The 56,257-nt window shown below is 62.3% G+C and carries 55 protein-coding genes (1 of these 55 cut by a window edge); 30 read left to right on the top strand and 25 right to left on the bottom strand.

Going from position 1 to position 56,257, the window contains the following annotated elements:
• Positions 1-71 precede the first annotated feature (71 nt).
• Genes NGJ21_RS18860 through NGJ21_RS18840 form a run of 5 tightly spaced genes read right to left on the bottom strand, consistent with a single transcriptional unit; the run spans position 72 to position 3,125 of the window.
• Positions 72-374, bottom strand: coding sequence for an STAS domain-containing protein (locus tag NGJ21_RS18860; RefSeq protein ID WP_039601751.1), 303 nt, complete (start codon positions 372-374; stop codon positions 72-74).
• Positions 371-1,024: an MlaC/ttg2D family ABC transporter substrate-binding protein gene (locus NGJ21_RS18855; protein WP_046784443.1), complete on the bottom strand. Its 654-nt coding sequence runs from the start codon at positions 1,022-1,024 to the stop codon at positions 371-373. Before NGJ21_RS18855 ends, NGJ21_RS18860 begins: the two co-directional genes overlap by 4 nt.
• Before the next feature lie 9 nt (positions 1,025-1,033).
• The gene (gene mlaD / locus NGJ21_RS18850; protein ID WP_012316067.1) at positions 1,034-1,519 is read right to left on the bottom strand and encodes an outer membrane lipid asymmetry maintenance protein MlaD; all 486 of its coding nucleotides are present in this window, start codon (positions 1,517-1,519) and stop codon (positions 1,034-1,036) included.
• Positions 1,519-2,316 (bottom strand): lipid asymmetry maintenance ABC transporter permease subunit MlaE, encoded by a 798-nt coding sequence (mlaE, locus tag NGJ21_RS18845; RefSeq protein ID WP_012316068.1) that lies wholly within the window; start codon positions 2,314-2,316, stop codon positions 1,519-1,521. Before mlaE ends, mlaD begins: the two co-directional genes overlap by 1 nt.
• Positions 2,316-3,125, bottom strand: coding sequence for an ATP-binding cassette domain-containing protein (locus tag NGJ21_RS18840; RefSeq protein WP_039601753.1), 810 nt, complete (start codon positions 3,123-3,125; stop codon positions 2,316-2,318). Before NGJ21_RS18840 ends, mlaE begins: the two co-directional genes overlap by 1 nt.
• Positions 3,126-3,372: 247 nt before the next feature.
• On the opposite strand from NGJ21_RS18840, the gene NGJ21_RS18835 reads away from it, so the two are divergent.
• The 10 genes from NGJ21_RS18835 (at position 3,373) to NGJ21_RS18790 (ending at position 10,386) form a co-directional block, all read left to right on the top strand.
• On the top strand, positions 3,373-4,347 hold the full coding sequence (locus NGJ21_RS18835; RefSeq protein ID WP_046784444.1) for a KpsF/GutQ family sugar-phosphate isomerase: 975 nt from the start codon (positions 3,373-3,375) through the stop codon (positions 4,345-4,347).
• A gap of 15 nt (positions 4,348-4,362) precedes the next feature.
• A complete protein-coding gene (locus NGJ21_RS18830; protein WP_039604821.1) occupies positions 4,363-4,887 on the top strand; it encodes a KdsC family phosphatase in 525 nt (174 codons plus the stop codon).
• 7 nt (positions 4,888-4,894) lie between these two features.
• Positions 4,895-5,467, top strand: coding sequence for an LPS export ABC transporter periplasmic protein LptC (lptC, locus tag NGJ21_RS18825; RefSeq protein WP_039604820.1), 573 nt, complete (start codon positions 4,895-4,897; stop codon positions 5,465-5,467).
• The gene (gene lptA, locus NGJ21_RS18820) at positions 5,454-5,978 is read left to right on the top strand and encodes a lipopolysaccharide transport periplasmic protein LptA (RefSeq protein WP_012316073.1); all 525 of its coding nucleotides are present in this window, start codon (positions 5,454-5,456) and stop codon (positions 5,976-5,978) included. Before lptC ends, lptA begins: the two co-directional genes overlap by 14 nt.
• Entirely contained in the window at positions 5,979-6,704 is a 726-nt protein-coding gene (gene lptB / locus NGJ21_RS18815) for an LPS export ABC transporter ATP-binding protein (protein WP_046784445.1), read from the top strand.
• A 174-nt stretch (positions 6,705-6,878) separates the two neighbouring features.
• Entirely contained in the window at positions 6,879-8,372 is a 1,494-nt protein-coding gene (locus NGJ21_RS18810) for an RNA polymerase factor sigma-54 (protein WP_039602457.1), read from the top strand.
• 79 nt (positions 8,373-8,451) lie between these two features.
• Complete coding sequence (gene hpf / locus NGJ21_RS18805; RefSeq protein WP_012316076.1) at positions 8,452-8,760, top strand: ribosome hibernation-promoting factor, HPF/YfiA family; 309 nt, start codon at positions 8,452-8,454, stop codon at positions 8,758-8,760.
• An 11-nt stretch (positions 8,761-8,771) separates the two neighbouring features.
• On the top strand, positions 8,772-9,236 hold the full coding sequence (gene ptsN, locus NGJ21_RS18800) for a PTS IIA-like nitrogen regulatory protein PtsN (protein WP_039602459.1): 465 nt from the start codon (positions 8,772-8,774) through the stop codon (positions 9,234-9,236).
• Positions 9,237-9,238: 2 nt separating this feature from the next.
• On the top strand, positions 9,239-10,093 hold the full coding sequence (rapZ, locus tag NGJ21_RS18795) for an RNase adapter RapZ (RefSeq protein ID WP_012316078.1): 855 nt from the start codon (positions 9,239-9,241) through the stop codon (positions 10,091-10,093).
• A gap of 20 nt (positions 10,094-10,113) precedes the next feature.
• Positions 10,114-10,386, top strand: coding sequence for an HPr family phosphocarrier protein (locus NGJ21_RS18790; RefSeq protein ID WP_046784446.1), 273 nt, complete (start codon positions 10,114-10,116; stop codon positions 10,384-10,386).
• A gap of 43 nt (positions 10,387-10,429) precedes the next feature.
• On the opposite strand, the gene NGJ21_RS18785 is transcribed toward NGJ21_RS18790, so the two are convergent.
• The 6 genes from NGJ21_RS18785 to pmbA form a co-directional block, all read right to left on the bottom strand.
• Complete coding sequence (locus tag NGJ21_RS18785) at positions 10,430-11,323, bottom strand: ZIP family metal transporter (protein WP_039602462.1); 894 nt, start codon at positions 11,321-11,323, stop codon at positions 10,430-10,432.
• An 11-nt stretch (positions 11,324-11,334) separates the two neighbouring features.
• A complete protein-coding gene (locus NGJ21_RS18780; RefSeq protein WP_046784447.1) occupies positions 11,335-11,946 on the bottom strand; it encodes a superoxide dismutase in 612 nt (203 codons plus the stop codon).
• Between the two features lies 1 nt (position 11,947).
• On the bottom strand, positions 11,948-12,409 hold the full coding sequence (locus NGJ21_RS18775) for a DUF2753 family protein (RefSeq protein ID WP_115273945.1): 462 nt from the start codon (positions 12,407-12,409) through the stop codon (positions 11,948-11,950).
• Between the two features lie 27 nt (positions 12,410-12,436).
• Positions 12,437-13,813: a class II fumarate hydratase gene (locus tag NGJ21_RS18770; protein ID WP_119687729.1), complete on the bottom strand. Its 1,377-nt coding sequence runs from the start codon at positions 13,811-13,813 to the stop codon at positions 12,437-12,439.
• Complete coding sequence (locus tag NGJ21_RS18765; protein ID WP_080952054.1) at positions 13,806-14,207, bottom strand: FagA protein; 402 nt, start codon at positions 14,205-14,207, stop codon at positions 13,806-13,808. Before NGJ21_RS18765 ends, NGJ21_RS18770 begins: the two co-directional genes overlap by 8 nt.
• Positions 14,208-14,333: 126 nt before the next feature.
• Positions 14,334-15,680: a metalloprotease PmbA gene (pmbA, locus tag NGJ21_RS18760; RefSeq protein ID WP_046784450.1), complete on the bottom strand. Its 1,347-nt coding sequence runs from the start codon at positions 15,678-15,680 to the stop codon at positions 14,334-14,336.
• Positions 15,681-15,835: 155 nt separating this feature from the next.
• Between pmbA and yjgA the strand changes: the two genes are divergently transcribed.
• Positions 15,836-16,357, top strand: a complete 522-nt coding sequence (yjgA, locus tag NGJ21_RS18755) for a ribosome biogenesis factor YjgA (RefSeq protein WP_012316086.1) — start codon at positions 15,836-15,838, stop codon at positions 16,355-16,357.
• A gap of 41 nt (positions 16,358-16,398) precedes the next feature.
• On the opposite strand, the gene tldD is transcribed toward yjgA, so the two are convergent.
• The 8 genes from tldD to mreB form a co-directional block, all read right to left on the bottom strand.
• Entirely contained in the window at positions 16,399-17,838 is a 1,440-nt protein-coding gene (tldD, locus tag NGJ21_RS18750; RefSeq protein WP_012316087.1) for a metalloprotease TldD, read from the bottom strand.
• Between the two features lie 2 nt (positions 17,839-17,840).
• On the bottom strand, positions 17,841-18,692 hold the full coding sequence (locus tag NGJ21_RS18745; protein ID WP_115273943.1) for a carbon-nitrogen hydrolase family protein: 852 nt from the start codon (positions 18,690-18,692) through the stop codon (positions 17,841-17,843).
• Positions 18,693-18,706: 14 nt separating this feature from the next.
• Entirely contained in the window at positions 18,707-22,516 is a 3,810-nt protein-coding gene (locus NGJ21_RS18740) for a YhdP family protein (RefSeq protein WP_251962489.1), read from the bottom strand.
• An 88-nt stretch (positions 22,517-22,604) separates the two neighbouring features.
• Positions 22,605-24,062, bottom strand: coding sequence for a ribonuclease G (gene rng, locus NGJ21_RS18735; protein WP_012316090.1), 1,458 nt, complete (start codon positions 24,060-24,062; stop codon positions 22,605-22,607).
• Positions 24,063-24,116: 54 nt separating this feature from the next.
• Entirely contained in the window at positions 24,117-24,728 is a 612-nt protein-coding gene (locus tag NGJ21_RS18730) for a Maf family protein (protein WP_251962488.1), read from the bottom strand.
• A gap of 33 nt (positions 24,729-24,761) precedes the next feature.
• Positions 24,762-25,250 (bottom strand): rod shape-determining protein MreD, encoded by a 489-nt coding sequence (gene mreD / locus NGJ21_RS18725; protein ID WP_012316092.1) that lies wholly within the window; start codon positions 25,248-25,250, stop codon positions 24,762-24,764.
• Positions 25,250-26,326: a rod shape-determining protein MreC gene (mreC, locus tag NGJ21_RS18720; RefSeq protein WP_115273940.1), complete on the bottom strand. Its 1,077-nt coding sequence runs from the start codon at positions 26,324-26,326 to the stop codon at positions 25,250-25,252. Before mreC ends, mreD begins: the two co-directional genes overlap by 1 nt.
• A 150-nt stretch (positions 26,327-26,476) precedes the next feature.
• A complete protein-coding gene (gene mreB, locus NGJ21_RS18715; RefSeq protein ID WP_003255163.1) occupies positions 26,477-27,514 on the bottom strand; it encodes a rod shape-determining protein MreB in 1,038 nt (345 codons plus the stop codon).
• A 204-nt stretch (positions 27,515-27,718) separates the two neighbouring features.
• Between mreB and gatC the strand changes: the two genes are divergently transcribed.
• The 5 genes from gatC to NGJ21_RS18690 all read left to right on the top strand — a co-directional run bounded on the left by gatC (position 27,719) and on the right by NGJ21_RS18690 (position 32,574).
• Complete coding sequence (gene gatC / locus NGJ21_RS18710; protein WP_012316094.1) at positions 27,719-28,006, top strand: Asp-tRNA(Asn)/Glu-tRNA(Gln) amidotransferase subunit GatC; 288 nt, start codon at positions 27,719-27,721, stop codon at positions 28,004-28,006.
• A gap of 15 nt (positions 28,007-28,021) precedes the next feature.
• Positions 28,022-29,473 carry an Asp-tRNA(Asn)/Glu-tRNA(Gln) amidotransferase subunit GatA gene (gene gatA / locus NGJ21_RS18705; protein WP_115273939.1) on the top strand — a complete coding sequence of 484 codons (1,452 nt, stop codon included), beginning with the start codon at positions 28,022-28,024 and terminating at the stop codon, positions 29,471-29,473.
• 11 nt (positions 29,474-29,484) lie between these two features.
• Positions 29,485-30,930: an Asp-tRNA(Asn)/Glu-tRNA(Gln) amidotransferase subunit GatB gene (gatB, locus tag NGJ21_RS18700; protein WP_039603446.1), complete on the top strand. Its 1,446-nt coding sequence runs from the start codon at positions 29,485-29,487 to the stop codon at positions 30,928-30,930.
• 165 nt (positions 30,931-31,095) lie between these two features.
• Complete coding sequence (locus NGJ21_RS18695) at positions 31,096-31,470, top strand: septal ring lytic transglycosylase RlpA family protein (protein WP_115275495.1); 375 nt, start codon at positions 31,096-31,098, stop codon at positions 31,468-31,470.
• 60 nt (positions 31,471-31,530) lie between these two features.
• Positions 31,531-32,574, top strand: a complete 1,044-nt coding sequence (locus NGJ21_RS18690) for a calcium/sodium antiporter (RefSeq protein ID WP_046784454.1) — start codon at positions 31,531-31,533, stop codon at positions 32,572-32,574.
• A gap of 75 nt (positions 32,575-32,649) precedes the next feature.
• Here the strand turns inward: NGJ21_RS18690 and NGJ21_RS18685 are convergent, their stop codons facing one another.
• From NGJ21_RS18685 to NGJ21_RS18670, 4 genes are all read right to left on the bottom strand, one after another.
• A complete protein-coding gene (locus NGJ21_RS18685) occupies positions 32,650-34,005 on the bottom strand; it encodes an amino acid permease (RefSeq protein WP_046784455.1) in 1,356 nt (451 codons plus the stop codon).
• Positions 34,006-34,059: 54 nt separating this feature from the next.
• On the bottom strand, positions 34,060-35,001 hold the full coding sequence (locus NGJ21_RS18680; protein WP_046784456.1) for an AEC family transporter: 942 nt from the start codon (positions 34,999-35,001) through the stop codon (positions 34,060-34,062).
• A 207-nt stretch (positions 35,002-35,208) separates the two neighbouring features.
• The gene (locus tag NGJ21_RS18675) at positions 35,209-35,769 is read right to left on the bottom strand and encodes a response regulator transcription factor (RefSeq protein ID WP_039604181.1); all 561 of its coding nucleotides are present in this window, start codon (positions 35,767-35,769) and stop codon (positions 35,209-35,211) included.
• The gene (locus NGJ21_RS18670) at positions 35,769-37,025 is read right to left on the bottom strand and encodes an ATP-binding protein (protein WP_046784457.1); all 1,257 of its coding nucleotides are present in this window, start codon (positions 37,023-37,025) and stop codon (positions 35,769-35,771) included. The genes NGJ21_RS18675 and NGJ21_RS18670 overlap by 1 nt, the downstream gene beginning before the upstream one ends.
• A 202-nt stretch (positions 37,026-37,227) precedes the next feature.
• Here NGJ21_RS18670 and NGJ21_RS18665 point away from each other — a divergent pair, with 202 nt between their 5' ends.
• The 9 genes from NGJ21_RS18665 to NGJ21_RS18625 all read left to right on the top strand — a co-directional run bounded on the left by NGJ21_RS18665 (position 37,228) and on the right by NGJ21_RS18625 (position 48,860).
• Positions 37,228-37,944 carry an SIMPL domain-containing protein gene (locus tag NGJ21_RS18665; RefSeq protein ID WP_046784458.1) on the top strand — a complete coding sequence of 239 codons (717 nt, stop codon included), beginning with the start codon at positions 37,228-37,230 and terminating at the stop codon, positions 37,942-37,944.
• A gap of 309 nt (positions 37,945-38,253) precedes the next feature.
• The gene (locus tag NGJ21_RS18660) at positions 38,254-39,879 is read left to right on the top strand and encodes an ABC transporter substrate-binding protein (protein ID WP_046784459.1); all 1,626 of its coding nucleotides are present in this window, start codon (positions 38,254-38,256) and stop codon (positions 39,877-39,879) included.
• Positions 39,880-40,016: 137 nt separating this feature from the next.
• A complete protein-coding gene (locus NGJ21_RS18655) occupies positions 40,017-41,609 on the top strand; it encodes an ABC transporter substrate-binding protein (RefSeq protein ID WP_119687733.1) in 1,593 nt (530 codons plus the stop codon).
• A 231-nt stretch (positions 41,610-41,840) separates the two neighbouring features.
• Positions 41,841-43,220: an OprD family porin gene (locus NGJ21_RS18650; protein WP_046784461.1), complete on the top strand. Its 1,380-nt coding sequence runs from the start codon at positions 41,841-41,843 to the stop codon at positions 43,218-43,220.
• A 73-nt stretch (positions 43,221-43,293) separates the two neighbouring features.
• A complete protein-coding gene (locus NGJ21_RS18645) occupies positions 43,294-44,889 on the top strand; it encodes an ABC transporter substrate-binding protein (protein ID WP_251962487.1) in 1,596 nt (531 codons plus the stop codon).
• A gap of 76 nt (positions 44,890-44,965) precedes the next feature.
• Positions 44,966-45,976: an ABC transporter permease subunit gene (locus NGJ21_RS18640; protein ID WP_012316108.1), complete on the top strand. Its 1,011-nt coding sequence runs from the start codon at positions 44,966-44,968 to the stop codon at positions 45,974-45,976.
• 10 nt (positions 45,977-45,986) lie between these two features.
• Entirely contained in the window at positions 45,987-46,913 is a 927-nt protein-coding gene (locus NGJ21_RS18635; RefSeq protein ID WP_115273935.1) for an ABC transporter permease subunit, read from the top strand.
• Positions 46,914-46,923: 10 nt separating this feature from the next.
• Positions 46,924-47,892: an ABC transporter ATP-binding protein gene (locus NGJ21_RS18630; protein ID WP_046784463.1), complete on the top strand. Its 969-nt coding sequence runs from the start codon at positions 46,924-46,926 to the stop codon at positions 47,890-47,892.
• Positions 47,892-48,860: a peptide ABC transporter ATP-binding protein gene (locus tag NGJ21_RS18625; protein ID WP_251962486.1), complete on the top strand. Its 969-nt coding sequence runs from the start codon at positions 47,892-47,894 to the stop codon at positions 48,858-48,860. Before NGJ21_RS18630 ends, NGJ21_RS18625 begins: the two co-directional genes overlap by 1 nt.
• A gap of 211 nt (positions 48,861-49,071) precedes the next feature.
• On the opposite strand, the gene NGJ21_RS18620 is transcribed toward NGJ21_RS18625, so the two are convergent.
• The gene (locus NGJ21_RS18620; protein WP_251962485.1) at positions 49,072-49,959 is read right to left on the bottom strand and encodes a hypothetical protein; all 888 of its coding nucleotides are present in this window, start codon (positions 49,957-49,959) and stop codon (positions 49,072-49,074) included.
• 443 nt (positions 49,960-50,402) lie between these two features.
• Here NGJ21_RS18620 and metG point away from each other — a divergent pair, with 443 nt between their 5' ends.
• The 5 genes from metG to NGJ21_RS18595 all read left to right on the top strand — a co-directional run bounded on the left by metG (position 50,403) and on the right by NGJ21_RS18595 (position 55,840).
• Positions 50,403-51,953, top strand: coding sequence for a methionine--tRNA ligase (metG, locus tag NGJ21_RS18615; protein WP_251962484.1), 1,551 nt, complete (start codon positions 50,403-50,405; stop codon positions 51,951-51,953).
• A gap of 100 nt (positions 51,954-52,053) precedes the next feature.
• The gene (locus NGJ21_RS18610) at positions 52,054-52,863 is read left to right on the top strand and encodes an AraC family transcriptional regulator (protein WP_046784465.1); all 810 of its coding nucleotides are present in this window, start codon (positions 52,054-52,056) and stop codon (positions 52,861-52,863) included.
• 64 nt (positions 52,864-52,927) lie between these two features.
• Positions 52,928-54,334, top strand: coding sequence for an NAD(P)/FAD-dependent oxidoreductase (locus tag NGJ21_RS18605; protein WP_115273931.1), 1,407 nt, complete (start codon positions 52,928-52,930; stop codon positions 54,332-54,334).
• Positions 54,335-54,366: 32 nt separating this feature from the next.
• Entirely contained in the window at positions 54,367-54,708 is a 342-nt protein-coding gene (locus tag NGJ21_RS18600) for a cupin domain-containing protein (protein ID WP_039604408.1), read from the top strand.
• Positions 54,709-54,760: 52 nt separating this feature from the next.
• Complete coding sequence (locus NGJ21_RS18595) at positions 54,761-55,840, top strand: polyamine ABC transporter substrate-binding protein (RefSeq protein ID WP_251962483.1); 1,080 nt, start codon at positions 54,761-54,763, stop codon at positions 55,838-55,840.
• Positions 55,841-55,938: 98 nt separating this feature from the next.
• On the opposite strand, the gene NGJ21_RS18590 is transcribed toward NGJ21_RS18595, so the two are convergent.
• A protein-coding gene (locus NGJ21_RS18590) for a peptide chain release factor 3 (RefSeq protein WP_012316117.1) crosses the window boundary here: on the bottom strand, positions 55,939-56,257 show its final stretch. It continues 1,265 nt past the right edge of the window; only the last 319 of its 1,584 coding nucleotides appear in the window; its start codon lies beyond the right edge, outside the window — the gene reads right to left on this strand; the stop codon is at positions 55,939-55,941.

The following is a 56,257-nucleotide window of genomic DNA, read 5'->3' as shown; positions in this document are numbered from 1 at the left end:
AAAAAGCCCCTCGCCTGCGAAGCCCACCGAGGGCGTGCGCTGACCGAGGGGCCTCCATCAGTGGCAAGCCATCAGCCCGCCAGCACTTCATCGAGGTCATAGACCTCGGCAATTTCCCGCATGTCGTCGGGCATCCCGCGGACCTCGCAGGCCTTGCCGCCGGCCTGGCCATCGCGGATGAACGCCAGCAGCAGCGACAGCCCGACACTGGAAGACTTCTCCACCGCCGTGCAATCGATTATCAGGCGTGGCTCGCGGGAAGCTTCGACCAGCGCCTTGCCTTGCTTGCGCAAGGCCGGGCCGCTGCGGTAGTCCAGCACACCAACCAGGCGCAACACGCCCGGCTCGGCCATGTTCACGCCGCCCTCGCTCATTGCACAGCCTTGTCAGACGAAGTGTCGGCAGTCTGCTTGGCCTTGGCCACTTCGCCGGCCCAGCCGTCGATGGTCTTGTCCAGATTGTTGCCGTTACGCTGCATGGCGTCGGCGAACTGGTCGCGGAACAGCTTGCCGATGTTGATACCGTTGACGATGACGTTGCGTACCTTCCACTCGCCACCCAGGTTTTCCATGGTGTACTGCACCGGGTAGACGGCACCGTTATTGCCAGTCACCTTCATGCCGACGCTGGCGCGCTTGCCGTCATCGGCTTTGGCCGGGTCGACGGTAATGCCTTGGTTGTTGTATTCCAGCAGGGCGTTGCCATAGAACTGCATCAGGCTGCGCTTGAAGTTTTCCTGGAAGCGCTGCATCTGCTCAGGCGTGGCCTTGCGCGAGTACTTCACGGTCATGATGCTTTTCGAAATACCGTCGGCATCGACCACCGGGCCAAGGATGCGGTTGAGCGCCTCGTAGAAGGCCTGCGGGTTGGACTTGTACTGCTCCTTGTTGGACTTGAGGTCACCCAGCAATTCATTGGTCGTGCCCTGCACCACATCGTGCGGAGACTGCCCGGGCGCTGCGAATGTCAGGAGGGGAAAGGCCGCCAGCAGGACCAGCAGGCCACGTCGCAGGATCGAAATCATGGAAACTCCTTAATTAGCCGGTTGTGCTTCTTTCGGTTCCTTGCCCACGGTATTGAGCAGGAACTTGCCAATCAAATCTTCCAGTACCAGCGCCGACTGGGTGTCATGGATGGTTGCGCCTTCCTTGAGCACCTCTTCCTCACCGCCGACACTGATGCCGATGTACTTCTCGCCAAGCAGACCGGCGGTCAGGATCGAAGCAGTGGAGTCCGTCGGCAGGTTGTCGACCTTGCCGTCCAGCTGCAGGGTCACCCGGCCGGTGTAGGAATCACGGTCCAGATCGATGGCGGTGACCTTGCCGATCGTCACACCGGCCATGGTCACTTTAGCTCTGACCGTCAAACCGGCGATATTGTCGAAGTAGGCATAAACTTTATAGGTATCGCTGCTCGGGCTGGCCGATAGCCCGCTGACACGCAGGGCCAGCAGCAGCAACGCCAGGATCCCGGCCAGAAGGAACAGGCCGACACCGATTTCCAGGGTGCGGTTTTGCATCAGAAATCTCCAAACATCAAGGCGGTCAGAATAAAGTCCAGACCCAGTACAGCCAACGAGGCATAAACCACGGTCTTGGTGGTGGCACGGCTGATCCCTTCTGAGGTGGGCTCGCAGTCATACCCTTGGAATACGGCGATCCAGGTCGTGACGAAGGCGAACACCAGGCTCTTGACCAGCCCGTTGAGCACGTCGTCGGTAAAGGAAACACTGTTCTGCATGTTGGCCCAGAACGAGCCTTCGTAGACGCCCAGCCAGTCCACAGCGACCCACGAGCCACCCCAGATGCCGACCACGCTGAAGATCAGCGCCAGCAGCGGCAACGAAATGAAACCGGCCCACAGGCGTGGCGCAACGATGTACTTGAGCGGGTCGACACCGATCATCTCGAGGCTCGACAGTTGCTCGGTGGACTTCATGTTGCCGATTTCGGCGGTCAGCGCCGAACCTGCCCGGCCCGCGAACAGCAGTGCGGTAACCACTGGGCCCAGCTCGCGCAGCAGGGTCAGGGCGACCATCTGCCCCACCGCCTGCTCGGAGCCGTACTTGGTCAGGATGCTGTAACCCTGCAGTGCCAGCACCATGCCGATGAACACACCGGACACCGCGACGATCGCCAGCGACAGCACGCCCACCGAATACAGCTGTTTGGTCAGCAGCTGAAAACCGCCGCCGATGCCGCCACGGCCGACCAGTGCATGGAACAGGAACAGGCAGGAACGCCCGAGCACGGCCAGCACGTCGATCGCCGAGCGACCAAACAGGCGGATACGTTCAAGCAAGGATTTTCTGCGCATCAACGCGCCCCCAACAGATCGGCGCGGTAGTCAGGCGCAGGGAAGTGGAATGGCACCGGGCCGTCCGGATCGCCCTTCATGAACTGGCGAATACGCGGATTGTCCGAGCCCATCAGCTCATCGGGCGTGCCCTGGCCCAGCACCTGGCCGTCACCCACTACGTAGATGTAGTCGGCGATACTGGCGGTTTCGGCCAGATCGTGGGATACCACGATGCTGGTGATACCCAGCGCGTCATTGAGCAGCCGGATCAGGCGTACCAGTACACCCATGGCGATCGGGTCCTGGCCGACGAACGGCTCGTCATACATGAGGATCTGCGGATCCAGCGCAATCGCCCGGGCCAGCGCCACGCGCCGTTTCATGCCTCCGGACAGTTCGTCGGGCATCAGGTCGATGGCACCACGCAAGCCCACGGCCTGCAGCTTCATCAACACGATGTCGCGGATCATCTCGTCCGACAGCTGGGTGTGCACGCGCAGCGGGAAGGCAACGTTCTCGAACACATCGAGGTCGGTGAACAGGGCACCGCTCTGGAACAGTACTCCCATCTGCTTGCGCGCATCGAACAGGTCGCTGCGCGACAGGCTCGGCAGGTTCTGCCCGGCAACCCATACTTCACCAATGGACGGACGCAACTGCGCGCCCATCAGGCGCAACAGCGTGGTCTTGCCGCAACCCGACGGCCCCATGATGCCGGTGACCTTGCCACGCGGAATGCGTATGTCGACATTGCTGAAAATGCTGCGCGAACCGCGCTTGAAGGTGACGCCCTTCAACTCGACCGCGTAGGCGCTATCCACACTCATCTAGACTCCTTGCTAGTACAGCCATGTCCTAATGGACGCCGGCCCTCATCTTGAAGACACACGCGCCCCTGGCGGGCCGAATAGCGGCGAACTATAGCACCGCTGACAGGGTGGCCCCAAGGCCATGGAGCGAGTCGTTCAGGCCAGCGACAGGCTTCGATGTCTTTTCATTGCACAATCGAAAGGGTGAGGCTTTCTTACATTGCGGCTATAATCGCCGCCTTTTCATCAGGCATTGCTTTTCGACATGAGCCAATCCAGTGAGCTGATCCAGTCCGCCCAGCGCACCCTGCGCCTGGAAATCGAGGCCGTACAAGGTTTGACGGCCAGCATCGATGCCAACTTCGTCAAGGCCTGCGAGCTGATCCTGGCGAGCAAGGGCCGCGTCGTGGTGGTCGGCATGGGCAAGTCTGGGCATATCGGCAACAAGATCGCCGCAACCCTGGCCAGCACCGGCACGCCGGCGTTTTTCGTGCATCCGGCTGAAGCCAGCCATGGCGACATGGGCATGATCACCCGTGGCGATATCATCCTGGCCCTGTCCAATTCCGGCAGCACCGCCGAAATCGTCACCTTGCTGCCGCTGATCAAGCGCCTTGGCATCGAGCTCATCAGCATGACCGGCAACCCCGACTCCCCGCTGGCCCAGGCCGCCGAGGTCAACCTCGATGCCCGTGTCGCCCATGAGGCTTGCCCACTGAACCTGGCGCCCACCTCATCGACCACGGCAGCACTGGTGCTGGGCGACGCCCTGGCCATTGCCCTGCTCGAAGCGCGCGGCTTTACCGCAGAAGACTTCGCCTTCTCGCACCCCGGTGGCGCACTGGGCCGCCGCCTGCTGCTCAAGGTCGAGAACGTCATGCACGCTGGCACCGAACTGCCCCAGGTACAACGTGGCACACTGCTCAAGGACGCCCTCCTTGAAATGTCCCGCAAAGGCCTGGGCATGACCGTGGTCGCCGAAGCGAACGGCACGCTGGCCGGGATCTTCACCGACGGCGACCTGCGCCGCAGCCTGGACCGCAACATCGACGTGCACACTACCCTGATCGACCAGGTCATGACCGTGCACGGCAAGACAGCCCGCGCCGAGATGCTCGCCGCCGAAGCACTGAAGATCATGGAAGACCACAAGATCAGCGCCCTGGTGGTGGTGGACAAGGACGACCGCCCGGTCGGTGCCCTGAACATGCACGACCTGCTGCGCGCAGGCGTGATGTAAATGAGAACGACGCAAATGACCCAGAACCTGATGCAGCGCGGCAAGGCCATCAAGCTTGCCGTGTTCGATGTGGACGGTGTGCTCACCGATGGCCGCCTTTACTTCCTCGAAGATGGCAGCGAATTCAAGACGTTCAACACCCTCGACGGCCAAGGCATCAAGATGCTGATGGCTTCGGGCGTGACCACGGCAATCATCAGCGGGCGCAAAACCCCGGTGGTCGAGCGTCGCGCAAAAAACCTCGGCATCCCGCATCTGTTTCAGGGCCGCGAGGACAAACTGGTGGTGCTCGACGGCCTGCTCGCCGAACTGGGCCTAAGCTATGAGCAGGTCGCCTATCTGGGCGACGACCTGCCCGACCTGCCGGTCATTCGCAAGGTCGGCCTGGGTATCGCCGTGGCCAATGCAGCGCCCTTCGTTCGCCAGCATGCCGACGGCGTGACCCAGGCACGCGGCGGCGAGGGTGCCGCTCGCGAATTCTGTGAGCTTATCATGCAGGCCCAGGGCACCCTGGACGCTGCCAACGCCAACTACCTGTAGGTTGCCCATGTTCAGCAAGAAAGCCCGCAATATTGCGCTGCTCGCGGTGATCGCCGCCCTGCTGGCGGCAATAGGCTACTGGAATGTCAGCCCCGAGAGCTTCCTCGACAAGCCGGTAGCGCAGGTCGACGAAAGCGCGATCGACTATTATGCGATCAACGCCCACAGCGTACAGTTCTTGCCCGATGGCAAGCTGCAGTATGAAATGACCGCCGACAAGGTCGAACACCTCAAGGCCACCGAGGTCACACTGGTGACCACGCCCGACCTGCATATGTACCGCGGCACCGAATACCCCTGGCACATACAGAGCGTGCGCGCCGAGGTCAACCCGGACGGCACCGAGGTCGAACTGATCGACAAGGTGCGCGTGGCCCGCACCGATGAGAAGCAGCGTGAGACCATCATTACCAGCTCACGCATGACCGTGTTCCCGCAGAAGCAATATGCGCAGACCGAGCAAGCCGTTAGAATCGACGGCGCCGGTGGTACAACTACGGGCAAAGGAATGAAAGCGTATTTGAAAGAAGGCAGGATGGACCTGCTCTCTAACGTAAGAGGACAGTATGAGGCTCGTTAAAACCCTCCCCCTTTTGCTCAGCCTGAGCGCAGCACTGGGAAGCGCGAGCGCCTTCGCCCTGCCGACCGACCGTGACCAGCCTATCCGCATCCAGGCCGACAACGCGCACCTGGACGACAAGCAAGGCGTAGCCACCTACACCGGTGACGTGATCATCACTCAGGGCTCGATGATGATCAAAGGCAATACCGTGACCATGACCCGCGCCGCCAACGGTGACATCGACGTGGTCACTTCGGTGGGCAACCTGGCCTATTTCGAGCAGCAGCAGAGCGCCGCCAAGCCTGACAAGATGAAAGGCTGGGCCGTGACCATCCAGTATCAGGCGCAAAAGGACACCGTGATTCTCACCGACCGCGCCAAGGTCGAAAACGAAGGCAACACCACCGAAGGCGAGAAGATCGTCTACAACACCAAGTCCCAGGTTGCGACCGCCGGTCGCGGCGGCAACGTGACCCAGCCACGTCAGCGCATCGACATGGTGATCCAGCCGAAGAAGAAGGCCGAGTAAATGGCAACCCTCAAAGCCCAGCACCTGGCCAAGAGCTACAAAGGGCGTCAAGTCGTGCGTGACGTCAGCCTGTCGATCGACAGCGGTCAGATCGTCGGCCTGCTAGGCCCCAACGGCGCAGGCAAGACGACCTGCTTCTACATGATCGTCGGCCTGGTCCAGGCCGACCAGGGGCGCGTGCTCATCGACAACCTCGATGTCAGCCATCAGCCCATGCACGGGCGCGCACGCGCCGGCATCGGCTACCTGCCGCAGGAAGCTTCGATCTTCCGCAAGCTGTCGGTGGCCGACAACATCATGGCCATCCTCGAGACCCGCAAGGAGCTCGACCGTGAGGGCCGCCGCAAGGAGCTGGAAAGCCTGCTGCAGGAGTTCCACATCAGCCACATCCGCGACAACCTCGGCATGAGCCTTTCCGGCGGCGAGCGTCGCCGTGTCGAGATCGCACGCGCCCTGGCAACCGCCCCCAAGTTCATCCTGCTGGACGAACCCTTCGCTGGCGTCGACCCCATTTCGGTCGGTGACATCAAGCAGATCATCCACCACCTCAAGGCCAAGGGCATCGGCGTACTGATCACCGACCACAACGTCCGCGAGACCCTAGATATCTGCGAAACCGCCTATATCGTCAATGACGGGCAACTGATCGCCGAGGGCGATGCGCAGACCATCCTGGCCAACGAACTGGTCAAGGAAGTTTACCTGGGTCACGAGTTCCGACTCTGATTCAGGGACGCGCCTGGAGCACTGGTTTTACAGCCTTGAATGGGCTTAAGTTGTTACAGTGCTCTAGGCAAACGCTACAATTTAAGGCATAAAACTTGCTTGAAATTGGCGCTCCGGCGCCCTCGTGTAGTGGATGGCGCATGCGCGCCGGCGAACAAGGTATTAGCCCCTGCCATGAAACCATCGCTCGTCCTAAAAATGGGCCAGCAACTGACGATGACCCCGCAGTTGCAACAGGCCATCCGCCTACTCCAGCTCTCTACCCTGGACCTTCAGCAGGAAATCCAGGAAGCGCTGGAGTCCAATCCGATGCTCGAACGTCAGGAAGACGGCGAAGACTTCGACAACAGCGACCCGATGGCGGATAACGCCGAGAGCAAGCCGGCCGCCGAAGTCCAGGACAACAGCTTTCAGGAAAGCACCGCCAGTGCCGAGACCCTGGAAGACGGTGAGTGGAACGAGCGCATCCCCAATGAGCTTCCGGTCGACACGGCCTGGGAAGACATCTACCAGACCAGCGCCAGCAGCCTGCCGAGCAACGATGACGACGAGTGGGACTTCACCACCCGCACATCAGCCGGCGAAAGCCTGCAAAGCCACCTGCTGTGGCAGCTGAACCTGGCACCGATGTCCGATACCGACCGCCTGATCGCAGTCACCCTTATCGACAGCATCAACGGCCAAGGTTATCTGGAAGACACGATCGAAGAGATCTGCGCCGGTTTCGATCCGGAGCTGGATATCGAACTGGACGAAGTCGAAGCGGTGCTGCACCGTATCCAGCAGTTCGAGCCTGCAGGCGTCGGCGCACGCAACCTGGGCGAGTGCCTGTTGCTGCAACTGCGCCAACTTCCGGCCAGCACACCATGGATGGCCGAGGCCAAGCGCCTGGTCACCGAGTTCATCGACCTGCTCGGCGGGCGCGACTACAGCCAGCTGATGCGCCGCATGAAGCTCAAGGAAGACGAGCTGCGCCAGGTCATCGAGCTGGTTCAGAGCCTCAACCCGCGCCCGGGATCGCAAATCGAGTCCAGTGAGCCGGAATACGTGGTGCCCGATGTCATCGTGCGCAAGGACAGCGATCGCTGGCTGGTCGAACTGAACCAGGAAGCGATCCCGCGTCTGCGGGTCAACCCGCAATATGCCGGCTTCGTCCGCCGGGCCGACACCAGCGCCGACAACACCTTCATGCGCAACCAGTTGCAGGAAGCACGCTGGTTCATCAAGAGCCTGCAAAGCCGCAATGAAACACTGATGAAAGTCGCCACACAGATCGTCGAGCATCAGCGCGGTTTCCTGGACCACGGCGACGAGGCAATGAAACCCCTGGTACTGCATGACATCGCCGAAGCCGTGGGCATGCACGAGTCGACCATCTCGCGGGTGACCACGCAGAAATTCATGCACACGCCACGCGGCATCTACGAACTGAAATACTTTTTCTCAAGCCACGTCAGCACCTCCGAGGGCGGAGAATGCTCGTCCACGGCAATCCGCGCGATCATCAAGAAACTGGTTGCGGCGGAAAATCAGAAAAAGCCATTGAGTGACAGCAAGATCGCTGGTTTACTGGAGGCACAAGGCATCCAGGTAGCCCGTCGCACCGTCGCCAAATACCGCGAGTCTCTCGGCATCGCACCGTCGAGCGAACGCAAGCGACTGATGTAGCCCCTCGGATCTGCCACAGCGTTTGTGGGGCAGGTGCAAGACCTGCCTCTTTATGCACGGGCAACAAAGGAGAAGCTGTATGCAAGTCAATATCAGTGGACAGCATGTAGAAGTCACCGAGCCGCTGCGCGATTACGTGCTTGAAAAGCTCGCCCGGGTGGAGAGTCACTTCGACAAGATCACCAACGTGCAGGTCATCATGAAAGTCGAGAAGCTGCAGCAGAAGGTCGAAGCGATCCTGCAGATTCCAGGCGGTGAAGTGGTTGCCAACGCCGAACACGAAGACATGTATGCAGCGATCGATGCCTTGGCCGACAAGCTCGACCGCCAACTGAAAAAACACAAGGAAAAACAGCAAAGCCTGCTGCAAGGTGCAGCCGCCCGCTGATCCCCTCATCCATGATCCGACTTGAAACCATCCTGACCCCCGGCCGTTCCCTGGTGAACGTGCCGGGTGGCAGTAAGAAGCGCGCCTTGGAAAAGGTCGCCAATCTGATTGCCGATCAAATACCCGAGCTGGAGATGCAAGACGTCTTCGAAAAGCTGATCGCTCGTGAAAAGCTCGGTTCCACAGGCTTCGGCAATGGCATCGCCATACCTCACTGCCGGCTCGAAGGCTGCACCTCTCCCGTCAGTGCCCTGCTGCACCTGGATGCTCCGATCGACTATGACGCCATCGATGGCGCGCCAGTCGACCTGCTGTTCATCCTTCTGGTGCCGGAGGCTGCCACCGACGCCCATCTGGAACTGCTGCGCCAGATCGCCAGCATGCTGGATCGCAAGGAAGTTCGCGAGCGCCTGCGTGCCGCCAACAGCAGCGAGGCCCTGTACCAGGTAGTCCTGGACGCACAGAACGAGCACTGAACATGCGCCTGATCATCGTCAGCGGCCGGTCCGGCTCCGGCAAGAGTACCGCCCTCGACGTGCTGGAAGACAACGGCTTTTACTGTATCGATAACCTGCCTGCCGGTTTACTGCCGCAGCTGGCGGAAAACGCGTTGATCCATACAGAGTTGCTGCAACCGAAAGTGGCAGTGTCCATTGATGCCCGCAACCTGCCCAGCCATCTGTCACGCTTCCCCGAACTGCTCGCCGAAGCGCGTGGCCGCCATATCCAGTGCGATGTGCTGTTTCTCGACGCCGACGAGGACACGCTGCTCAAGCGTTTCTCCGAAACGCGCCGGCGTCATCCGCTGACAAATGCGGATCGCTCACTGGCCGAAGCGATCCGCGTGGAAAGCGAACTGTTGGGGCCAATCTCCGACCTCGCCGACCTGAAGATCGACACTACCAGCCTCAACCTTTACCAACTGCGCGACTCGATCAAGTTGCGCCTGCTCAATCAGCCTGAGCCGGGCACCGCATTCCTGGTCGAGTCGTTCGGCTTCAAGCGTGGCATGCCGGTCGATGCAGACTTGGTTTTCGATGTACGCTGCCTGCCCAACCCTTACTGGAAGCCCGAACTGCGTGAGCATTCTGGCCTGGATCAGCCGGTTATCGATTACCTTGCCGCGCAGCCGGATGTCGAAGAGATGTTTACCGATATCTCGACCTACCTGCTCAAATGGCTGCCCCGCTTTGCCGCCAGCAACCGCGCCTACGTCACCATCGCCATTGGCTGCACAGGTGGCCACCACCGCTCGGTGTACATCACCGAGCGCCTCGGCCAGCTGCTGCAACAGTCCTTGAAAAACGTCCAGGTCCGCCACCGCGACCTCTAGCCCACAGGATCCGCACCACGATGCCCGCCCGCGAAATCACCATCATCAACAAGTTGGGCCTGCATGCCCGGGCGGCCGCCAAGTTCGTCGGCGTAGCCGGGCGCTTCCCCTGCCAGGTGCGGGTGGGCCGCGCACCCGACAAGCTGGTGGACGGCAAGAGCATCATGGCCGTGATGATGTTGGCGGCAGGCAAAGGCACCCAGGTGCACCTGCACACCGAGGGTGAGCAGGACAACGATGCGCTGGAAGCGCTGGTAGCGTTGATCAACAACTACTTCGACGAAGGCGAATAAGCCACCCCAAATCCAGGCTGGCCTCATCGCCGGCAATGCCAATTCAAGACATCGCCGTATCCATCACCATCATCAGGCAAAAACCCACGCACAGCCCGAGGCTGGCCAAACGGTGATGCCCATTGCTGCGCGACTCGGGGATGATTTCCTGGGTCACCACCAACAACATCGCCCCTGCCGCACAGGCCAGGCCCAGCGGTAGCAGCAATTCGGCGACATTCACCAGCCAGGCACAGATCACCGCTGCCAGTGGCTCCACCAACCCCGACGCGGCACCGATCAGAAACGCCTTGAACCGCGGCATCCCCGCCCCTGCCAGCACCAGCGCAATGACCAACCCTTCGGGTACATCCTGCAAGGCGATACCCATGGCCAGGCTGTCAGCGTCGGCCATGCCACCGCCCGCCGAAACACCGATAGCCATGCCTTCAGGAATGTTGTGGGCGATGATGGCGATCACGAACAGCCAGATTCGCGCCGCGATCACCGGCTGCCTCTCGTTGCCGACCAAGGCCTCGGGCGAAGCACCTGAGACTTTCAGATCGACCACGAACAGGCACATCGCACCGAACAGTAAACCGGCACTGATCAGGCCTCCCGCGCCCCAAGGGCTGAAACCTATGGACTGAGCGGCATCCAGCCCAGGGATGATCAGCGAGAAAGCGGTGGCCGCCAGCATCACACCGGCCCCGAAACCCAATAAGGTATCGGCCAGGGCCACCGGCATGTTGCGAATCACCAGCACCGGTACCGCGCCCAGCGCTGTTCCCAGCGCGCACAATGCGCCGCCCTCAAGGGCACGCAACATGCGTGGGTCCAGGTCCAGCCAGGCGATGCCCCGGGCCACCAGCAGGGCTGTGCCAACCAAGAGCAGCAAAGTACCCAGCGCCAGCCGGAACAGGCGCACACTACTGACCGACATCACCTCTGAGCGCATACCGGTCCGACTCACTGGCTGGCTTCGAGATAACGACGTTCCACTTCGGCCCAGTCAATTACGTTGTAGAAAGCCCCAATGTATTCCGGGCGACGGTTCTGGTACTTCAAGTAGTAGGCATGCTCCCACACATCCAGGCCGAGGATCGGTGTGTTGCCATGCATCAGTGGGCTGTCCTGGTTGCCGCTGCTTTCCACCACGAGTTTCTGCTCAGGGGTCACGCTGAGCCAGGCCCAGCCGCTGCCGAAGCGGGTCAGCGCAGCTTTGGTGAAAGCTTCCTTGAACGCCTCGAAACCACCCAGTTCAGCCTCGATGGCCTTGGCCACCAGGCCCTGTGGCTGGCCGCCGCCTGTGGGCGACATGACCTTCCAGAACAGCGAATGGTTGGCGTGACCACCCCCATGGTTGGTCACCGCGCCTCGCAGGTTCTCCGGCAACTGCTTGACCGCAGCAACCAGCTTTTCAACCGGCCATTCAGCCCACTCGGTACCTTCGACCGCGGCGTTGAGGCCGTTGACGTAGGTCTGGTGGTGCTTGGTGTGGTGGATTTCCATGGTCTGGGTATCGATGTTCGGTTCCAGCGCATCGTAGGCATAGGGCAATGCAGGCAAGGTATGAGGCATATCAATGGATTCCGTAAGCTTGGGTTGTGGGCGGCAGGTCCGGCTGGGCAGCCAGTTCACTGGCCAAGGGCGCCTGGCGATCGAGCAGACGCTCGGTGCGCGGATACTGGCCGTACTCGGCAATGAAGCTCAGCAATTGGGTGTAAGTGCGCCCGCTGTGGCGCAGCGCGGCATCACGCAGCGCCTGCGGCAAACGCGCTTGCTGGCTGGCCTGGAGCAGGCGCTGGTGAGCGGCGCACAGGTAGTCGACGCTCTCCTGCGGCTGGTTCAGGCGCAGGTGCAGGTCGGCCAGGTTGTGATGGGCGACGACGAACGCCGCCACCGCTTCGTCGACGTCATGCCAGCGCTCCAATAGCACCTGGGCCAGAGCCAGGGCTTGCAGGTAGAGTTCCCGGGCATCGACCAGCTCGCCCTGTTCGAACAGGCGATTGGCGGCCTCGGTGGTGCGTTTCCAGTGCTGCATGACACGTCTCCTGGGCGATGACGCGGGTCAGATGCCCCCAGCGGTGAGTTTTTCCGGGTCCAGCAGCGCCTCGAGCTGATCGCGCGACAGGTCGGTATGCTCCAGCGCCACGTCGATGATCGGCCGGCCCTGCTTGTAGGCGGTCTTGGCGATCTCGGCGGCCCTGAGATAGCCGATGATCGGGTTCAGCGCGGTGACCAGGATCGGGTTGCGCGCCAGGGCTTCCTTGAGCTTGTTCTCGTTGACCTTGAAGCTGGCGATGGCCTTGTCGGCCAGCAGGCGGCTGGCATTGGCCATCAGCTCGATACTCTCCAGCAGGTTGCGGGCAATCACCGGCAGCATCACGTTGAGCTCGAAGTTGCCCGACTGGCCGGCAACGGCGATGGTCGCGTCGTTGCCGATCACCTGGGCGGCAACCATGGCGGTGGCTTCCGGGATCACCGGGTTGACCTTGCCCGGCATGATCGAGGAGCCAGGCTGCAGGCCTTGCAGTTCGATTTCACCGAGGCCGGCGAGCGGGCCGGAGTTCATCCAGCGCAGGTCGTTGGCGATTTTCATGAGTGCCACGGCTGTGGTCTTGAGCTGGCCGGACAGCGCCACGGCGGTGTCCTGGGAGCCGATCAGGGCGAACAGGTTCGGTCCTTGGGTGAACTCGACCTGGGTGAGGCCGCTCAGCTGACGGGCAAAGCCTGCGGCGAACTGCGGGTGGGCGTTGATCCCGGTGCCCACGGCAGTGCCACCCTGGGCCAGGGCCTGCAGGCTCGGCAAGGTCGCTTCGATATGCGCCTTGGCGCCGTTGATCTGTGCTGCCCAGCCATCGAGCACCTGGCTCATGCGCACCGGCATGGCATCCATCAGGTGGGTACGGCCAGTCTTCACGTACTGATGCACCTGCACCGATTTGGCTTCGATCACCTGAGCCAGGTGAGCCAGGGCGGGCAGCAACTGCTCATGCAGCGCCAGTGCGGCACTGACGTGGATGGTGGTCGGGATGATGTCGTTGCTGCTCTGGCCACAGTTGACGTGGTCGTTGGCATTGACCGGCTCACCGAGCAGGCGGCTGGCCAAGGTGGCGATCACCTCGTTGGCATTCATGTTCGAGCTGGTGCCGGAGCCAGTCTGGTACACGTCCACCGGGAAGTGCTGGATGAAGTCCTCGGCAAGCAGCTGCTCGACCGCCTTGACGATGGCTTGGCCCTGGGCGGCGGAAATTTGCTCAAGCTCGATGTTGGCCTTGGCTGCCGCAGCCTTGGCCAGCAGCAGGGCACGAATGAACTGGGCCGGCATACGCTGACCGCTGATCGGGAAATTGTCGACCGCGCGCTGGGTCTGGGCGCCGTACAGGGCCTGGGCCGGCACTTGCAGTTCACCCATGCTGTCACGCTCGATACGGGTATCACTCATCATCAAATCCTTGCATCAGTTCATCGGGGGAAATGGACGGCAGCAACCGGCAATTGGCCAGTTGCAGAGCGTAGGGTTGCCAGCGCTGGTTCTGTTCGCGGCGGTCCAGGTTGCGCAGTTCAAGCAGAGGGCGCCAGGCCTGGTCCAGGCACTGGCAACGCCAATGCCATGGCAGCATGCGATCGCAAGCGGTATCCAGCAGCAGGCGGAAGGAAGTCAGAGCCACCGTCCATGGCGAGGTATCCGTGCAGCACACCAGGTAGCGGCCTTCGGCAAGGTAGTGCTCGATCAGGCGCGGCTCGTCGGGTTCGAGCGCGCAGCGGATGCGCCGGCTGAGCCAGCGCCAGTTTTCCAGGTAGGGCAGTTCGCGCAGGACAGGTTTCATGAACATCATCACCAAAGCTTTGGGTAATGATATTCATTATTAAATGATAAACGTAATCACTTCAAGCGCGGATTGAGCAAATAAAAACCCGGCACAGTGGCCGGGCTTTTAGGTTTTGCTTAACGCTCAAGCAACTCAGCTACCTGCAACGGTCATCCGCTCGATCAACACCGAGCCGGTGTGAATATTGCTGCGGGTTTCAAGATCGCTGCCAATCGCGACAATCTGCTGGAACATGTCCTTCATGTTGCCGGCAATCGTCACTTCCTGCACCGCATGCTGGATCTCGCCATTCTCAACCCAGAAACCTGCGGCACCCCGCGAGTAGTCGCCCGTGACCATGTTCAGGCCATGGCCCATCAGCTCAGTCACCAGCAAACCGCGCCCCATGCGCCGGATCAGTGCCGCCTGATCTTCGATGCCATGGGTGACATACAGATTATGCACGCCACCGGAGTTGGCCGTGCTTGGCAAGCCGAGCTTGCGACCGGAATAGGTGCCCAGCAGGTAAGACACCAGCTCCCCTTTATCGACAAACGGCTTGGCATAAGTCGCCAAGCCATCACCGTCGAATGCCGCGCTGCCAAGGGCACGCGGAATATGCGGGCGCTCGTCCAGCGTCAGCCAGCTGGGGAACAGACGCTGGCCAATGGCACCATCGAGGAACGACGACTTGCGGTACAGGTTGCCACCAGAAATGGCCGACAGGAAGCTGCCGAACAGACCACCCGCCAGCTCGGCGGAGAACAGCACCGGCACTTCGCATGTCTTGACCGGGCGCGCACCGAGTCGGCTGGCTGCTCGCTGTGCCGCGCGCTGGCCAATGCTGCGCGGGTCGGCCAACAGGTGGCCCTGGCGGTTGACGTCATACCAGTAATCACGCTGCATCTGGCCTTCACCTTCAGCGATCATCACGCAGCTCAGGCTGTGCCGGGTCGATGCGTAGCCACCGATGAAGCCATGGCTGTTGCCATATACACGGCAGCCCTGGTGGGTATTGAGGGTGGTGCCATCGGCGTTGAGAATGCGCGGGTCAGCGTCAAACGCCGCAGCCTCGCAGGCCAGCGCCATCTCGATGGCTTTCTCGGGCTCCAGATCCCAGTCATGGTAAAGGTCCAGGTCAGGGATCTCGCGCGCCATCAGTGCCGCATCAGCCAGCCCCGAGCACTCGTCTTCGGAGGTGTGCCTGGCAATGGCCAGGGCGGCGGCAACGGTTTCGCGAATAGCCTCCGGCCCACTGGCCGAGGTGCTGGCCGAGCCCTTGCGCTGGCCGACATAGAGGGTGATGCCAAAGCCTTGGTCGCGGTTGAACTCTACCGTCTCGACCTCACGCTGGCGCACCGTGGTGGACAAGCCCTGCTCCAGCGATACTGCCACTTCGCAGGCGCTGGCACCCTGCCGGCTCGCCTCGGCAATGATCGCTTCGACCTGCTCCTGCAATGCTGGCAGGTCCTTGGGGCCTACGCTCTGGACTGCACTCATGGTTTTCTCCACTCAAATTCTGCGTTCGGCGAGGGTCATTCTACGACCGGGCCGGACAAGCGGCCCCCGGGTGGTTATCATGGCGGCAATTTCTATGCCTTGTACGAAAAGTGCCTGCGCGGCGACTTTTCATAAAACTTAAACGGACTGCCACCATGGTTGATTCATACGACGACGCCTTCGACGGCGAAAAAAGCAAAACCCAGATCAAGCGCGAGTTGCATGCGCTGGTCGAACTCGGCGAACGCCTGACCACGGTCAAGGCCGATACCCTGGCGCGCCTGCCGTTGACCGACGAGCTGCGCAAAGCCTTGGCCGAAGCCTGCAAGCACACCGCCCATGGCGCACGCAAACGGCATATGTCGTTCGTCGGCAAACTGATGCGCGACCAGGACCTGGACGCCATCCACGCGGTGCTCGAGCAGATCGACAGCTCCAGCCGCCAGTACAACGAACGCTTCCACAACCTGGAGCGCTGGCGGGACCGCCTGATCGACGGTAACGACGAGGACCTTGAACGCTTCGTCAACGAATACCCCGACACCGACCGTCAGCAACTGCGTTCGCTGATCCGTCACGCTCAGCACGAAAAGGCGCGGAACAAGCCGCCTGCCGCTGCGCGCAAGGTCTTCAAGTACATCCGCGACCTCGACGAACTTCAGCGCGGCCTGCGCTGAGCCCCGCCACCTGGGGCTGCCCTGCAGCCCCGGGGCATGCATCACGCGCCGGTACCACCGACGGTGATCGCGTCCAGCTTCAAGGTCGGCTGGCCAACCCCTACCGGCACCGATTGCCCATCCTTGCCGCACGTGCCCACACCGCTGTCCAACGCAAGATCGTTACCCACCATCGACACTCGGCTCATGGCCTCGGGCCCGTTGCCGATCAGCGTCGCGCCCTTGACCGGCGCGGTGATTTTCCCGTCTTCGATCAGATAGGCTTCGCTGGTGGAGAACACGAACTTGCCGCTGGTGATGTCCACCTGGCCACCGCCAAGATTGGCGCAGTAGATGCCTTTCTTCACCGAGGCGATGATTTCCTGCGGGTCGCTTTCGCCGGCACGCATGTAGGTGTTGGTCATGCGTGGCATCGGCAGGTGGGCATAGGATTCCCGGCGGCCGTTACCGGTCACGGCCATCCCCATCAGGCGTGCATTGAGTTTGTCCTGCATGTAGCCCTTGAGCACGCCGTTCTCGATCAGCGTGGTGCATTCGGTCGGCGTACCTTCGTCGTCGACACTCAGCGAGCCTCGGCGGCCCTCGAGGGTGCCGTCGTCCACGATAGTGCACAGGCTCGAAGCCACCTTCTCGCCGATCCGGCCACTGAACGCCGAACTGCCCTTACGGTTGAAGTCGCCTTCCAGGCCGTGACCGACCGCTTCATGCAACAGCACACCCGACCAACCAGAACCCAGCACCACCGGCAAGGTACCAGCTGGCGCAGGAATGGCCTCCAGGTTCACCAAGGCCTGGCGCAGCGCCTCACGGGCATAACCCATGACCCGTTCCTCGGTGAAGAAGCGGTAGTCGGTACGCCCGCCGCCGCCCTGCCCGCCCCGTTCGCGCCGACCATTTTGCTCGACGATGACACTGACGTTGAAGCGCACCAGCGGCCGCACGTCAGCGGCCAGGCTGCCGTCGGCCGCAGCAATCAGAATGCGCTCCCAAACCCCGGCCATGCTCACGCTGACCTGCTGGATACGCGGGTCGAGCGCCCGCGTGGCGGCATCGACACGTTTGAGCAGCTCGACCTTTTCAGCACGGCTGAGCACGTCCAGCGGGTTGTCCGGGGCATACAGGGCCGTCACGTCCTGGCTGCGGAACGCCTGGACAGTGCCATTCTGGCCGGCGCGGGAAATCGAACGCGCCGCACGGGCTGCCGAAGTCAGAGCCTCGAGGTTGATCGCGTTGCTGTAGGCGAAACCGGTTTTCTCACCCGACTGGGCACGCACGCCCACGCCCTGGTCAAGGTTGAAGCTGCCCTCTTTGACAATGCCGTCCTCCAGCGCCCAGGTTTCCGAGATCTGGCCCTGGAAGTACAGGTCGGCGGCGTCGATGCCCGGCCCGGCCAACTCGCCCAGTACAGCCTGCAGGCTGTCCAGGGTCAGTCCGCCTGGGGCCAGGAGCTGCTCGCTGACGGTGGATAACATCTGGCTCATAGTCACTCCGAGGTGTGCGCAGGCCGCAAGGCGTCCTGCGAAAAAAAGCGCCGGTGCGAGGCAACCGGCATGCGCGCCCGAATGGACGCTTGTTCATCACTGTCGCGCTCGGCGAGCAATACCGCTTCGCCCTGCGCCTGTTCGGCGACGATCCGCCCCCAGGGGTCGACGATCGCCGCGTGCCCATAGGTCTCCCGCGGGCCTGGATGGGTACCGCCCTGTGCTGCGGCCAGCACATAGCACTGTGTTTCGATCGCCCGGGCACGAATCAGCACTTCCCAGTGCGCCGCGCCTGTGACCGCAGTAAATGCCGCAGGTGCCGTAATCAGTTGCGCGCCGGCACTGCGCAGCGCGCTGTAGAGTTCCGGGAAACGCAGGTCGTAGCAGACGCTCAAGCCAAGGCGCCCTGCCGGCGTGTCGGCCACCACCACTTGCGCGCCATGGGCATAGTCGTCGGATTCACGGTAACGGCCGCGGTTATCGGCCACGTCCACATCGAACAGGTGCAGCTTGTCGTAGCGCGCCACCACTTCGCCGTGCTCGTCGATCAAAAGCGAGCAGGCATGCGCCTTGGCATCAGGCTGATCGGCAGGTGGCAGCGGCAAGGTGCCGGCAACAATCCATAATCTGAGGTCGCGGGCCGTGCGTTTCAACCAGGGCAGTATCGGCCCCTCACCCAGCGCCTCGGCCCGGCCGAGCGCAGCGGCGTCCTTGCGCCCCATGGCGGCGAAATTTTCTGGCAGCACCGCCAGCCTCGCGCCGCCGAATGCCGCCTGTTCCAGCAAGGTACCCGCACGCTGCAAGTTGGCCAGCACATCGTCCTGGCTGACCATCTGGATGACCGCTACCTTCATGGGCACTCCTGGCACTACTTGTTGAACGGTTTCACAAAGGTGATTCTAGGCTCTTTCCACGGCCCTTCGATGCGATAGTGCACGCTGGCGAAGCGCGATACCCGGTCACCGATCAGCCTATCGACCAGAAACAGCGCCCCACCGACCGCCGGTGCGCCGACGATCAGCGCGGCCAGCGGCAGGTTGTTGGTCACTGGCAGGGAGACCTGCAGGTTGGCGTCGACCCGGTCGCGAACGAGGTCCAGCGTACCGTCGAGCTCGAAGTTGCTCGAAGGCCCGGTCACGCTGATCGGCTCGCGGGTCACGTAGACGCCGTCACTGGCTACCAGCAAGCCTTTTACCCGGTCATAGGCCAGGCCCTTGTCGAACAGGTCGGAGAAGTCCAGGCGCAGACGCCGGCCGATGGAGTTGAAGTTGAGCAGGCCGAACACCCGCAAGGCTTGCGCGCCGCCCTCCACTTCGACGAACTGCCCTGTGCGCAACGCCGCATCCATGCTGCCTGAGAAACGGTTTAGGCCGACCCAGGCTGGCGAACCGGGCCAACGGCCATCCACATCCAGACGGAAGTCACGACTGGTCACGGTAGGCGCGAAGCCCCAGGCCTTGAGCACGTCGGCCAGGTTCTTGCCATCCAGGCGGCCCTTGTACCAACTGCTGGTGGCGCCGCTGTAACCTTCCCAGCCGCCCCGGCCGTCGATGTGCAGGCCTTTGAAGACGAGGTCGATATCCTGAGCTGCCACCCCTCGAGCGGTCGGGCGCAGTTTCAGCGCCAGGTTGCCGTACAGGTCGTCGCCGCGGTACAGCTTGTCAATGGTCAGGTCCAGTGCCGGTACCTTGCGTGGGTCGAACGAGGCCAGCGGGTCAGGGCCTTCCTCGGCCTGTGCCTGCGCCGGGTCCGCTGGTGGCAGGCGCAAGGTCTGCAGGCGCACGGTCATCGGTGCGCCCTTGGCATCGGGTAAACGTGCATTGCCGATGACTTCCTTGCTGTCCAGGCGCAGATCCCACGCTGGGCCTCCCCGGGCCAGACGCACGACCGCCTGGTTCAGGTCCATACCAAGGGCCTTCAACTGGCCGATGCTCAGGTCTACGCTCTGCAGAGTCTGCCGGGCACTTGCGCCAGGGTCGTCGCCACTCATCTGCGTCATCTGCGCCTGCCAGGGCGCCAGGTCCAGGCTCTCGAGGCGCCCCCGCACACGCAGGCCCTGCCCAGCTGGCACCTGCGCCTGCCCTGCCCCCAGCAGCAGTTCGCCGCGACCTTGCGCCAGGTTTTGGCTGGGCGCGGCATAGGCAAAGCGGGCAAGGTCGGCGTAGGCAGCATCCAGACGCCGCTCAGGCCCCTGCAGGCTCATGCTGAATCGGCTCTCACGGGTATCTGCTGCGGCCTTGCCGAACGGCGCAGGCAAATCGATTGCAAGGCCTTTGAGCGACGAATTCACGCTCAGACTGTTGTCGCGGCTGCCAAGGTTGAGTTGCAATTGATAGGGCAGGTCACCGGACGCCGGCAAGGGCTGCTTGAACTGCAGCCAGTCGGTCAAGGCCCGGAGCGCCACGTGGCCATTCGCGCTGATACGCGTCTGCATCTGCCCAGGCTGGCCCCCGGCGGTTATCTGCGCGGTCACCGGCTTGCCAAATGCCTGCAGGGCGATGTTCTTCCCGCTCAGCCCCTTGTCGAGATCGAAACTGAAATCGCCCTTGAGTCGGCTCAGCTCCAGGCTTGGCGGCGCAACCTTGAGGCGTGCATCGGAGGTGGCAAAGTCGACCTGTACCTTCGGGCGTTGTCCTCGGGCCAGGGGGATGTCGAGCTTGAGCTTGCCCTTGAGCGGCCCCTCGCCCTCCCATCCTGCGAAAATTTCGCCCGTGCCGATAGGCGCTTCCTTGAGAATCCTCAGGCCATCGCCGAGGCTGCCATCGAAATTGCCATCAAGGTACAGGCGGCTTTGCTCGCCACCCTCCACATGGGGAATGTTGACACTGACGTCACTTACCTGGGTGTCCAGCAACAGGCCTTTATGGGCCTTGATGCGCACGCCACTGTCCTCGATCAGCACATCGCCATCGACGTTTTGCACCTGTGGCCAGCCAGGCTGGAAGTTCAGGGCGGCGTCGTGCACCTTGAAGAACAGGCTGATGCTGCGCGATTCGGGGCTGGCACCGTGGTTCAGCGAACCTTGGTACTGGAAGTAGCCTTCATCGACGTTGCCCTTGACGATGGCACTGCGCAGCCACTCATCGAGCGCCGGGCTGAGCACTTCAGGCAGGTATTTGGCGGTGTAGCGCCCATCGCCCTCGGTCAGGCCTACGCGCAGGTCCATATAGCTCTCGCTGCCTTCATTGAACAGCAGGCGAATCAGGAAATCCCCGGCGATCTTGCCCTCTTCGCCCAGCACTTTCAGGTAGGGGGCAGCCAAGGTAAAACCCTCTTTGTCGAGGGTATAGGTCAAACGGGCGTTGGCTTTCTGATAATGCCAAGGTTTGGCGAAGATCGGATACAGATGCAACATGAAAGCGTCGGTATCCAGGCGCAGCTCGCCATGGCCCAGGTCTCCGCTGATGCTGCCGCTGACATTGCCGGCAGCGGGTGCGCCGTGGTAGGCGTCAAAACCCACTTTTTCCAGATTGGCAGCGAACTGCAGCCGTTGATCACCCTCGGCCTTGGGCCGCAAGTCGAGGCGCAAGTTGCGCACGGCACCGGTCACATTCAGCGCATCGACCGCAGTCATGAATTTTTCAGGCAGTGGCGCCAGTGCATCTATCAAAGGCGTCAGCGGCGCAAGGTCAAGGCGGTCGGCCTGTACCTGCCAGCTTTCCCCACCGGGTTGCTCACCTGCGCGCTGACGCACCTGCAGCTTCGACTCCCAGCGAGCCTTGCCGATGTTGGCAGCCAGTGAATCGACAACCACATCGAACCCTTGCTCGCGACGCTGGAACCAGGCCGAGACCGCCAGGTTATCCAGTGTCACCGCCTGGCGCTGGGCATAGGCGCCGCGCAACTGAGGGGCATTGAGGCGGACCACCGCCTGCTGCAACCGGCCCTCGCCCCAGTCAACCCAGAACTCACCACCGGCGCGCAGGGCTTGGGCCTGCCACTGGCCGAGCAGGCGTGGCGGCAGCCAACGCGCCCAGTCGCTCTGCGGCAGGCTCAGGTAAGCCTCTGCCTTACCATCGCGCCAGGCCTGGGGCGTTACCCGGCTGCGCAGGTTCAGTGCCAACGGCTGGCCATCAGGCAGGGTCGCACGCAGGTCCAGCGCCTGGCGTGAAGCGCCGGCCTGCAGGCCAAGGCTGACATAGGTAAGAGTCAACGGGTCACGCTGCCAGGGCTGCAGGGTGATCTGGCTGTCGAATACGTCGATACGGCCCAACTGTTGCAGACGCTGCAGCACCTCGGCCGGGTCCAGCGGCGCGTCGTCCTTTTGTGGTAAGCCTTCAAGCGCCCAACCGCCCTGCTCGTTCTCACGCAGGATCAGTTGCAGGCCCGCCAACTGGATATGCGCCAGGCGTACTTCGCGGGCAGTGAGGCTGGCCCAGAGGTCCGGCACCAGCTTGACGTCATCCAGGCGCAACGCCGAAGCGCCCTCGCCCAACTGCAGGTCACGAACCCGCAGCACCGGCGCCAGGCCACTCCAGCGCCCTTCAAGCGCCCCCACATGCACCGGCATGCCCAACGCCTGCTCGGCCTTGCTTTCAAGGTCGGCGCGGTATTCGGCCACCAGTGGCACCAGCTCCCGGCCGAGGCTGACATAGAGCGCCACCAACACAGCCAGCAGGGCGCAGATGCCCAGCCCCCAACGGGTCAAGGCGACAAGAACGCGGGTCAGACGTCCCATGGCCAAGGCCCTCCAGGTCGTTTATCCATGATGGCTCGAAGCAGCGGTTTTGCCAGCCCGAGCACCTTGGGCTGGGTATCAGAAAGCCTCAGAGCAGCACCACATCGTACTGCTCCTGCGAGTACATCGACTCGACCTGGAAGCGAATGGTTCGACCGATGAACGTTTCCAGCTCGGCCACGTTGCCGGACTCTTCATCGAGCAGGCGGTCGACCACCTTCTGGTTGGCCAGCACCCGATAGCCTTCTGCCTGATAGGCGCGGGCTTCACGAAGGATCTCGCGGAAAATTTCGTAACAGATAGTTTCCGGGGTTTTCAGCTTGCCACGCCCCTGGCAGGCGGTGCAGGGTTCGCACAGTACCTGCTCCAGGCTCTCACGCGTGCGCTTGCGGGTCATCTGTACCAGACCCAGCTCGGTGATGCCGATGATGTTGGTCTTGGCATGGTCACGTTCGAGCTGTTTCTCCAGCGTACGCAGCACCTGGCGTTGATGGTCCTCATCCTCCATGTCGATGAAGTCGATGATGATGATCCCGCCAATGTTGCGCAGGCGCAGCTGCCGGGCGATTGCCGTGGCCGCTTCGAGGTTGGTCTTGAAAATGGTCTCTTCGAGGTTGCGGTGGCCGACGAAGGCGCCGGTGTTGACATCGATGGTAGTCATTGCCTCGGCGGGGTCGACCACCAGATAGCCGCCGGACTTGAGCGGCACCTTGCGATCCAGTGCGCGCTGGATTTCGTCCTCGACGCCGTACAGGTCGAAGATCGGCCGCTCACCCGGGTAGTGCTCCAGGCGGTCGGCGATCTCCGGCATCAGTTCGGCAACGAACTGCGTGGTTTTCTGGAAGGTTTCCCGGGAGTCGATGCGGATCTTCTCGATCTTGGGGTTGACCAGGTCGCGCAGTGTGCGCAAGGCCAGGCCAAGATCCTCGTAGATGACCGTCGGCGCGCCGCAGGTCTGGATCTGGCTCCCAATCTGCTCCCACAGGCGGCGCAGGTAGCGGATGTCCTGCAGGATCTCTTCGGCCCTTGCGCCCTCGGCAGCAGTGCGCAGGATGAAACCGCCGGCGTTCTTGATGTCTTCGCTGTCCATGCAGTCACTGACCACCTGCTTGAGGCGATCACGTTCGGCTTCGTCTTCGATCTTCAGGGAAATGCCGACATGGCTGCTGCGCGGCATGTACACCAGGTAACGCGACGGTATGGACAGCTGGGTGGTCAGCCGTGCGCCCTTGCTACCGATGGGGTCCTTGGTCACCTGCACCACCAGGGCCTGGCCCTCGTGTACCAGTGCGGTGATGGTCTCCACGGCAGAACCTTCGCGCTGGGAAATTTCCGAGGCATGAATGAACGCGGCGCGCTCCAGGCCGATATCGACGAACGCCGCCTGCATGCCTGGCAGCACCCGCACCACTTTGCCCTTGTAGATATTGCCGACGATGCCGCGACGCTGGGTGCGCTCGACGTGCACTTCCTGCAGCACCCCGTTTTCCACCACCGCCACACGCGACTCCATCGGGGTGATGTTGATCAGGATCTCTTCACTCATGGCAGGCTCTCGTCAAAGGTCTTCGGTAATCATGGATCGCGGGCGCCGAGCTGGCTACTGCTGCTTTGTTACCTCAGGAGAACGCGCCGGCACCTGCCAGCAGGCGATACCGAATTGGGCGAGCAGCTCGGCCGTCTCGCTCAGGGGCAGGCCGACTACCGCCGAATAGCTGCCCTGAAGGCCGGTCACGAATACCGCCCCCAAGCCCTGGATGGCATAACCGCCGGCTTTATCCACTGGCTCGCCACTGGCCCAATAGCGCTGTGCTTCTTGCGGGTCGATGGCGCGAAAACGTACGTTGCTGGTGACGCAGACACTCAGGCAGCACTGGCCATCGCTCAGCGCCACCGCCGTCAACACCTGATGTTCGCGCCCTGCCAGGTCGGCCAGCATGGCCAAGGCATCTTCACGGTTTTCCGGTTTGCCGAGAATACGACCATCGAGCACCACCGCAGTGTCTGCGCCGAGCACCACGGCCGGGCCGGCAAGACTGGCAAGGCCAGCCTCGGCCTTGCTCCGGGCCAGGCGTTCGACATACGCCACGGCGCTTTCGTCTGGCAGCGGGGTTTCATCGATGGGGGCGCTGGTGACGGTGAACGGCACGCCGATCTGGGCCAGCAATTCACGACGACGGGGCGAGCCGGAGGCCAGGTAAAGTGGTTTCATGCAGACATCTCCCTGTCGGTGGCGGCGGCGCCGTCAGTTGATATGCAAACGCCGGCGCAGATCACGCAGGGCGAAGCTGATCCACGGCCAGAGCAAGGCGCTGATGACCGCCGACCAGACCAGCGCCAGCGTCGGCAAACGGTTGCCGGTGAGCGCACTGAGCCACAACTGGATCAGCTGGGCGATACCGAAGATCACCAGGATTACCAGGCTCTGCTGCCACATCGGGAACATGCGCAGACGCTGCTGCAGCGACAGCACCAGGAAGGTGATCAGGGTCAGGACCAGGGCATTCTGCCCGAGCAGCGTGCCGTACAGCACGTCCTCGGCCAGACCCAGCACGAACGCAGTGGTCATGCCGACCTTGTTCGGGACCATGAGCGTCCAGAACGACACCAGCATCGCCAGCCACATGGGCCGGAACACCTCGAGAAACGGTGGCATGGGCGAGACGCTGAGTAGCAGGCCAATGGCGAAGGTCAGCCAGATGACCCACCCGTGGTTACGGCGCGTTTTGGCCATCATTGCCTCCGAGGCTGGGCGGGTGCCGCAGGCGCTGCGGCAGGGCTGGCGGGTGCCGGGGCCGGTGCTGAAGCGGCCGGGGCCGGGGCCGCTGTGGCAGGTACCGCCGGCGTGGCCGGGGCCGGCGCTGCCGCTGCAGGCGTGCCGGGGGCAGCCTGTTCGCCATTGGCGCCAGGCTGAGCAGGGTTCGCTGCGCCCTTGCGGTCCGCCTCTTCCTGGGCGAGCGCCGCGTCGGTGGCACGCTGCTCCGGAGAACGCCGGTCGCTGAACACCAGCAGCATGTAGCGGCTGCGGTTGAGTGCGGCGGTAGGAATGGCGCGAACGATGGCGAACGGCTGGCCGGAGTCATGGATCACTTCGTTGACCGTGGCCACCGGGTAGCCGGCCGGGAAGCGCTGGCCCATGCCGGAGCTCACCAGCAAGTCGCCTTCCTTGATGTCAGCCGTGTCGGCAACATGACGCAGCTCCAGACGCTCCGGGTTGCCAGTACCGCTGGCAATCGCGCGCAGGCCGTTACGGTTGACCTGTACCGGGATGCTGTGGGTGGTGTCGGTCAGCAGCAACACTCGTGCGGTGTAGGGCATCAGCTCGACCACCTGGCCCATCAGGCCGCGGGCATCGAGCACCGGCTGGCCAAGGAACACACCGTCGCGCTCGCCTTTGTTGATCAGGATACGGTGGGTGAACGGGTTGGGGTCGACGCCGATCAGCTCAGCCACCTCGACCTTCTCGTTGACCAGTGCAGAGGAGTTGAGCAACTCGCGCAGGCGCACGTTCTGCTCGGTCAGGGCCGCCAGCTTCTGCAGGCGCCCCTGCAGCAGCAGGGCTTCGGTCTTGAGTTTCTCGTTTTCCGCGATCAGTTCGTTACGGCTGCCGAACTGGCCCGCAACACCTTGCCACATCCGCTGAGGCAAGTCGGTGATCCAGTACGATTCCATCAGTACCAGGCCCATCTGGCTGCGCACGGGCTTGAGCAGGTCAAAGCGCGCATCGACCACCATCAGCGCGACCGAAAGCACCACCAGTACGAGCAGGCGCACGCCCAGCGAAGGGCCCTTGGAGAAAAGCGGTTTAATGGGCCGTTCCTCGTGGACGACTCAGGAAGTCATTGGACATGGGACAACGCACCAGCCTGGTTGCGGGTTGACGGAAGCGGCGCCCCAACGGACGCCAGCCCAACGCATACAGGTAGCACTGCGCGTGCCACCTGTAAACCGGGCGCTCGATCACTCGCTGGAGAGCAGGTCCATCGCGTGCTTGTCCATCATCTCCAGTGCACGACCGCCGCCACGGGCCACGCAGGTCAGCGGGTCCTCGGCAACGATCACCGGCAAGCCGGTTTCCTGGGCCAGCAGCTTGTCGAGGTCGCGCAGCAGCGCGCCACCACCGGTCAGCACCAGGCCACGCTCGGCGATGTCGGAGGCCAGCTCCGGCGGAGACTGCTCCAGGGCGCTCTTGACGGCCTGAACGATGGTCGCCAGCGACTCCTGCAGGGCTTCGAGCACTTCGTTGGAGTTCAGGGTGAAGGCACGTGGCACGCCTTCGGCCAGGTTGCGGCCGCGCACGTCGACTTCACGCACTTCGCCGCCCGGGTAGGCGGTACCGATTTCCTGCTTGATGCGTTCGGCAGTGGATTCGCCGATCAGGCTGCCGTAGTTGCGGCGCACATAGGTGACGATGGCCTCGTCGAAGCGGTCGCCGCCAACGCGGACAGACTCGGCGTAGACCACGCCATTGAGCGAGATCAGGGCGATTTCAGTGGTACCACCACCGATATCGACGACCATCGAGCCACGGGCTTCTTCGACCGGCAGGCCCGCACCGATGGCAGCGGCCATTGGTTCTTCGATCAGGAACACTTCACGGGCACCGGCACCCAGAGCCGATTCGCGAATGGCGCGGCGCTCTACCTGGGTCGACTTGCACGGCACGCAGATCAGCACGCGAGGGCTGGGCTGCAGGAAGCTGTTTTCGTGAACCTTGTTGATGAAGTACTGCAACATTTTTTCACAAACGCTGAAGTCGGCGATGACGCCGTCCTTCATCGGACGAATGGCAGCAATGTTGCCGGGCGTACGGCCCAGCATGCGTTTGGCTTCGGTACCGACGGCGACGACGCTTTTCTGGTTGCCGTGGGTACGGATGGCAACTACCGAGGGCTCATTCAGGACGATACCGCGCTCACGCACGTAGATAAGGGTGTTGGCAGTACCCAGGTCGATGGAGAGATCGCTGGAAAACATGCCACGCAGTTTCTTGAACATGGGAAAGTGACCCTGGGGAAAGCGTGGGTAAAAAAGTGCGGCAAACTCTAACAATGGCAGGGATTTTGGGCAAGGAGCCAATATGTTAAATTGGTCGTTTTTCCGAGCACGCCAGCAGATGATCGCGGCCGTATGACCGCCAGAATGCCGACATGTTCCTCATCACGGACCTTATTCCGTTCTTTGTTTCCCCTGGAGATACCCATGGCGCTTGAACGCTGCGACGTGGAAAAGATCGCCCATCTGGCCCGCCTGGGCCTGAATGAAGGCGAACTGCCACGCATTACCGATGCACTGAACAGCATTCTCGGGCTGGTCGACCAGATGCAAGCGGTCGACACCACCGGCATCGAGCCCCTGGCCCACCCCCTGGAGGCCAGCCAGCGCCTGCGTCCCGACCAGGTCACCGAAAGCAACCAGCGCGATGCCTACCAAGCCATCGCACCAAAGACCGAAAGCGGTCTGTACCTGGTTCCCAAAGTCATCGAGTAAGGGATAGTGCCTGCCATGCATCAATTGACCCTGGCCGAGATCGCCCGCGGGCTCGCCGACAAGTCGTTTTCCTCCGAAGAGCTGACCGGCGCCCTGCTGGCGCGCATCCAGCAGCTCGACCCGCAACTCAACAGCTTCATCAGCGTCACCGAGGAGCTGGCCCTGGGCCAGGCCCGTGCCGCCGACGCCCGTCGCGCCGCCGGTGAGACCGGCGCACTGCTGGGCGCCCCTATCGCCCACAAGGACCTGTTCTGCACCAACGGCGTACGCACCAGCTGCGGCTCGAAGATGCTCGACAACTTCAAGGCGCCGTATGACGCCACCGTGGTCGCCAAGCTGGCCGAGGCCGGCATGGTCACCCTGGGCAAGACCAACATGGACGAATTCGCCATGGGGTCTGCCAACGAATCCAGCCACTATGGCGCGGTGAAAAACCCCTGGAACCTCGAGCACGTGCCAGGCGGCTCGTCCGGCGGCTCCGCTGCGGCCGTGGCTGCCCGCCTGCTGCCGGCGACCACCGGCACCGATACCGGCGGCTCGATCCGACAGCCGGCAGCACTGACCAACCTCACAGGCCTAAAACCGACGTACGGTCGCGTTTCGCGCTGGGGCATGATCGCCTATGCCTCCAGCCTCGACCAGGGTGGCCCGCTGGCCCGCACCGCCGAAGACTGCGCGCTGCTGCTGCAAGGCATGGCCGGTTTCGACGCCAAGGACTCCACCAGCATTGACGAGCCGGTGCCGGACTACAGCGCCAACCTGAATGCCTCGCTGCAAGGCCTGCGCATCGGCCTGCCGAAAGAGTACTTCGGCGCCGGCCTCGACCCGCGCATCGCCGAACTGGTCCAGGCCAGCGTCAAGGAGCTGGAAAAGCTCGGCGCAGTGGTCAAGGAAATCAGCCTGCCGAACATGCAGCACGCAATCCCTGCGTACTACGTGATCGCGCCGGCCGAAGCCTCTTCCAACCTGTCGCGATTCGACGGCGTGCGCTTCGGCTACCGCTGCGACGCCCCCAAAGACCTGACCGACCTGTACAAGCGCTCCCGTGGCGAAGGCTTCGGTGCCGAAGTCCAGCGCCGCATCATGGTCGGCACCTACGCCCTGTCGGCTGGCTACTACGACGCCTACTACGTCAAGGCGCAGCAGATCCGCCGCCTGATCAAGAACGACTTCATGGCCGCCTTCGAAGGCGTCGACCTGATCCTTGGCCCGACCACGCCCAACCCGGCCTGGAAGCTCGGCGCCAAGAGCAGCGACCCGGTCGCGGCATACCTTGAAGACGTCTACACCATCACCGCCAACCTGGCGGGCCTGCCGGGCCTGTCGATGCCAGCCGGCTTCGTCGATGGCCTGCCGGTCGGCGTACAGCTGCTGGCCCCGTACTTCCAGGAAGGCCGCCTGCTCAATGTCGCGCACCGCTACCAGCAGGTCACCGACTGGCACACCCGCGCCCCCAACGGCTTCTGAGGAATTCACACATGCAATGGGAAGTTGTGATCGGGCTGGAAATCCATACCCAGCTGGCCACCCAGTCGAAGATCTTTTCCGGCAGCGCCACCACCTTCGGCTCCGAGCCGAACACCCAGGCGAGCCTGGTTGACCTTGGCATGCCCGGCGTACTGCCGGTGCTGAACCAGGAAGCCGTGCGCATGGCCTGCATGTTCGGCCTGGCGATCGATGCCCAGATCGGCAAGCGCAACGTGTTCGCGCGCAAGAACTACTTCTACCCCGACCTGCCCAAGGGCTATCAGATCAGCCAGATGGACTTGCCGATCGTCGGCAAGGGCCACCTGGACATCGCCCTGGAAGACGGCACCATCAAGCGCATCGGCGTAACCCGCGCGCACCTGGAAGAAGACGCTGGCAAGAGCCTGCACGAAGACTTCAGCGGCTCCACCGGTATCGACCTGAACCGTGCCGGCACCCCGCTGCTGGAAATCGTCTCCGAACCGGACATGCGCAGCGCCAAGGAGGCCGTGGCCTACGTCAAGGCGATCCACGCGCTGGTGCGCTACCTGGGCATCTGCGACGGCAACATGGCTGAAGGCTCGCTGCGCTGCGACTGCAACGTCTCGATCCGGCCCAAAGGCCAGGCCGAGTTCGGCACCCGCTGCGAGATCAAGAACGTCAACTCGTTCCGCTTCATCGAGCGCGCGATCAACAGCGAAATCCAGCGCCAGATCGACCTGATCGAAGATGGCGGCAAGGTGGTTCAGGAAACCCGCCTGTACGACCCGAACAAGGACGAGACCCGCTCCATGCGCAGCAAGGAGGAAGCCAACGACTACCGTTACTTCCCCGACCCGGACCTGCTGCCGGTGGTGATCGAGGACAGTTTCCTCGAAACCATCCGTGCCGGTTTGCCGGAGCTGCCACCGCAGAAAGTCGAGCGCTTCCAGAGCCAGTATGGCCTGTCGGCCTACGACGCCAACGTGCTGGCCTCCAGCCGTGAGCAGGCGGACTACTTCGAGCAGGTGGTGAAGATTGGCGGCGACGCCAAACTGGCAGCCAACTGGGTCATGGTCGAACTGGGCAGCCTGCTGAACAAGCTGGGTATCGAGATCGACCAGGCACCGGTCAGTGCCGAGCAGCTCGGTGGCATGCTGCTGCGTATCCGCGACAACACCATCAGCGGCAAGATCGCCAAGACCGTGTTCGAGGCCATGGCCGCCGGTGAAGGCGATGCCGACAGCATCATCGAGAGCAAAGGCCTGAAACAGGTCACCGATACCGGCGCGATCGACAAGATGCTCGATGAAGTGCTTGCTGCCAACGCCGAGCAGGTCGAACAGTACCGCGCCGCCGATGAAGCCAAGCGCGGCAAGATGTTCGGCTTCTTCGTCGGCCAGGCGATGAAAGCCTCCAAGGGCAAGGCCAACCCGGGGCAAGTGAACCAATTGCTCAAGGCCAAGCTCGAAGGGTGAGCTTTGTAGGAGCGGCCTCGTGTCGCGAAAGGGCTGCAAAGCAGCCCCAAAGGCTTATGCAGTGACCTAGCCATGGGGCCGCGCTGCGGCCCTTTCGCGACACAAGGCGGCTCCTACAGCCACCGCGCCGCCAAGCGCGCCCAATGGCAGCACCGGAGCATCACCTTGCTAAAAAGATCCATCGCCACCCTGGCCCTGTTTTCCCTGTTGGCCGGCTGCGCCAGCCACGACATCGACCCCCGTGGTTACAACCAGACCGGCACCGCCTCCTATTACGGCGCCCGCCACCACGGCAAACGCACCGCCAGCGGCGAAGCCTTCAACCAGCACGGCCTGACCGCAGCGCATCGCAGCCTGCCCTTCGGCACCCGGGTACTGGTCACCAACCTCGCCAACCAACGCAGCGTGGTGGTCCGCATCAATGACCGCGGCCCGCACACACGCGGCCGGCTGATCGACCTGTCGCGCGCTGCAGCAGAAAAAATCGGCATGATCCGTAGCGGAACGGCGCGCGTGCGGGTACAAGGTCTAAGCGACTGACGCAACGGAGTTCCAACCATTTTCGACCTGGCCACCCTCCCCACCTTCAGCCTCCTGCAACTGGGCATAGCCTTGCTGTTGCTGGTGGCCGGCGCCGAACTGCTGGTGCGTGCCGCCCTTCGCCTGGCACAGCGTGTACACGTACGGCCGCTGATCATTGGCCTGAGCCTGGTGGCATTCGGCAGTACGGCGCCACAGCTGACCGTCAGCCTGCAGGCCGCCTATCAGGGCGCGCCCGATGTGGCCGTGGGCAGCGTGATCGGCAGTAACATCTTCAATGTTCTGGTGATCCTTGGCCTGGCTGCATTGATCATCCCGCTACGCGTGTCCCGCCAACTGGTGCGCCTGGACATTCCACTGATGATCCTCGCCAGCGCACTGGTCTATGCGCTGGCCGCCAACGGCCATCTGGGGCGCGTGGAAGGGCTGGTGCTGCTATCAGGCCTCGTGGGGTATCTGGTCATGCTCTGGCACCAGTCGCGCCACTATGCCCGCACTTACCCTGCACCGCGTGCGCTGGCCAGCAGCGCCGGGCGCTTCTGGACCGGCACACTGCTGCAAGTGGCGTTCGGCTTCGGCCTGCTCAGCCTGGCCGGCCACTTGCTGCTGGAAGCGGCGGTCGAAGTCGCGACCGACCTGGGCTTGTCTGAACGCATCATCGGCTTGACCGTTGTCGCGGTGTGCACGTCACTGCCCGAACTGGCTGCGGCGCTGATTGCCGCCCTGCGAGGGGAACGGGAGATCGCCGTGGGCACGGTGATCGGCAGCAACCTGTTCAATCTGCTGGCGGTGCTAGGCCTGACCGCACTGACTACACCCGAGCCGCTGACCATATCGCCAAACGCACTGGGCTTCGACCTACCGGTAATGCTCGGCGTCGCGGCGCTGAGCCTGCCAGTGTTCTACTCCGGGTACCGGATTACCCGGGCCGAAGGGTTGGTATTACTTGGCCTTTACCTGGTCTACGGGCTGCACGTGGTGGCGTTCACCATCGGCATGCCGCTGGCCGGCCGCCTGGAACGGCTGATGCTCTTCTACGTTCTGCCAGTGCTCGGCCTGGTGCTGTTGTACACCACTGTGAGGGCCTGGCGGCGGCAGCACTAACGGCGGGAAGGTAGTGTCGCGACGAAGTGCATGGCTTGGGTGGCGCGCCGCACCACTCAAGACATGCACCCTGACTCAAGCCTGCCGGGCTTTCTTCAACCGGAACGCTACCCAAAGCAGCGCAATCCACCCGGGTATCAGCATCACCGAAATACGAATCGGCGGGGTCAGGTACATCACCACCAGAATCAGCACGATAAATGCCAGGCACAGGTAGTTGGTGAACGGGTGCCCCCAGCTCTGGTAGAACGGCTGGATACCTGCCGCCAGCTTGGCCTTGCGGAACTTCAGGTGGGTAATGCTGATGCTCGCCCAGTTGATCACCAGCGCCGACACCGCCAGCGCCATCAGCAGGCCGAATGCATCACCCGGCATCAGGTAGTTGATCACCACGCACATGCCCGTAGCGAAAGCCGACACGCCCAACGCAGTCAGTGGCACACCGCTGCGGCTGACCTTGAGCAGCTGGCGTGGTGCGTCGCCCTGGCTGGCCAGGCCGAACAACATACGGCTGTTGGCGTACACGCAACTGTTGTAGACCGACAGCGCAGCTGTCAGCACCACGATATTGAGGATGGTCGCCACCAGGTCGCTGTCCAGTTCGTGGAAGATCATCACGAACGGGCTGCCACCCTGCACGACCTTCTGCCACGGGTACAGCGACAACAGCACCGCCAGCGCGCCGATGTAGAAAATCAGGATACGGTAAACCACCTGGTTGGTTGCCTTGGGAATGCTCTGGCGCGGGTTGTCCGCTTCGGCGGCCGTGATGCCCACCAGCTCCAGGCCACCAAAGGAGAACATGATCACCGCCAGCGCCATCACCAGCCCGGTGACGCCATTGGGGAAAAACCCGCCGTATTGCCACAGGTTGGCCACACTGGCGTCCGGGCCGCCGTGGCCACTGCTCAGCAGCCACGCGCCGAAACCGATCATGCTGACGATGGCCACCACCTTGACCAGGGCGAACCAGAACTCCATCTCGCCATAGACCTTGACCTGGGTCAGGTTGATCAGGTTGATCACCACGAAGAAGATCGCCGCCGTGGCCCAGGTGGGAAACTCCGGCCACCAGTACTGCACATAGATGCCAACGGCGGTGAGCTCGGCCATACCCACGAGCACATACACCACCCAGTAGTTCCAGCCCGAGACGAAGCCTGCGAACTCACTCCAGTATTGGTGTGCGAAGTGGCTGAAACTGCCGGCTACCGGCTCTTCGACCACCATTTCGCCCAACTGGCGCATGATGAAGAAAGCCATCAGGCCAGCGATGGCATAGCCCAGCAAAACGGAGGGGCCCGCCAGCTGGATGGTCTGGGCGATACCCAGGAACAACCCGGTACCGATGGCACCGCCCAGCGCGATCAGCTGGATATGGCGATTCTTCAGCCCGCGCTGCAACCGCTCGGGCGTGCTCTGGTCTTGCATGAAGTGTCCTTAAGCTCAGTGAGGCAGTGTTTTTTGAGGTATGCAGTCAAGGATCTAGATCCATCCGCCCCACTGCAAGATGAAAATACCAATATTGGTGGTGATCGCCGCCATTAGCGTAGTGATCACGATGATCGATGCCGCCAGTTCGTGATTGCCGTTGGCTGCCCGTGCCATGACGTAACTGGCCGCCGCAGTGGGGCTGCCGATGTACAGGAACAGAATGCCCAGCTCGGCCCCGCGAAAACCGCAGAGCCAGGCACCGAGCGTGCCGAACAGCGGCAACCAGAGCATCTTCACCAGGCTGGCATCGATGGCCAACTTGCCGCTGTCGCGCAGGGCGTTGAGCGACAGGGTGCCACCGATACAGATCAGCGCCAGCGGCAGGGTCATCTGCGCGAGGTAGTCGCCCGAGGTGAGCAACCAGTTGGGCAGGGGTACCTGCCCGTAGGCCATGGGCGTGGCCAGTAGCACGCTGATGATCAGCGGGTTGCTGAAAATGCTCTTGCAGATGCTCCACGGGTCGGACTTCAGGTCCGGGCTGTATACCGCCAGCACTACGGCTGAAAGCGAGTTGTACAGGAGGATCACCAGGCCTGCGAGCACTGCCCCCAGCGAGATACCGTAGTCCCCGTAAAGGCTGGCGGCCAGGGCCAGGCCGATCACGCCGTTGTTGCCGCGAAACGCACCCTGGGTGTAGATGCCGCGGTCGGCCAGCGGGCTGCGCCAGATTGCCAGGCCCCAGGCCACGGCGAAGCCGACCAGGGTGGCAGCGACGAAATAGAGGATGACACCCGGTTTGATCGCCGTTGCCAGGTCGGCATGGTAGATGCCGAGGAACAACAGCGCAGGCATGCAGACGTTGAACACCAGTTGCGAGGCAACCCGGTTGAAATTGTCGTCGATCAGGTGAATGCGTTTGAGCAGCACGCCCAGGAACAGCATGGCGAAGACGGGCGCCGTGATGTTCAGCGTCTGGATAAGAAGGGCGAGCATGCGCTAGCGATCCTGAAGGGTTGCCGTTAGGGGGCTAATGATACGCCAACGCGTCAGGAGTTGCGGGGATCAGCCGCAATATAAAGAAATTTCTGTTAGGCCCTATCGCCGGCAAGCCGGCTCCCACTGGTCCCCATCAAGCCTGAATACTGTGGAGCACCTGTGGGCCGGCTTGCCGGCGATAGGGCCGGTACTGCCAGGATAAGTTCAGCGCCGCACAGGCCGTTTCTGCAGCTTGCGCTGCAACGTGCGCCGGTGCATGCCCAGCGCCCGCGCGGTAGCGGAGATATTGCCCTCGTGCTCGCTGAGCACGCGCTGGATGTGCTCCCACTGCAAGCGGTCCACCGACATGGGGTTTTCCGGCACCAACGTATCCAGGTCCGTATGCTCCGAGAGCAGTGCCGCCAGCACATCGTCGGCATCGGCCGGTTTGCACAGGTAGTTGCACGCCCCGCGCTTGACCGCCTCGACCGCCGTGGCAATGCTCGAGTAGCCGGTGAGGATCACCACGCGCATTTCCGGGTCCAGCTCCAGCAGCTTGGGCAGCAGCACCAGGCCGGAGTCGCCCTCCATTTTCAAGTCCAGCGTGGCGTAGTCCGGCAGATCATTCTGCGCCAGGACCAGGCCTTCCTCGGCGGAGCTTGCAGTGCTCACGCGGAAACCGCGACGGCTCATGGCACGGGCCATGACCCGCGTGAAGGTGGCATCGTCATCCACCAGCAGCAGGTGCGGCAGCTCTTCGCTTTCGACCTGGTTTTCTTCGCTCATCATTCATCTCCTCGCTTGCCATGGGGCAGGCGCAGTTCGGTCAGGGTGCCACCCTGCTCATGACTATAGAGTTTCACCGAACCGCCCGCACGGGTCACGCTGGCTTTGCTCAAGAACAGGCCCAGGCCGAAGCCTTTGCCTTTGGTGGTAATGAAGGGTTTGCCGATTGCTTCGGCAATGGCCGGCGGCACGCCGGGGCCATGGTCGCGGATGCTGATGACGATGTCCTGGGCGTCCCAGTCCAGGCGTACCTCCAGGTCGTCAGGGCACGCATCGGCGGCATTGTTCAACAAGTTCAGCAGCGCCTGGGTCAGGTCCGGTGGCGGGGTCAGGCGGGGCACCTGGCCGTCGCGCAGACGCTGGAAGCGGTAGCTGGCTTCCGGACGCATCAGGTGCCAACGGTTCAGCGCCTCATCGAGCCACTCGGTCACGTCCTGCTCCACCATCGCCAGGCGGCGATTGGCTTCAGCGGCACGCACCAGTTGCTGCAGGGTTTCCTTGCACAGCTTGACCTGGTCCTGAAGGATCTGCAGGTCCTCCTGCAACAGCGGGTCGGCGTGGTCCTGGCGCATTTCGTTGAGCAGCACGCTCATGGTCGCCAGCGGCGTGCCCAGCTCATGGGCGGCACCCGCGGCCTGGGTGGCCACGGCCAACAATTGTTCGTCGCGCAGGCTTTCTTCGCGCCGTTCGGAGCGCAGTTTTTCCTGGCGGCGCAGCTCTTCGGCCATGCGCGCGGCGAAGAAGGTGATCACCGCAGCCGCCAGCGCGATGCTCAACCACATGCCGTAGACCTGCATCTTGTCCCGCGCCATCGGCAGGCCTTCAAGCGGGTAGAACTGGACCAGCAACAGGCTGTAGGCGGTCAGGGCGATACCCGACAGGATCAGCGAGTAGAGCCAGGGCAAGGTCACGGCGGCAATGGCCAGCGGCACCAGGTAATAGGAAACGAAGGGGTTGGTCGAGCCGCCCGAGTAATAAAGCAGCGCGCTGTGGATCAGCAGGTCGCAGGCCAGTTGCAGCGCGTATTCCAGTTCGGTGACCGGCAGCGACAGGCGCAAGCGCAACGCGGTGAAGGCGCACAGCAGGGACGACAGAGCCAGGGTCGCGGCCAGGGAAAACCACGGCAGCGGCAGCAGTTCGGTCCAGTAGGCAACGCCCACCGAGCCTGCCTGAGCGGCCAGGACCAGAACGCGAATGACAGTCAGGCGCCAGAGGTTCTGGCGGGTAGCGGACAGCGGTTGTGCGGCGGCGAGCATGAGCTCTCCTGATGAGTGCTCCAGGACAATCGGCTGGAGTATACCGAAGGCGCGCGCCCAGCTGCAGCGATGCGGCAAAGCGCCACAGTTTGTCACAGCTTCATGATGGCACTTTTGAACCCACTACACTGATCCCGGTCTGATGGGCCATGCGTGGGATGGATGGCCAGAACCCACGCCTTTCATTGCCAAGGAGTATCACATGCCTAACCCTCGTCGCGGCGCTGCCCTGATCCTGTCCTGCGGCCTGCTCGCCAGCCTGCCGGCGCTGGCGGCTGATGAGCCGCGCTACAACCAGATATCGCTGCGTGCAGAAGTCAGCAAGGAAGTGCCCCGCGACCTGATGGTCGTGACCCTTTATAGCGAAGCGCAGAACACCGACCCGGGCAAGCTTGCCAAACAGATCACCGAAACCATGAACAAGGCCGTGCAGCAGGCCCGCCAGGTCAAGGACGTGAAAATCAGCCAGGGCAGCCGCAACAGCTACCCGGTCTACGACAGCAAGGGGCAGAAGATCACCGGCTGGCGCGAGCGTGCCGAAGTGCGCCTGGAAAGCGCCGACTTCCCGGCCCTCTCTCAGCTCAGTGCCGACCTGCTGCAAGACCTGAAGATGGGCGGCATGGATTTCTCCATCGCCCCGGCCACGCGCAAGGCCAGCGAAGACGCCTTGCTCAAGGATGCGGTCAATGCCTTCAAGGCCCGTGCGCAACTGGCCACCGAAGCCCTGGGTGGCAAGGGCTATAAAGTGGTCAGCCTGAACCTCAACAGCAGCGGCTACCCACGCCCCTATCTGCGCAGCGCGCCAATGGCCATGAAAGCCATGGGTGCCGACGAAGCAGCACCGGCGCCGGATATCGAGGCGGGTACCAGCGAAGTCAGCATGAACGCAGACGGCCTGATCGAAGTGCAGATGCCTTGATCAACGCAGGCGATACAAGGGGCGCATTGCGCCCCAGCAGCACAAATAGAGACATTTCCTACGCACTCAAATAGTGCTTCCTACAAATTCCCTCCCGCGAAACATCCCGCAAAAAGCCATCATTTTGCCCTCGCAAACGTTCAACTCCCTCGAAATTTATACATATGCGACATCCATGTACGCCCGTACTACTTTTCTGACGCCAACTATCCTTCGCAGTGTTGCATTGGGAACACACCCTGCATAAGTATCCGCAGGTCGGCTCACGAGGCCACCTCGAATCAGAAAAATGACAACAATGAGGCCACCATGCTCAAACACGCAGTCATTCCGTTCCTGCTCGGCGCAGGCTTGCTGACCGGCGCTCCGCTTGCCCACGCCGCGTCCAACCTGGTGTTCTGCTCCGAAGGCAGCCCCGCCGGCTTCGACCCGGGGCAATACACCACCGGAACCGACTTCGACGCCTCGGCCGAGACCGTGTTCAACCGCCTGACCCAGTTCGAACGTGGCGGCACCGCCGTTATCCCCGGCCTGGCGACCAAATGGGAGGTGTCCGACGACGGCAAGACCTACACCTTCCACCTGCGCGAAGGGGTCAAGTTCCACACCACCGATTACTTCAAGCCAAGCCGCGAATTCAACGCAGACGACGTGCTGTTCACCTTCAACCGCATGCTCGACAAGAATCACCCGTTCCGTAAGGCCTACCCCACTGAGTTCCCCTACTTCACCGACATGGGCATGGACAACAACATCGCCAAGGTGGAGAAGCTCGACGAGCACACCGTCAGGTTCACCCTCAACCAGGTGGACGCCGCGTTCATCCAGAACCTGGCGATGAGCTTTGCCTCCGTGCAGTCGGCCGAGTACGCCGACCAGTTGCTCAAAGAAGGCAAGGCTGCAGACATCAACCAGAAACCGATCGGCACCGGCCCGTTCGTGTTCAGCAAGTACCAGAAGGACGCCCAGATCCGCTTCAAGGGCAACAAGGATTACTGGAAACCCGAGGACGTGAAGATCGACAACCTGATCTTCGCCATCACCACCGACGCCTCGGTGCGCATGCAGAAGCTGAAGAAGAACGAGTGCCAGGTGACCTTGTTCCCGCGCCCTGCCGATATCGAGCCGCTCAAGGCCAACGACAAGCTGCAGATGCCGCACCAGGCCGGTTTCAACCTGGGCTACATCGCCTACAACGTGATGGACAAGCTCAAGGGCAGTGACCAACCCAACCCGTTGGCTCAACTGAAGGTGCGCCAGGCACTGGACATGGCCGTCGACAAGCAGAAGATCATCGAATCGGTCTACCAGGGCGCCGGCCAGCTCGCCGTCAATGCCATGCCGCCGACCCAGTGGTCCTACGACGAAAGCATCAAGGATGTGCCGTACGACCCGGAAAAGGCCAAGCAACTGCTCAAGGAAGCCGGGATCAAGGAAGGCACCGAAATCACCCTGTGGGCCATGCCGGTGCAACGCCCGTACAACCCCAACGCCAAGCTGATGGCCGAGATGCTGCAGGCTGACTGGGGCAAGGTCGGCATCAAGGCGAAAATCGTAAGTTACGAGTGGGGCGAGTACATCAAACGTTCCAAAGGCGGCGAACAAGGCGCCATGCTGATCGGCTGGAGCGGCGACAACGGTGACCCGGACAACTGGCTAGGCACCCTGTATGGCTGTGATGCCATCGAGGGCAACAACTTCTCCAAGTGGTGCTACAAGCCCTACGACGACCTGATCAAGCAGGCCAAGGCCACTTCCGACCAGGCCAAGCGCACCGAGCTGTATAAACAGGCGCAGCATATCCTCAAAGATCAGGTACCGATCACGCCAATCGCCCACTCCACGGTCTACCAGCCGATGAGTGCCAAGGTGAAGGGCTTCAAGATCAGCCCGTTCGCACTGAACTCCTTCTACGGCGTCAGTGTGGAGAAATAGCACCGGGCACACGCACCACCCCTCGCCCACTTCCACCCTTCGAACTCCCCCCGGCGCTACCCGCGCCGGGGTTGGGGGCCCTGTTGCCGCATTTCGTACCCCGAAGCGGCAAAAACAGACGGAAAAAAGGATTTGCCATGCGCCACACCACACTGTTTTCCACGCTGCTCGCCGTGGGCCTGCTGAGCCAGGCATCAGCCCCTCAGGCCAGTAGCCTGGTGTTCTGCTCCGAGGGTAGCCCGGCCGGGTTCGACACAGCCCAATACACCAGTGCCACCGACAACGATGCGGCAGAACCGATCTACAACCGCCTGGTGGAATTTCAACGCGGCGGTACGGCAGTGCATCCCGCCCTGGCAACGAAGTGGGAAGTATCCGACGATGGCCTGCGCTACACCTTCCACCTGCGCGAGGGGGTGAAATTCCACGCCAACAAGGCATTCACCCCCAGCCGCGACTTCAACGCCGATGACGTGCTGTTCACCTTCAACCGCATGCTCGACCGCGAGCACCCGTTCCGCCAGGCCTACCCCACCGAGTTCCCCTACTTCGTCAGCATGGGCCTGGACAAGAACATCGCCGGTATCGAAAAGACCGGCCCGATGACCGTGGTGTTCACCCTGAACAAGGTCGATGCCGCCTTCGTGCAAAACCTGGCGATGAGCTTCGCTTCGGTGCTTTCGGCTGAATATGCCGAGCATCTGATGGCGAGCGGGCGCCCCAGCGACATCAACCAGCAGCCTATCGGTACCGGCCCGTTCGTGTTCCAGCGCTACCAGAAAGATTCGCAGATCCGCTTCAAAGGCAACAAGGACTACTGGGCACCGGACGAGGTGAAACTCGACAACCTGGTATTTTCGATCAACACCGACCCCTCGGTGCGCATCCAGAAGCTGCGCCGCGGCGAATGCCAGGTCACCCTGCACCCACGCCCGGCCGACCTGCCAGCCCTCAAGCAGGACAGCAAGCTGCAGGTGCTGCAACAACCAGGCTTCAACCTCGGCTATATCGCTTACAACACCCAGCACCCGCCGTTCGACCGCCTGGAGGTACGCCAGGCCATGGACATGGCAGTGAACAAACAGGCGATCCTGCAGGCGGTGTATCAGGACTCGGGGCAACGCGCAGTCAACGCCATGCCACCAACCCAATGGTCCTATGACGACAGCTTAAAGGACGCACCCTACGACCCTGAGCAGGCCCGCCAGCTGCTCAAGCAGGCCGGGGTCAAGGAAGGCACCGAAGTCACCCTGTGGGCCATGCCCGTGCAGCGCCCGTACAACCCCAACGCCAAGCTCATGGCCGAGATGCTTCAGGCCGACTGGAGCAAGCTGGGCTTGAAAGTGCGCATCGTCAGTTATGAATGGGGCGAATACCTCAAGCGCATGAAAAGCGGCGAGCACGACATCGCCCTGATCGGCTGGACCGGTGACAACGGCGACCCGGATAACTGGCTGGGCACCCTCTACAGCTGCGATGCCATCGGCAGCAACAACTACTCGCAGTGGTGCGACCGGCAGTACGACAGCCTGGTCAAGCAAGCCAAGCAGGTAACCGACCGCGAGCAGCGCACAGTGCTGTACCAGCAGGCCCAGCAACGCCTCAAACAGCAGGTGCCGATCACGCCGGTGGCGCACTCCACGGTGAACCAGCCGCTCAGCGTCAAGGTGGCCGGCTTCAAGGTGAGCCCCTTTGGCCGCAACGACTTTTCCGGAGTGAGCGTTGATTGAGCGTTAGCCGGTAGCGGCCCTCTCGCCGGCAAGCCGGCTCCTACAAAAATGGCACAAGCCTGGGGATCTTTATTGATTCCTGTGGGCGCCGGCTTGCCGGCGAAAGGGCCAGCACTGGCCACACACCTCCCCCTGATTGGCCCGGCAACCCCGGGCAACCCTGGCAACACCGCAACAACCCGGCCCACAAGGCCAGGCAATAACTAAAAGAACAGAAAGGGAGCTTTCATCTTGAGACTATTCACGTTCACCACACTGGCGTTATCCATCGCCACCTTCGCCGCCATGGCCCAGGCCGACACCCAAAGCCAGGACTACGTCCCGTTCAGCCTCAAAGGCACCAGCGAGCAGGATGAGGCCAAAGGTTTCATCGACGGCCAGAGCCTGTCCGGCAGCACCCGCAACTGGTACGCCCGCGAACGCGCCACCCGCGCGCCGTTGTTCAAGTACTACAAAAGCGACGGCACACGCCACGACAGCCACAGCCGCGACAACTGGCTGCAGGGCACCATCCTCAACTACAGCTCAGGCTTCACCCAGGGCACCGTGGGTTTTGCCGTGGAGGCAGCCGGCTACAACGCCATCGCTCTGGAGCAAGGCCGCGCCGCAGTCGCCGGGCCGAACAACCGTACCCTGACCCATAGCGATGGCGACCCCATCGGCCAGTGGAGCAAGATGGGCCTGGCCAACCTCAAGGCACGGGTGTCCAACACCACCCTCACCGTCGGCCGCCAGTCCGTGGACACGCCGATGATCGCTTACATCGGCAACCGCGCCCTGCCCTCCAGCTTCCAGGGCGCGTTCCTGCACAGTGCAGAGTTCGACAACCTGTCATTCGACCTGGGCACCTTCGACCGTGTCTCGCCGCGCACCGAACAGAGCCTGAGCAAGTTTCGCAGCGAGTATGGCGCAGCGGGCGTGGAAACCGACCGTGCCAGTACCGCCGGGGTCAACTACCAGCCGCTCAAGAGCCTGACCACCAGCCTGTACGCCACCAAGGTCGACGACTTCTGGAACCAGTACTACTTCGGCGCCAGCCACGTGCTGGGCGACAGCGCGGTGCTGAGCCTGACCACCGGCCTGAACTACTACAAGACCGTGGACGCAGGCAGCCAGAAGATGGGCGAGATCGACAACGACACCTACAGCCTGTCGTTCGGCCTGACCCACCAGGCCCACACCCTCAGCGCTTCGTGGCAGCAGGTCAACGGTAACGAGTACTTCGACTACCTGCACGAAACCAACGGCATCTACCTGGCCAACTCCCTGCTCTCGGACTTCAACGGCCCGAACGAGAAATCCCTGCAGATTTCCTACGTGCTGAACATGGCGCCGTATGGCGTGCCGGGCCTGAAGTTCAACCTGTACAACGCCCGCGGCTGGGGCATCGACGGCACCCATTACCGCGGTACGGCCTATGACGTGAACGGCCTGGATGGCGAAACCCACTATGAGTGGGGTATCGGCACCAGCTACGCGGTGCAGAGCGGGCCGCTGAAAGACACCAGCATCCGCGCTACCTATACCGCGCATCGCGCCAGCAAGGCACAGGCCGATGGCAGCCTGGATGAGTTCCGCGTGGTGACCACCATTCCGTTCAACATTCTCTGACCGCTTACGCCCAGGTCCGCTTCAGTGCGGGCCCGGGCGGCTACGCTGGAATCATTGCAAGCAAGGAGGACACATGACATCGCTACCGCTACGCGCTGCCCTGGCAGCGGTCATACTCGGCGCCGCCGGCAACCTGGCGGCCAAGCCGCTGGTGGTGTGCACCGAAGCCAGCCCGGAAGGCTTCGACATCGTTCAATACACCACGGCGGTCACCGCCGATGCCTCGGCTGAGACGGTGTTCAACCGCCTGGTCGACTTCAAGCCCGGCACCACCGACATCCAGCCAGCCCTGGCCGAACGCTGGGACATCTCGGCCGATGGCCTGACCTACACCTTTCACCTGCGCCGAGGGGTGAAGTTCCACACCACCGGTTACTTCAAACCGACCCGCGATTTCAATGCCGACGACGTGCTGTGGAGCCTGCGTCGCCAGCTCGACCCTAACCACCCGTGGCACGACAAGACCAGCGTCGGCTACCCGTATTTCGAGAGCATGGCCTTCAAGGACCTGCTCAAATCGGTGGACAAGACCGACGACCACACCGTGGTCATCACCCTGACCCGCCCGCAAGCACCGTTCCTGCGTGACATGGCCATGGGCTTCACCTCGATCTACTCCGCCGAATACGGCGACCAGTTGCTCAAGGCAGGCAAGACCGGCGACCTCAACAGCAAACCGGTGGGCACTGGCGCGTTCATCTTCCAGCGCTACAACAAGGACGCCCAGGTGCGCTTCAAGGCCAACCCGGACTACTTCCGCGGCAAGCCGCCGGCCGACTCGCTGATTTTCGCCATCGCCACCGACAGCAACGTGCGCCTGCAGAAGCTGCGCGCCAATGAATGCCAGGTGGCGCTTTACCCGAAACCGGACGACGTGGCGTCGATCAAGGCTGATCCCAAGCTCAAGGTCGCCGAGATCGAGGCCCTGGTCACCGGCTATATCGCCATGAACACCGAGCACAAATACCTCAGCGATGTGCGCGTGCGCAAAGCCATCAACATGGCCTTCGACCGCCAGACCCACGTCGACCAGCTGTTCGGCAAGGGCAATGCGCTGGTGGGGGTAAACCCCTACCCGCCAACCATGATCGGCTACAACAGTGCCAACCAGAACCCACCCCGTGACCTGGCCAAGGCCCGTGAACTGCTCCAGCAGGCCGGGGTGCCGCAAGGCACGGTCATCACGCTGTTCACCCGCAATGGCGGCGGCGCGACCAACCCCAACCCACGGCTGTCGGCGGAAATGCTCCAGTCCGACCTCGCCAAAATCGGCCTGAAGCTGGACATCCGTGTGATGGAGTGGGCCGAGATGCTGCGCCGGGCGAAAAACGGTGAGGCCGACCTGGTCTCCACCGGCTGGGCCGGCGACAACGGCGACCCGGACAATTTCCTCAGCCCCCTGCTCAGCTGCGATGCGGTCAAAAGTGGTGAGAACTACGCGCGCTGGTGCAACTCGAAGTTTCAGGACCTGATCACCCGCGCCCGTGAGGTGATCGACAACGACGAGCGTGCCAGGCTCTATGCCGAGGCATTGAAGGTGTACGATGACGACCAGCCCTGGATCAGCATGGCGCATCCGAAGATGTTCACTGCCATGCGTGACAACGTGGAGGGTTATGTGATCAACCCTCTGACCAACAACAACTTCGCCACCACCCAGGTGAAGTAGAACAACAACGACCGCCGGCAACCCACACGGGCAACGGCGGCACTGCCGTACAACGGCTGATGAGGTAACCCTGACAATGTTGAGTTTTATTGCCCGGCGCCTGGGCCTGCTGATACCGACGTTTTTCGGCATCACCTTGCTGACCTTCGCGCTCATACGCCTGATCCCCGGCGACCCGGTGGAAGTGATGATGGGCGAGCGCAGGGTCGACCCCGAGATGCACGCCCAGGCCATGGAGCGCCTGGGCCTGAACAAGCCACTGCCGGTCCAGTACCTGGATTACGTGGGCAAGCTCGCGCAGGGTGACCTGGGCGAGTCGCTGCGCACCCGTGAAAGCGTATGGAGCGAGTTCCTCACCCTGTTCCCTGCAACCCTGGAACTGGCCTTTGCCGCGCTGCTGTTCGCCGGCATCGTCGGCTTATTGGCCGGCGTGATCGCTGCGCTCAAGCGTGGCTCGCTGTTCGATCACGGGGTCATGGGCATCTCCCTGGCCGGCTATTCGATGCCGATTTTCTGGTGGGGCCTGATCCTGATCATGTTCTTCTCGGTGAGCCTGGGCTGGACGCCGGTCTCCGGGCGCATCGACCTGCTGTACGACATCGAGCCGAAAACCGGCTTCATGCTCATCGATACCCTGCTCAGTGACGAAGAAGGCGCGTTCAAGGATGCGGTGATGCACCTGATCCTGCCGGCCATCGTGCTCGGCACCATCCCGTTGGCGGTAATCGCCCGCATGACCCGCTCGTCCATGCTCGAAGTGCTGCGCGAAGACTACATTCGCACTGCGCGCGCCAAAGGCCTGTCACCGGCCCGCGTGGTGTTCGTGCACGGCCTGCGCAATGCGCTGATCCCGGTGCTGACCGTGTTCGGCCTGCAGGTCGGCACGCTGCTGGCCGGTGCGGTGCTGACCGAAACCATCTTCTCCTGGCCGGGCATCGGCAAATGGCTGATCGAAGCCATCGGCGCCCGTGACTACCCCGTGGTCCAGAACGGCATCCTGTTGATCGCCTGCCTGGTGATCCTGGTCAACTTCGTCGTGGACATCCTCTACGGTCTGGCCAACCCACGCATCCGTCATCAGCGCTGAGGCCTTCGCCATGACTAGCCCTATTCCGAAATCCGTGACGCCGGCCAGCCCGGTGGACCAAAGCCTGCTCTACCCCTCGCCATACAAAGAGTTCTGGCACGCCTTCTCGCGCAACAAGGGCGCGGTGATGGGCCTGGCCTTCATGTGCGTGGTGGTGTTCTGTGCGCTGTTCGCGCCGTGGGTGGCGCCGCATGACCCAAGCGAACAATACCGTGACTTCCTGCTGACCCCGCCGGTATGGCTCGAAGGCGGTACCTGGCAATTCATCCTCGGCACCGACGAACTGGGCCGTGACCTGCTCTCGCGGCTGATCCAGGGCGCCCGGCTGTCGCTGCTGATCGGCCTGTCGTCGGTGGTGATGTCGCTGATCCCGGGCATCCTGCTGGGCCTGCTGGCCGGTTTCTTCCCGCGCTTGCTCGGTCCGTCGATCATGCGCCTGATGGACGTGATGCTGGCCCTGCCGTCGCTGCTGCTGGCCGTGGCGATCGTCGCCATTCTCGGCCCAGGCCTGATCAACACAGTGATCGCCATCGCCATCGTGTCGCTACCGTCCTACGTGCGCCTGACCCGCGCTGCGGTGATGGGTGAACTGAACCGCGACTATGTGACCGCCGCGCGTCTGGCTGGCGCCGGGTTGCCACGGCTGATGTTCGTCACCGTGCTGCCCAACTGCATGGCACCGCTGATCGTGCAGGCCACCTTGAGCTTCTCCTCGGCCATCCTCGACGCCGCTGCGCTGGGCTTCCTGGGCCTGGGTGTACAACCGCCGACCCCGGAGTGGGGCACCATGCTCGCCTCGGCCCGGGACTACATCGAGCGCGCCTGGTGGGTGGTGAGCCTGCCCGGCCTGACCATCCTGCTCAGTGTGCTGGCAATCAACCTGATGGGCGACGGCTTGCGCGATGCGCTGGACCCGAAACTCAAGAACGCCGCCTGAGGAGAGCGCCATGTCACTGTTGCAGATCAACAACCTGAGCGTGCGCTTCGGCGACGCCAATGCAGTCCCAGTGGTGGACGGCCTGGACCTGGCGGTGGACGCCGGTGAAATACTGGCCATTGTCGGTGAGTCCGGCTCGGGCAAATCGGTCACCATGATGGCCCTGATGGGCCTGATCGAGGCCCCCGGGCGCATCACCGCCGATACGCTCACCTTCGACGGCACCAACATGCTCAAACTCAGCTCCCGCCAGCGGCGCAAGGTGGTGGGCAAGGACATCGCCATGGTCTTCCAGGACCCGATGACCGCGCTCAACCCCAGCTACACCGTGGGCTACCAGATCGAAGAAGTGCTGCGCCAGCACCTGGGCCTCAAAGGCAAAGCCGCGCGCCAGCGTGCCCTGGAGCTGCTGAAAAAGGTCGAGATCCCGGCTGCCGAAAGCCGCCTGGACGCCTACCCGCACCAGCTGTCCGGTGGCATGAGCCAGCGCGTGGCAATCGCCATGGCGATTGCCGGGGAGCCCAAGCTGCTGATCGCCGACGAGCCGACCACGGCGCTGGACGTGACCATCCAGGCGCAGATCATGGAACTGCTGGTCAACCTGCAGAAAGAGCGCAACATGGCGCTCATCCTGATTACCCACGACCTGGCCGTGGTCGCCGAAACCGCCAAACGCGTCTGTGTGATGTATGCCGGCCAAGCCGTGGAAGTGGGCCAGGTGCCTGAGCTGTTCGACGTGCCCGCGCACCCCTACAGCGAAGCACTGCTGGCGGCCATCCCCGAACACAGCATCGGCGCCGAACGCCTGGCCACGCTGCCGGGCATCGTCCCTGGCCGGTACGACCGCCCGGACGGCTGCCTGCTGTCGCCACGCTGCCCGTACGTGCAGGACAACTGCCGGCGCCAACGCCCACCCCTTGACCCTCAGGCCCATAGCCTGGTGCGTTGCTTCTACCCGCTGAACCAGGAGGTGGCGTGATGAGCGTCGTTCTAACCGCACGGGAGCTGACCCGGCATTACGAAGTGTCCCGCGGGCTGTTCAAGGGCCATGCCTTGGTGCGCGCACTCAATGGCGTGTCATTCGAGCTGGAAGCTGGCAAGACACTGGCCGTGGTGGGTGAGTCGGGTTGTGGCAAGTCCACGCTGGCGCGCGCACTGACGTTGATCGAAGAGCCCTCTTCCGGCTCGTTGCAGATCGACGGCACCGAGGTCAAAGGCGCCAGCAAAAGCGAGCGCAAACAATTGCGCCGCGACGTCCAGATGGTGTTCCAGAGCCCCTATGCCTCGCTCAACCCACGGCAGAAGATCGGCGATCAGTTGGCCGAACCGCTGCTGATCAACACCTCGTTGAGCAAGGCCGAGCGGCGCGAAAAAGTGCAGAAGATGATGGAGCAGGTGGGGTTGCGGCCTGAGCATTACCAGCGCTACCCGCACATGTTCTCGGGCGGCCAGCGCCAGCGCATCGCCCTGGCCCGGGCGATGATGCTGCAACCCAAAGTGCTGGTGGCCGACGAACCGACCTCGGCGCTGGATGTGTCGATCCAGGCACAGGTGCTGAACCTGTTCATGGACCTGCAGAGGGAATTCAACACGGCCTACGTGTTCATCTCCCACAACCTGGCAGTGGTACGCCACGTGGCGGATCAGGTGCTGGTGATGTACCTGGGCCGGCCGGCGGAAATGGGGCCGAAGGAAGATATCTACGAAAAGCCGCTGCACCCGTACACCCAGGCGCTGCTTTCAGCGACACCGGCGATCCACCCGGACCCGTTGAAGCCGAAGATCCGCATCGCCGGCGAGCTGCCCAACCCGCTCGACCCGCCGGATGGGTGCGCATTTCACAAACGCTGCCCGTATGCGACGGAACGGTGTGGTGTTGAAGTGCCGGCGTTTCGCCAGGTCGGGACCAGGCAAGTCGCCTGTCACTATGCCGAGCAGTTTCTTTAGGTCGGCATAGCCTCAATCGCCGGCAAGCCGGCCCCCACAGGTAGTTCACTGCTCCTGAGAACGGTGATGTACCTGTAGGAGCCGGCTTGCCGGCGATGGGCCGCACAGCGGCCCCAACCACTCAATGCATGAATATCGCGATCAGAATGATCACCGGAATCGGCACCCCAAGCATCCACAGCAGTAATGAGCGCATGATGTTTCTCCTTACTCAACGTTGAATAGTACGACGCGTGGTGTAATCAACCCCTTCCCCTTCCAGCCACATCACGCGATCACGCTGGCGACCACCGTACAGGGCTGCCAGGCTGGCGAAGAATGCCCCACACAACAGCGCAACGAAGGTCCACAGCGCGGTCCATGCCGCCACTTTGGCTGCGGTGTCGGCAGCTTTTTTTGCCTCGACCTTGGCTTGCTCGACCTGGGCGAACACCTGGTCTACGCGTGCTTCGGCTTCAGGCTGGCTGAGGCGGGTACGCTGGGCCACCAGTTGCGCCAGGTAAGCGCGGTCATCTTCGGCGAGCGTCCCCTGCGCAATGGACCTGGCGATAATCCGTGCTGCCACGCCATTGGCGGCGTCGTCACTCACAGGCGCCGGGCCATCACTGCGGAACAGGCTGTCGACGAAATAGCCATTGGCGTCAGGCTTGGGCGCCATGCTGGCTGCGGCCCCCACGGCATTCGCGCCCGCCTGCACACCGGCACTGGCCAGCCCCCCGGCGGTACTCACGATCAGCATCGCCGCTACCAGGGTGGCGACCGCCCAGGCGAGAAAACCATGCGCCGTGTCGCGGAAGTACACCTCGTCACCGTGCAGGTTCGCCCACTTCACCCGCAGGCGCCCGGCAATATAGCCACCCAGCCCGGAAGCAAGAATCTGGGTCAGCAATAGCCAGATGATGGTCGAGATGCCCAGTGCCTTGGCGCTGGCGCCTTCATCGGCCCAAGGCGAGGTAGCGGCAAAGCCGAGCCCCGCACCCAGTACCATCAGGATCAGTGAAAGGGACGCCGCGGCAGCTGCCCCGGCGAAGATGGCCGCCCAGGACACGCCTGAGCGGCTCTGGGAATCGACATGCGGGTAGTCGGCAGAGTGAATCATGAGGTTTTCGCCTTTATTGTTGATAACAGGTCCATTGCCCTGTAATCGGTGCAGAGGCTGTGCCAGTTGTGTCAAAAAATGACATGCTGCCAAATCAATGGCTTAGCTCAAGCGTGCGTCCTAGGACCGTGCAGAACACCCGAATCGAGGCTCACCACTCAGGGTTTATGCAACGCCCGCGAAGATCCGACCCGGCGATTTTAAGAAGCAGGCCATGAAAGTAAGGTCCTTAACGGAGTGTCGGGGAGGTGCGGTATCGAGAAGTGCATGCTGCAGGCTCATACAGCGCCCGGGCGCCACCAACTGCCTGTGAACAACCCACAGAAGCGCATATAGGAGCTTTTATAGGAAAAATCATACGAAGCAATCTAAACATTCTGTTTATTTACTATGTTCATCCTACCCGCTACCTTGCCTTATTCCACCTCCCCCGGATGTAGGCAATGAGATCAACTCGCTATTTCACAACTCCCATTTACTACGTGAATGACGCCCCACATATTGGCCATGTATTTTCAACCCTGCTCGCCGATATCGGAGCTCGCACGGCGCAGCTCGAAAATAATGAGTCATTCTTATTGACCGGGACGGATGAACACTCGACTAAGGTAATAGAAGCAGCGCGAGCTCAGGAAGTGCCTGTAGAAACATGGGCACAGAACAATGCCGATGCATTTCGTCAAGCATTCACAATGTTCAATATCGACTTCAATGATTTCATCAGGACCAGCGAACCCCGTCACAAGGCAACTGTACGCAAACGTATTGAACAGCTTATGACTACCGGGGATGTTTATTTAGGTGAGTATGTAGGCTGGTATGACGCGGGCCAAGAGGAATACATATCCGACACCAAGGCAAAGCAGTATGAATACAAGTCACCAATCAATAAAAAGCCTCTGATTCAGCGCAGTGAAAATAACTATTTCTTTCGCCTAAGTCGCTACCAAGAGCAATTGTTGGCGCTGCTCGACACCGGTCAACTGAGAATTCATCCAGCTAGCCGTAGTGCTGAAATCGTTGCAAGGATACAAGATGGAATCAGCGACATCCCTATTTCAAGACATAACGCCGACGCTTGGGGAATCAATGTTCCCGGCGACACTTCGCATGTGGTTTACGTCTGGGTCGACGCACTGTTCAACTACCTTACCGCAATCGACACCCTAGAGCGTCGTCACCTCTGGCCGGCGACCCTCCAGGTGGTTGGCAAGGACATCCTCTGGTTCCATGCCGTAATCTGGCCTGCCATGTTGCTGGCCCTGAAACAGGTAGAGGGTAACCAGTGGCTGGATCTGCCACGCAACATCCTCGCCCACGGTTTCTGGATACGCGAAGGCGAAAAGATGTCGAAAAGCATGGGCAATTTCGTAGGCACCGACCTTTTGCGCCATTACTGTGAAAAATTTGGGGTGGACAGCATGCGTTTCTATCTCGCCAGCGCGGGGCCAGTGGGCGCCAGCGACTCGGATTTTGCGCATTTGCGTCTCATAGAAAGCTACAACGCGAACCTCGCCAATACCGTGGGAAATTGTTTCAGTCGAATCATAGGGATGGTCAATCGCTATTTTGAGGGTATCGTACCCGCAAAATCGGCTGTTGCCAGCGATTTCTCCAAGGCCATCAGAGAGCTTAGCCTATCGTCCCGAGAAAAGGCCCAAGCATTCCAATACGACAAGATGATTGCATCAGCACTCACAATCTTTCGTACAATCGATCAGTACGTGAACCTCACCGAGCCCTACCGGCTAGTCAAGCAGCCTGAAAACCTCGTATACGTAGGTCATATCCTGCATGATTGCCTGGAAGCCCTACGCCATGGCGCGCTTACGTTGTGGCCAGTCATGCCCGTCAGCATGGCCGAGTTGCTGCAAAACCTGGGCTGCTTAGATGCCGGCCAGTCCCCCAACTTCTATCATGGTCGCTCGGTAGCACCGGGATTTCGCATCAACGAAACTCGAGTACTGTTCCCCCGCTATCAGGAAGCTGAGTAATACCCGAGCCCCCAGAGACTTCAGCCTCTGGGAATGCGGCTTAAAATGCTAGATTCAGTTGGCTCTTGCTTGACGTTGCAAGCCTCGGCACTATCGCTGAATGACATTGAATGAATTATCGGACGGCCCTGAACAAACGCCAATCACCGCCGAAACCGTGCTGCGCTACCACCTGTGCTGGAAGCACCGCGACCTCGACGGGGTGATTGCGCTCTATCACCCGGACGTGCAATACCACGATTTTTTCCAGAACCGCGTGCTCGGTTACGACGCGCTGCGTGACTATGTCCGCGCTTGCCTGCCCCACCAGGCCGGCGAGGACATCGTCCATGGCGACCGTATCCGCGTTGACGGCAGCACGGCATTCATCCAGTACCAGGTCACGGTGCAGGGCGGCGAAGGCCTGGTGGCGTTTCAGTCCAGCGAAGCGATCACGGTCAAGGACGGGCTGATCTGGCGGGTAAACGAGTACGCCACGCTGGTCCGCCAGAACAGCCAGGGGCTTGCCAGCAGCGGCCCGCGCCCAGCCGTCAGCCGCCTGGGCCTTTCGCCGCGACAGCTGTCGACCATGGCCCAGGACCTGGAGCACTACTTCCAGCGCCAGCGCCCCTACCTTGACCCGGAACTGGACCTGCAACAGGTGGCCGATGCCAGTGGCTACAGCCGCAACCAGATCTCCTACCTGCTCAACCAGGTGCTGGGGCAAAGCTTCTACCGCTACGTCAACCAGGCCCGCCTGCAGCACCTGATGGCCAGCCTGGATGACGACAGGGTCGGGGCGCCGATCGACGACCTGGCGTTCAGCGCGGGCTTCAACTCCCTGTCGGCATTCTACAAGTGCTTCCGCGAACACACCGGGCTTACGCCCAAGGCCTATCTGAAGCAAATTTCCCTGCGTGCACGCACGTAAGACAGCCAGCGCTGAACGCCACTAGGATCGCCCACAGACCTTGACGGATGTGGAGCCGAACCCGATGCAACCTTTGCGCACGCTCAGCCTGTGGATGGACCAGCTTGAAGAGCCGCTGTGCGCCCGCCCGGCCCTGCGCGAAGACCTCGACGTCGACGTGTGCATCATCGGCGCTGGCTACACCGGGCTTTGGACCGCCTACTACCTCAAGCGCCAGGCGCCACAGCTGAACATCGCCGTGATCGAGGCCAACATTGCCGGCTTTGGCGCCTCTGGGCGCAATGGCGGCTGGCTGATGGGCAACATGCTCGGTGAAGACCGCCTGCTCGCCACCCTGTCGCCGCAACAACGCCGCGCCAGCATCGACCTGCTGCATGGCATCCCCGACGAAGTCCACCGCGTGCTGCAACGCGAAGGCATCGATTGCGACTACCGCAAAGGCGGCGTGCTGTATTGCGCCGCGCGCTACCCGGAACAGGAGCGCAGCCTGCGTGCCTACCTCGATGACCTCTACCGCCAGGGCATGACCGAGGATGACTACCGCTGGCTGCGCCCTGAGCAACTGGACGCCCAGCTTCGCGTGAGCAACGCCTACGGCGCGATCTACAGCCCGCATACCGCGACCATCCAACCCGCCAAGCTGGTGCGTGGCCTGGCCCGGGCGGTTGAAGCGCTGGGCGTGCCGATCTACGAGAACACCCCCGCCGTCGACTGGCAGCCCGGTGAAGTGCGGGCACCCCTGGCGCGCATCCGCTGCCAGTGGATGGTCCCTGCTGTGGAGGGCTACGCCGCCAGCCTGCCACCGCTGGGCAAGCATCAACTGCCGGTGCAGAGCCTGCTGGTGGCCACCGAGCCCCTGCCCGAATCGACCTGGGAGCAGATCGGCCTGTCACAAGGCCAGGCCTTCAGCGAGAGCAGCCGCCAGGTCACCTATGGCCAACGCACCGCCGACAACCGCCTGGTGTTCGGCGCCCGCGGCGGCTACCGCTTCGGCGGCAGGCTGCGCGAAGACTTCACCCTGACAGAGGCCGAAGTCGACCTGCGCCGCTACCTGTTCAGCGAGCTGTTCCCACAACTCAAGCATGTGCGCATCACCCATTCGTGGGGTGGCAACTTGGGCATGGCCCGGCGCTTCCGCCCGCACATGCTGTGTGACCGCCAGCGCGGTATTGCCCTGTCCGGCGGTTATGGCGGTGAAGGTGTCGGCGCCACCAACCTCGGTGGGCGCACATTGGCCGCGCTGATCCTCAACCAGCACAACGAACTGACCGCGCAACCCTGGGTGCTCGACAACCGTCCGCTGTCGAGCCTGGCCAGCTGGCCGCCCGAGCCCTGCCGCTGGCTGGGCTACAACGCGATCATCCAGAGCTTCGTGCACGAGGACCGAACCCTCGCCAACCCCGCCACCGTGCCATGGCGGCGGCGCCTGGCCAGCTCGCTGGCGGACTTCATGGAAGGCTTCATGCACTGACTTCCCTTTCACCCACACAGGATCCAACGGTAATGAGCATCACCCAGTTCAAACACACCGAAAGCGCCGTGCTGGAAAGCTCCAACCCGGTCGCGGTGCCGCTTGGCGAACCCGTGGCAGTGACCTCGGTCACCTGCGTGGAACGCAGCGATGGCGTCGAAACCGGCATCTGGGAATGCACGCCCGGGCGCTGGCGGCGGCAGATCGCGCAGCAGGAGTTCTGCCACTTCATCAAGGGCCGCTGCACCTTCACACCCGACGGTGGCCAGCCCCTTCACATAGAAGCCGGAGACGCACTGATGCTACCGGCCAACAGCATGGGCATCTGGGATATCCAGGAAACCGTGCGCAAGACCTACGTACTGATCTTCTGATCCGCTGATCGCCTGCCTTCGAAAACAACAGACAAAGCAAGGTAAACCCGACATGCGCACCCTCCTTCTCGCACCCCTGATGCTGGCCGCCAGCGTGGCCAACGCCGCCGACTCGGTAAAGATCTACAACTGGTCCAGCTACGTGGCCCCCGACACGTTGAAGAACTTCCAGCAGGCCACCGGCATCAACCCGACCTACGACGTGTACGACAGCAACGAGACCCTCGACGGCAAGCTGATGACCGGCAACTCAGGCTACGACGTGGTGTTCCCCTCCAACCACTTCATGGCCCGACAGATTCAGGGCAAGGCCCTGAAGAAGCTGGACAAGTCGCAGCTACCCGGCTGGAACAACCTCAACCCGGTGCTGCTCAAGGCGCTGGAGGTCAACGACCCCGGCAACCAGTACGGTTTCCCGTACCTGTGGGGCAGTACCGGCATCGGCTACAACATCGACAAGGTAAAGGCCGTGCTCGGTGACAACGCCCCGGTGGATTCATGGGACCTGATCTTCAAGCCCGAGTACATGAGCAAGCTCAAGAGCTGTGGGATCGCCGTGCTCGACAACGGCCCTGAACTGTTACCCATCGCCCTGCACTACCTGGGCTTGCCGCACCACAGCAAAGATCCGAAGGACTACGAAAAGGCCAAGGAACTGCTGATGAAGGTGCGCCCGTACATCAGCTACTTCCATTCATCCAAGTACACAGGTGACCTGGCCAATGGCGATATCTGCGTGGTGGTAGGGTTCTCGGGTGACGTGCTGCAGGCGAAAAACCGCGCCGATGAAGCGAAGAACGGGGTGAAGGTCGGCTATTCGATCCCCAAGGAAGGCGCACCGATGTGGTTCGACATGGTTGCCATGCCGGCCGATGCACCGGATGAGAAGGCGGGTTATGCCTACATGAATTACCTGTTGCAGCCACAGGTGATGGCCAATATCAGTAACCATGTGCAGTACGCCAACGGCAACCTCAAGGCCGACGCTCTGGTGGACCCGGCACTCAAGGGCAACACCATGATTTATCCGAGCGAAGAGATGATGGGCAAGCTGTATGCGCTGGAGGCGATGCCGGCCAAGATCGACCGCATTCGTACGCGCATCTGGACCAGTATCAAGGCGGGGAACTGAAATGGGGCCGCTTTGCGGCCCTTTCGCGACACAAGGCCGCTCCTACAGCTGTAGGAGCGGCCTTGTGTCGCGAAAAGGAGGGCATAGCCCTCCCAGGATCAGTGATGCTCGCGAGTAGCGCGGAACTTGACGTCCGGCCAGCGCTCTTCCATCAGCGACAGGTTGACCCGGGTCGGGGCCAGGTAGGTCAGGTGACCGCCACCGTCGATGGCCAGGTTTTCCATGGCCTTGACCTGGAAGTCTTCGAGCTTCTTCTTGTCGTCGCAACTGATCCAGCGTGCCGACCACACGGTGATCGGCTCGTAGGCGCACTCGACCTTGTACTCTTCCTTCAGGCGGCTGGCGACCACGTCGAACTGCAGCACACCGACCGCACCAAGGATGATGTCGTTGCTGCGTTCTGGGAAGAACACCTGG

This window comes from Pseudomonas sp. Marseille-Q5299 (assembly GCF_943737035.1).
GTDB classification, from domain to species: domain Bacteria; phylum Pseudomonadota; class Gammaproteobacteria; order Pseudomonadales; family Pseudomonadaceae; genus Aquipseudomonas; species Aquipseudomonas putida_E.
This window is presented reverse-complemented; position numbering and strand designations above follow the sequence as displayed.

What these genes read in the sequence shown, in the direction of transcription:
- NGJ21_RS18860 (WP_039601751.1), bottom strand. Translation starts at nt 374, where the DNA reads ATGAGCGAGGGCGGCGTGAACATGGCCGAGCCGGGCGTGTTGCGCCTG.
- NGJ21_RS18855 (WP_046784443.1), bottom strand. Translation starts at nt 1,024, where the DNA reads ATGATTTCGATCCTGCGACGTGGCCTGCTGGTCCTGCTGGCGGCCTTT.
- mlaD (WP_012316067.1), bottom strand. Translation starts at nt 1,519, where the DNA reads ATGCAAAACCGCACCCTGGAAATCGGTGTCGGCCTGTTCCTTCTGGCC.
- mlaE (WP_012316068.1), bottom strand. Translation starts at nt 2,316, where the DNA reads ATGCGCAGAAAATCCTTGCTTGAACGTATCCGCCTGTTTGGTCGCTCG.
- NGJ21_RS18840 (WP_039601753.1), bottom strand. Translation starts at nt 3,125, where the DNA reads ATGAGTGTGGATAGCGCCTACGCGGTCGAGTTGAAGGGCGTCACCTTC.
- NGJ21_RS18835 (WP_046784444.1), top strand. Translation starts at nt 3,373, where the DNA reads ATGAGCCAATCCAGTGAGCTGATCCAGTCCGCCCAGCGCACCCTGCGC.
- NGJ21_RS18830 (WP_039604821.1), top strand. Translation starts at nt 4,363, where the DNA reads ATGACCCAGAACCTGATGCAGCGCGGCAAGGCCATCAAGCTTGCCGTG.
- lptC (WP_039604820.1), top strand. Translation starts at nt 4,895, where the DNA reads ATGTTCAGCAAGAAAGCCCGCAATATTGCGCTGCTCGCGGTGATCGCC.
- lptA (WP_012316073.1), top strand. Translation starts at nt 5,454, where the DNA reads ATGAGGCTCGTTAAAACCCTCCCCCTTTTGCTCAGCCTGAGCGCAGCA.
- lptB (WP_046784445.1), top strand. Translation starts at nt 5,979, where the DNA reads ATGGCAACCCTCAAAGCCCAGCACCTGGCCAAGAGCTACAAAGGGCGT.
- NGJ21_RS18810 (WP_039602457.1), top strand. Translation starts at nt 6,879, where the DNA reads ATGAAACCATCGCTCGTCCTAAAAATGGGCCAGCAACTGACGATGACC.
- hpf (WP_012316076.1), top strand. Translation starts at nt 8,452, where the DNA reads ATGCAAGTCAATATCAGTGGACAGCATGTAGAAGTCACCGAGCCGCTG.
- ptsN (WP_039602459.1), top strand. Translation starts at nt 8,772, where the DNA reads ATGATCCGACTTGAAACCATCCTGACCCCCGGCCGTTCCCTGGTGAAC.
- rapZ (WP_012316078.1), top strand. Translation starts at nt 9,239, where the DNA reads ATGCGCCTGATCATCGTCAGCGGCCGGTCCGGCTCCGGCAAGAGTACC.
- NGJ21_RS18790 (WP_046784446.1), top strand. Translation starts at nt 10,114, where the DNA reads ATGCCCGCCCGCGAAATCACCATCATCAACAAGTTGGGCCTGCATGCC.
- NGJ21_RS18785 (WP_039602462.1), bottom strand. Translation starts at nt 11,323, where the DNA reads ATGCGCTCAGAGGTGATGTCGGTCAGTAGTGTGCGCCTGTTCCGGCTG.
- NGJ21_RS18780 (WP_046784447.1), bottom strand. Translation starts at nt 11,946, where the DNA reads ATGCCTCATACCTTGCCTGCATTGCCCTATGCCTACGATGCGCTGGAA.
- NGJ21_RS18775 (WP_115273945.1), bottom strand. Translation starts at nt 12,409, where the DNA reads ATGCAGCACTGGAAACGCACCACCGAGGCCGCCAATCGCCTGTTCGAA.
- NGJ21_RS18770 (WP_119687729.1), bottom strand. Translation starts at nt 13,813, where the DNA reads ATGAGTGATACCCGTATCGAGCGTGACAGCATGGGTGAACTGCAAGTG.
- NGJ21_RS18765 (WP_080952054.1), bottom strand. Translation starts at nt 14,207, where the DNA reads ATGATGTTCATGAAACCTGTCCTGCGCGAACTGCCCTACCTGGAAAAC.
- pmbA (WP_046784450.1), bottom strand. Translation starts at nt 15,680, where the DNA reads ATGAGTGCAGTCCAGAGCGTAGGCCCCAAGGACCTGCCAGCATTGCAG.
- yjgA (WP_012316086.1), top strand. Translation starts at nt 15,836, where the DNA reads ATGGTTGATTCATACGACGACGCCTTCGACGGCGAAAAAAGCAAAACC.
- tldD (WP_012316087.1), bottom strand. Translation starts at nt 17,838, where the DNA reads ATGAGCCAGATGTTATCCACCGTCAGCGAGCAGCTCCTGGCCCCAGGC.
- NGJ21_RS18745 (WP_115273943.1), bottom strand. Translation starts at nt 18,692, where the DNA reads ATGAAGGTAGCGGTCATCCAGATGGTCAGCCAGGACGATGTGCTGGCC.
- NGJ21_RS18740 (WP_251962489.1), bottom strand. Translation starts at nt 22,516, where the DNA reads ATGGGACGTCTGACCCGCGTTCTTGTCGCCTTGACCCGTTGGGGGCTG.
- rng (WP_012316090.1), bottom strand. Translation starts at nt 24,062, where the DNA reads ATGAGTGAAGAGATCCTGATCAACATCACCCCGATGGAGTCGCGTGTG.
- NGJ21_RS18730 (WP_251962488.1), bottom strand. Translation starts at nt 24,728, where the DNA reads ATGAAACCACTTTACCTGGCCTCCGGCTCGCCCCGTCGTCGTGAATTG.
- mreD (WP_012316092.1), bottom strand. Translation starts at nt 25,250, where the DNA reads ATGGCCAAAACGCGCCGTAACCACGGGTGGGTCATCTGGCTGACCTTC.
- mreB (WP_003255163.1), bottom strand. Translation starts at nt 27,514, where the DNA reads ATGTTCAAGAAACTGCGTGGCATGTTTTCCAGCGATCTCTCCATCGAC.
- gatC (WP_012316094.1), top strand. Translation starts at nt 27,719, where the DNA reads ATGGCGCTTGAACGCTGCGACGTGGAAAAGATCGCCCATCTGGCCCGC.
- gatA (WP_115273939.1), top strand. Translation starts at nt 28,022, where the DNA reads ATGCATCAATTGACCCTGGCCGAGATCGCCCGCGGGCTCGCCGACAAG.
- gatB (WP_039603446.1), top strand. Translation starts at nt 29,485, where the DNA reads ATGCAATGGGAAGTTGTGATCGGGCTGGAAATCCATACCCAGCTGGCC.
- NGJ21_RS18685 (WP_046784455.1), bottom strand. Translation starts at nt 34,005, where the DNA reads ATGCAAGACCAGAGCACGCCCGAGCGGTTGCAGCGCGGGCTGAAGAAT.
- NGJ21_RS18680 (WP_046784456.1), bottom strand. Translation starts at nt 35,001, where the DNA reads ATGCTCGCCCTTCTTATCCAGACGCTGAACATCACGGCGCCCGTCTTC.
- NGJ21_RS18675 (WP_039604181.1), bottom strand. Translation starts at nt 35,769, where the DNA reads ATGAGCGAAGAAAACCAGGTCGAAAGCGAAGAGCTGCCGCACCTGCTG.
- NGJ21_RS18670 (WP_046784457.1), bottom strand. Translation starts at nt 37,025, where the DNA reads ATGCTCGCCGCCGCACAACCGCTGTCCGCTACCCGCCAGAACCTCTGG.
- NGJ21_RS18665 (WP_046784458.1), top strand. Translation starts at nt 37,228, where the DNA reads ATGCCTAACCCTCGTCGCGGCGCTGCCCTGATCCTGTCCTGCGGCCTG.
- NGJ21_RS18660 (WP_046784459.1), top strand. Translation starts at nt 38,254, where the DNA reads ATGCTCAAACACGCAGTCATTCCGTTCCTGCTCGGCGCAGGCTTGCTG.
- NGJ21_RS18655 (WP_119687733.1), top strand. Translation starts at nt 40,017, where the DNA reads ATGCGCCACACCACACTGTTTTCCACGCTGCTCGCCGTGGGCCTGCTG.
- NGJ21_RS18645 (WP_251962487.1), top strand. Translation starts at nt 43,294, where the DNA reads ATGACATCGCTACCGCTACGCGCTGCCCTGGCAGCGGTCATACTCGGC.
- NGJ21_RS18640 (WP_012316108.1), top strand. Translation starts at nt 44,966, where the DNA reads ATGTTGAGTTTTATTGCCCGGCGCCTGGGCCTGCTGATACCGACGTTT.
- NGJ21_RS18635 (WP_115273935.1), top strand. Translation starts at nt 45,987, where the DNA reads ATGACTAGCCCTATTCCGAAATCCGTGACGCCGGCCAGCCCGGTGGAC.
- NGJ21_RS18630 (WP_046784463.1), top strand. Translation starts at nt 46,924, where the DNA reads ATGTCACTGTTGCAGATCAACAACCTGAGCGTGCGCTTCGGCGACGCC.
- NGJ21_RS18625 (WP_251962486.1), top strand. Translation starts at nt 47,892, where the DNA reads ATGAGCGTCGTTCTAACCGCACGGGAGCTGACCCGGCATTACGAAGTG.
- NGJ21_RS18620 (WP_251962485.1), bottom strand. Translation starts at nt 49,959, where the DNA reads ATGATTCACTCTGCCGACTACCCGCATGTCGATTCCCAGAGCCGCTCA.
- metG (WP_251962484.1), top strand. Translation starts at nt 50,403, where the DNA reads ATGAGATCAACTCGCTATTTCACAACTCCCATTTACTACGTGAATGAC.
- NGJ21_RS18610 (WP_046784465.1), top strand. Translation starts at nt 52,054, where the DNA reads ATGACATTGAATGAATTATCGGACGGCCCTGAACAAACGCCAATCACC.
- NGJ21_RS18605 (WP_115273931.1), top strand. Translation starts at nt 52,928, where the DNA reads ATGCAACCTTTGCGCACGCTCAGCCTGTGGATGGACCAGCTTGAAGAG.
- NGJ21_RS18600 (WP_039604408.1), top strand. Translation starts at nt 54,367, where the DNA reads ATGAGCATCACCCAGTTCAAACACACCGAAAGCGCCGTGCTGGAAAGC.
- NGJ21_RS18595 (WP_251962483.1), top strand. Translation starts at nt 54,761, where the DNA reads ATGCGCACCCTCCTTCTCGCACCCCTGATGCTGGCCGCCAGCGTGGCC.